Annotated in this window: 59 protein-coding genes (1 of these 59 running past the window's edge); 27 read left to right on the top strand and 32 right to left on the bottom strand. The window is 66.9% G+C overall.

Annotated elements, in window-relative coordinates; genetic code table 11:
* Positions 1–256, bottom strand: the 5' end (the start) of a protein-coding gene (locus PVW49_RS13625; protein ID WP_048532821.1) for a CDP-alcohol phosphatidyltransferase family protein. It extends 437 nt beyond the left edge of the window; 256 of the gene's 693 nt are visible here — the first part of the coding sequence; it begins with the start codon at positions 254–256; the stop codon falls past the left edge of the window.
* Positions 257–514: 258 nt separating this feature from the next.
* On the opposite strand from PVW49_RS13625, the gene PVW49_RS13620 reads away from it, so the two are divergent.
* The 3 genes from PVW49_RS13620 (at position 515) to PVW49_RS13610 (ending at position 3,688) form a co-directional block, all read left to right on the top strand.
* Complete coding sequence (locus PVW49_RS13620; protein ID WP_274590786.1) at positions 515–1,555, top strand: TRAP transporter substrate-binding protein; 1,041 nt, start codon at positions 515–517, stop codon at positions 1,553–1,555.
* 64 nt (positions 1,556–1,619) lie between these two features.
* Positions 1,620–2,195, top strand: coding sequence for a TRAP transporter small permease (locus tag PVW49_RS13615; protein WP_274590785.1), 576 nt, complete (start codon positions 1,620–1,622; stop codon positions 2,193–2,195).
* Positions 2,192–3,688, top strand: a complete 1,497-nt coding sequence (locus PVW49_RS13610; protein WP_274590784.1) for a TRAP transporter large permease — start codon at positions 2,192–2,194, stop codon at positions 3,686–3,688. Before PVW49_RS13615 ends, PVW49_RS13610 begins: the two co-directional genes overlap by 4 nt.
* Before the next feature lie 78 nt (positions 3,689–3,766).
* Here PVW49_RS13610 and PVW49_RS13605 read toward each other — a convergent pair whose 3' ends face one another.
* Together PVW49_RS13605 and PVW49_RS13600 are read right to left on the bottom strand one after the other, a co-directional pair.
* Positions 3,767–4,702: a tyrosine recombinase XerC gene (locus tag PVW49_RS13605; RefSeq protein WP_371398802.1), complete on the bottom strand. Its 936-nt coding sequence runs from the start codon at positions 4,700–4,702 to the stop codon at positions 3,767–3,769.
* Complete coding sequence (locus PVW49_RS13600) at positions 4,699–5,409, bottom strand: DUF484 family protein (RefSeq protein ID WP_274590783.1); 711 nt, start codon at positions 5,407–5,409, stop codon at positions 4,699–4,701. Before PVW49_RS13600 ends, PVW49_RS13605 begins: the two co-directional genes overlap by 4 nt.
* Before the next feature lie 288 nt (positions 5,410–5,697).
* Between PVW49_RS13600 and PVW49_RS13595 the strand changes: the two genes are divergently transcribed.
* The gene (locus PVW49_RS13595) at positions 5,698–7,896 is read left to right on the top strand and encodes a primosomal protein N' (RefSeq protein WP_274590782.1); all 2,199 of its coding nucleotides are present in this window, start codon (positions 5,698–5,700) and stop codon (positions 7,894–7,896) included.
* On the opposite strand, the gene PVW49_RS13590 is transcribed toward PVW49_RS13595, so the two are convergent.
* From PVW49_RS13590 to ruvC, 4 genes are all read right to left on the bottom strand, one after another.
* Positions 7,893–9,230, bottom strand: coding sequence for a GH1 family beta-glucosidase (locus tag PVW49_RS13590; protein ID WP_274590781.1), 1,338 nt, complete (start codon positions 9,228–9,230; stop codon positions 7,893–7,895). The two genes, PVW49_RS13595 and PVW49_RS13590, sit on opposite strands and share 4 nt — an antisense overlap.
* 89 nt (positions 9,231–9,319) lie before the next feature.
* Entirely contained in the window at positions 9,320–10,345 is a 1,026-nt protein-coding gene (gene ruvB, locus PVW49_RS13585; protein WP_274566022.1) for a Holliday junction branch migration DNA helicase RuvB, read from the bottom strand.
* Positions 10,346–10,370: 25 nt separating this feature from the next.
* Positions 10,371–11,036 (bottom strand): Holliday junction branch migration protein RuvA, encoded by a 666-nt coding sequence (gene ruvA, locus PVW49_RS13580; RefSeq protein ID WP_048532812.1) that lies wholly within the window; start codon positions 11,034–11,036, stop codon positions 10,371–10,373.
* A complete protein-coding gene (ruvC, locus tag PVW49_RS13575) occupies positions 11,033–11,527 on the bottom strand; it encodes a crossover junction endodeoxyribonuclease RuvC (RefSeq protein ID WP_074836216.1) in 495 nt (164 codons plus the stop codon). Before ruvC ends, ruvA begins: the two co-directional genes overlap by 4 nt.
* A 321-nt stretch (positions 11,528–11,848) precedes the next feature.
* On the opposite strand from ruvC, the gene PVW49_RS13570 reads away from it, so the two are divergent.
* Positions 11,849–12,064, top strand: coding sequence for a DUF1127 domain-containing protein (locus tag PVW49_RS13570; protein WP_048532810.1), 216 nt, complete (start codon positions 11,849–11,851; stop codon positions 12,062–12,064).
* Between the two features lie 225 nt (positions 12,065–12,289).
* Here PVW49_RS13570 and PVW49_RS13565 read toward each other — a convergent pair whose 3' ends face one another.
* The 3 genes from PVW49_RS13565 to PVW49_RS13555 all read right to left on the bottom strand — a co-directional run bounded on the left by PVW49_RS13565 (position 12,290) and on the right by PVW49_RS13555 (position 15,001).
* Positions 12,290–12,634, bottom strand: coding sequence for a hypothetical protein (locus PVW49_RS13565; RefSeq protein ID WP_048532809.1), 345 nt, complete (start codon positions 12,632–12,634; stop codon positions 12,290–12,292).
* Positions 12,635–12,741: 107 nt separating this feature from the next.
* Positions 12,742–13,614 carry a 50S ribosomal protein L11 methyltransferase gene (locus PVW49_RS13560; RefSeq protein WP_274590780.1) on the bottom strand — a complete coding sequence of 291 codons (873 nt, stop codon included), beginning with the start codon at positions 13,612–13,614 and terminating at the stop codon, positions 12,742–12,744.
* Between the two features lie 151 nt (positions 13,615–13,765).
* Positions 13,766–15,001, bottom strand: a complete 1,236-nt coding sequence (locus tag PVW49_RS13555) for an MFS transporter (RefSeq protein ID WP_274590779.1) — start codon at positions 14,999–15,001, stop codon at positions 13,766–13,768.
* A gap of 118 nt (positions 15,002–15,119) precedes the next feature.
* Here PVW49_RS13555 and PVW49_RS13550 point away from each other — a divergent pair, with 118 nt between their 5' ends.
* Positions 15,120–15,746 carry a hypothetical protein gene (locus PVW49_RS13550; protein WP_371398800.1) on the top strand — a complete coding sequence of 209 codons (627 nt, stop codon included), beginning with the start codon at positions 15,120–15,122 and terminating at the stop codon, positions 15,744–15,746.
* Between the two features lie 69 nt (positions 15,747–15,815).
* Here PVW49_RS13550 and PVW49_RS13545 read toward each other — a convergent pair whose 3' ends face one another.
* Entirely contained in the window at positions 15,816–16,067 is a 252-nt protein-coding gene (locus PVW49_RS13545; RefSeq protein WP_048532805.1) for a hypothetical protein, read from the bottom strand.
* 113 nt (positions 16,068–16,180) lie between these two features.
* Positions 16,181–17,002: a glycosyltransferase gene (locus tag PVW49_RS13540; RefSeq protein ID WP_074836224.1), complete on the bottom strand. Its 822-nt coding sequence runs from the start codon at positions 17,000–17,002 to the stop codon at positions 16,181–16,183.
* 163 nt (positions 17,003–17,165) lie between these two features.
* Here PVW49_RS13540 and PVW49_RS13535 point away from each other — a divergent pair, with 163 nt between their 5' ends.
* Positions 17,166–17,555, top strand: a complete 390-nt coding sequence (locus PVW49_RS13535; protein ID WP_074836225.1) for a YbgC/FadM family acyl-CoA thioesterase — start codon at positions 17,166–17,168, stop codon at positions 17,553–17,555.
* On the opposite strand, the gene PVW49_RS13530 is transcribed toward PVW49_RS13535, so the two are convergent.
* Positions 17,552–18,349, bottom strand: coding sequence for a protein-disulfide reductase DsbD domain-containing protein (locus PVW49_RS13530; protein ID WP_048533939.1), 798 nt, complete (start codon positions 18,347–18,349; stop codon positions 17,552–17,554). The genes PVW49_RS13535 and PVW49_RS13530 overlap by 4 nt on opposite strands.
* Positions 18,350–18,467: 118 nt before the next feature.
* Between PVW49_RS13530 and PVW49_RS13525 the strand changes: the two genes are divergently transcribed.
* Positions 18,468–19,052 (top strand): YqgE/AlgH family protein, encoded by a 585-nt coding sequence (locus tag PVW49_RS13525; RefSeq protein WP_244526469.1) that lies wholly within the window; start codon positions 18,468–18,470, stop codon positions 19,050–19,052.
* A 201-nt stretch (positions 19,053–19,253) separates the two neighbouring features.
* Here PVW49_RS13525 and PVW49_RS13520 read toward each other — a convergent pair whose 3' ends face one another.
* Both PVW49_RS13520 and PVW49_RS13515 read right to left on the bottom strand, forming a co-directional pair.
* Positions 19,254–20,306 carry an MBL fold metallo-hydrolase gene (locus PVW49_RS13520; protein WP_274590778.1) on the bottom strand — a complete coding sequence of 351 codons (1,053 nt, stop codon included), beginning with the start codon at positions 20,304–20,306 and terminating at the stop codon, positions 19,254–19,256.
* The gene (locus PVW49_RS13515) at positions 20,306–22,015 is read right to left on the bottom strand and encodes an acyl-CoA dehydrogenase (protein WP_274590777.1); all 1,710 of its coding nucleotides are present in this window, start codon (positions 22,013–22,015) and stop codon (positions 20,306–20,308) included. The genes PVW49_RS13520 and PVW49_RS13515 overlap by 1 nt, the downstream gene beginning before the upstream one ends.
* Positions 22,016–22,107: 92 nt before the next feature.
* Here PVW49_RS13515 and PVW49_RS13510 point away from each other — a divergent pair, with 92 nt between their 5' ends.
* A complete protein-coding gene (locus PVW49_RS13510) occupies positions 22,108–23,052 on the top strand; it encodes an L-threonylcarbamoyladenylate synthase (RefSeq protein ID WP_074836232.1) in 945 nt (314 codons plus the stop codon).
* Between the two features lie 34 nt (positions 23,053–23,086).
* Here PVW49_RS13510 and PVW49_RS13505 read toward each other — a convergent pair whose 3' ends face one another.
* Positions 23,087–24,736: an electron transfer flavoprotein-ubiquinone oxidoreductase gene (locus PVW49_RS13505; RefSeq protein WP_048532792.1), complete on the bottom strand. Its 1,650-nt coding sequence runs from the start codon at positions 24,734–24,736 to the stop codon at positions 23,087–23,089.
* Between the two features lie 296 nt (positions 24,737–25,032).
* Between PVW49_RS13505 and greA the strand changes: the two genes are divergently transcribed.
* From greA to PVW49_RS13490, 3 genes are all read left to right on the top strand, one after another.
* A complete protein-coding gene (greA, locus tag PVW49_RS13500) occupies positions 25,033–25,503 on the top strand; it encodes a transcription elongation factor GreA (RefSeq protein ID WP_048532790.1) in 471 nt (156 codons plus the stop codon).
* 47 nt (positions 25,504–25,550) lie between these two features.
* The gene (locus tag PVW49_RS13495) at positions 25,551–26,609 is read left to right on the top strand and encodes a hypothetical protein (protein ID WP_274590776.1); all 1,059 of its coding nucleotides are present in this window, start codon (positions 25,551–25,553) and stop codon (positions 26,607–26,609) included.
* A gap of 133 nt (positions 26,610–26,742) precedes the next feature.
* Positions 26,743–26,922, top strand: a complete 180-nt coding sequence (locus tag PVW49_RS13490; RefSeq protein WP_074836237.1) for a hypothetical protein — start codon at positions 26,743–26,745, stop codon at positions 26,920–26,922.
* 126 nt (positions 26,923–27,048) lie between these two features.
* On the opposite strand, the gene PVW49_RS13485 is transcribed toward PVW49_RS13490, so the two are convergent.
* From PVW49_RS13485 to PVW49_RS13475, 3 genes are read right to left on the bottom strand one after another with little or no spacing between them, the layout of a single operon-like run.
* On the bottom strand, positions 27,049–28,824 hold the full coding sequence (locus PVW49_RS13485) for a bifunctional molybdopterin-guanine dinucleotide biosynthesis adaptor protein MobB/molybdopterin molybdotransferase MoeA (RefSeq protein ID WP_274590775.1): 1,776 nt from the start codon (positions 28,822–28,824) through the stop codon (positions 27,049–27,051).
* On the bottom strand, positions 28,821–29,450 hold the full coding sequence (gene mobA, locus PVW49_RS13480; RefSeq protein ID WP_274590774.1) for a molybdenum cofactor guanylyltransferase MobA: 630 nt from the start codon (positions 29,448–29,450) through the stop codon (positions 28,821–28,823). Before mobA ends, PVW49_RS13485 begins: the two co-directional genes overlap by 4 nt.
* A gap of 43 nt (positions 29,451–29,493) precedes the next feature.
* Complete coding sequence (locus PVW49_RS13475; protein WP_274590773.1) at positions 29,494–30,378, bottom strand: formate dehydrogenase accessory sulfurtransferase FdhD; 885 nt, start codon at positions 30,376–30,378, stop codon at positions 29,494–29,496.
* Between the two features lie 52 nt (positions 30,379–30,430).
* Between PVW49_RS13475 and PVW49_RS13470 the strand changes: the two genes are divergently transcribed.
* Entirely contained in the window at positions 30,431–31,144 is a 714-nt protein-coding gene (locus PVW49_RS13470; protein WP_274590772.1) for an AzlC family ABC transporter permease, read from the top strand.
* Entirely contained in the window at positions 31,141–31,467 is a 327-nt protein-coding gene (locus PVW49_RS13465; RefSeq protein WP_274590771.1) for an AzlD domain-containing protein, read from the top strand. The genes PVW49_RS13470 and PVW49_RS13465 overlap by 4 nt, the downstream gene beginning before the upstream one ends.
* A 49-nt stretch (positions 31,468–31,516) precedes the next feature.
* Here PVW49_RS13465 and PVW49_RS13460 read toward each other — a convergent pair whose 3' ends face one another.
* From PVW49_RS13460 to PVW49_RS13445, 4 genes are all read right to left on the bottom strand, one after another.
* Positions 31,517–32,146 carry a hypothetical protein gene (locus PVW49_RS13460; RefSeq protein WP_170850529.1) on the bottom strand — a complete coding sequence of 210 codons (630 nt, stop codon included), beginning with the start codon at positions 32,144–32,146 and terminating at the stop codon, positions 31,517–31,519.
* A gap of 22 nt (positions 32,147–32,168) precedes the next feature.
* Entirely contained in the window at positions 32,169–32,303 is a 135-nt protein-coding gene (locus tag PVW49_RS13455) for an aa3-type cytochrome c oxidase subunit IV (protein WP_074836245.1), read from the bottom strand.
* Between the two features lie 79 nt (positions 32,304–32,382).
* Positions 32,383–32,865, bottom strand: coding sequence for a DUF6173 family protein (locus tag PVW49_RS13450; RefSeq protein WP_074836246.1), 483 nt, complete (start codon positions 32,863–32,865; stop codon positions 32,383–32,385).
* A gap of 13 nt (positions 32,866–32,878) precedes the next feature.
* On the bottom strand, positions 32,879–33,337 hold the full coding sequence (locus tag PVW49_RS13445) for an Lrp/AsnC family transcriptional regulator (protein WP_074836248.1): 459 nt from the start codon (positions 33,335–33,337) through the stop codon (positions 32,879–32,881).
* A 105-nt stretch (positions 33,338–33,442) separates the two neighbouring features.
* Here PVW49_RS13445 and PVW49_RS13440 point away from each other — a divergent pair, with 105 nt between their 5' ends.
* The 3 genes from PVW49_RS13440 to PVW49_RS13430 all read left to right on the top strand — a co-directional run bounded on the left by PVW49_RS13440 (position 33,443) and on the right by PVW49_RS13430 (position 36,320).
* On the top strand, positions 33,443–33,661 hold the full coding sequence (locus PVW49_RS13440; protein WP_244526470.1) for a DUF6356 family protein: 219 nt from the start codon (positions 33,443–33,445) through the stop codon (positions 33,659–33,661).
* A 138-nt stretch (positions 33,662–33,799) separates the two neighbouring features.
* A complete protein-coding gene (locus PVW49_RS13435) occupies positions 33,800–35,518 on the top strand; it encodes a tetratricopeptide repeat protein (protein ID WP_274590770.1) in 1,719 nt (572 codons plus the stop codon).
* Positions 35,505–36,320, top strand: a complete 816-nt coding sequence (locus PVW49_RS13430) for a 4-(cytidine 5'-diphospho)-2-C-methyl-D-erythritol kinase (protein WP_274590769.1) — start codon at positions 35,505–35,507, stop codon at positions 36,318–36,320. The genes PVW49_RS13435 and PVW49_RS13430 overlap by 14 nt, the downstream gene beginning before the upstream one ends.
* Positions 36,321–36,412: 92 nt before the next feature.
* Here the strand turns inward: PVW49_RS13430 and PVW49_RS13425 are convergent, their stop codons facing one another.
* Entirely contained in the window at positions 36,413–37,411 is a 999-nt protein-coding gene (locus tag PVW49_RS13425) for a polyprenyl synthetase family protein (protein ID WP_074836251.1), read from the bottom strand.
* A 55-nt stretch (positions 37,412–37,466) separates the two neighbouring features.
* Here PVW49_RS13425 and PVW49_RS13420 point away from each other — a divergent pair, with 55 nt between their 5' ends.
* The 3 genes from PVW49_RS13420 to PVW49_RS13410 all read left to right on the top strand — a co-directional run bounded on the left by PVW49_RS13420 (position 37,467) and on the right by PVW49_RS13410 (position 38,704).
* Complete coding sequence (locus PVW49_RS13420; RefSeq protein WP_048532770.1) at positions 37,467–37,679, top strand: putative signal transducing protein; 213 nt, start codon at positions 37,467–37,469, stop codon at positions 37,677–37,679.
* Entirely contained in the window at positions 37,654–38,439 is a 786-nt protein-coding gene (locus PVW49_RS13415) for a tRNA1(Val) (adenine(37)-N6)-methyltransferase (RefSeq protein WP_244526471.1), read from the top strand. Before PVW49_RS13420 ends, PVW49_RS13415 begins: the two co-directional genes overlap by 26 nt.
* 91 nt (positions 38,440–38,530) lie before the next feature.
* Positions 38,531–38,704, top strand: a complete 174-nt coding sequence (locus tag PVW49_RS13410; RefSeq protein ID WP_074836254.1) for a YdcH family protein — start codon at positions 38,531–38,533, stop codon at positions 38,702–38,704.
* A gap of 201 nt (positions 38,705–38,905) precedes the next feature.
* Here PVW49_RS13410 and phbB read toward each other — a convergent pair whose 3' ends face one another.
* The 3 genes from phbB to PVW49_RS13395 form a co-directional block, all read right to left on the bottom strand.
* Complete coding sequence (gene phbB / locus PVW49_RS13405) at positions 38,906–39,628, bottom strand: acetoacetyl-CoA reductase (protein WP_048532766.1); 723 nt, start codon at positions 39,626–39,628, stop codon at positions 38,906–38,908.
* A gap of 144 nt (positions 39,629–39,772) precedes the next feature.
* Positions 39,773–40,948: an acetyl-CoA C-acetyltransferase gene (locus PVW49_RS13400; RefSeq protein ID WP_048532764.1), complete on the bottom strand. Its 1,176-nt coding sequence runs from the start codon at positions 40,946–40,948 to the stop codon at positions 39,773–39,775.
* A gap of 191 nt (positions 40,949–41,139) precedes the next feature.
* On the bottom strand, positions 41,140–41,955 hold the full coding sequence (locus tag PVW49_RS13395) for an EAL domain-containing protein (protein WP_371398939.1): 816 nt from the start codon (positions 41,953–41,955) through the stop codon (positions 41,140–41,142).
* A 106-nt stretch (positions 41,956–42,061) separates the two neighbouring features.
* Here PVW49_RS13395 and PVW49_RS13390 point away from each other — a divergent pair, with 106 nt between their 5' ends.
* The 6 genes from PVW49_RS13390 to PVW49_RS13365 all read left to right on the top strand — a co-directional run bounded on the left by PVW49_RS13390 (position 42,062) and on the right by PVW49_RS13365 (position 48,094).
* The gene (locus PVW49_RS13390; RefSeq protein WP_274566009.1) at positions 42,062–42,676 is read left to right on the top strand and encodes a DNA-3-methyladenine glycosylase I; all 615 of its coding nucleotides are present in this window, start codon (positions 42,062–42,064) and stop codon (positions 42,674–42,676) included.
* 191 nt (positions 42,677–42,867) lie between these two features.
* On the top strand, positions 42,868–43,488 hold the full coding sequence (gene rpsD / locus PVW49_RS13385; protein ID WP_048532758.1) for a 30S ribosomal protein S4: 621 nt from the start codon (positions 42,868–42,870) through the stop codon (positions 43,486–43,488).
* A gap of 77 nt (positions 43,489–43,565) precedes the next feature.
* Positions 43,566–44,987: a homospermidine synthase gene (locus PVW49_RS13380; RefSeq protein ID WP_074836258.1), complete on the top strand. Its 1,422-nt coding sequence runs from the start codon at positions 43,566–43,568 to the stop codon at positions 44,985–44,987.
* A gap of 294 nt (positions 44,988–45,281) precedes the next feature.
* Positions 45,282–46,364 carry a histidinol-phosphate transaminase gene (gene hisC, locus PVW49_RS13375; protein WP_274566008.1) on the top strand — a complete coding sequence of 361 codons (1,083 nt, stop codon included), beginning with the start codon at positions 45,282–45,284 and terminating at the stop codon, positions 46,362–46,364.
* Positions 46,364–47,287: a prephenate/arogenate dehydrogenase family protein gene (locus PVW49_RS13370; protein ID WP_048532752.1), complete on the top strand. Its 924-nt coding sequence runs from the start codon at positions 46,364–46,366 to the stop codon at positions 47,285–47,287. The genes hisC and PVW49_RS13370 overlap by 1 nt, the downstream gene beginning before the upstream one ends.
* 42 nt (positions 47,288–47,329) lie before the next feature.
* Positions 47,330–48,094 (top strand): extensin-like domain-containing protein, encoded by a 765-nt coding sequence (locus PVW49_RS13365; protein ID WP_274590767.1) that lies wholly within the window; start codon positions 47,330–47,332, stop codon positions 48,092–48,094.
* Here the strand turns inward: PVW49_RS13365 and PVW49_RS13360 are convergent.
* The 4 genes from PVW49_RS13360 to PVW49_RS13345 all read right to left on the bottom strand — a co-directional run bounded on the left by PVW49_RS13360 (position 48,082) and on the right by PVW49_RS13345 (position 51,496).
* On the bottom strand, positions 48,082–48,954 hold the full coding sequence (locus PVW49_RS13360) for a hypothetical protein (RefSeq protein WP_274566006.1): 873 nt from the start codon (positions 48,952–48,954) through the stop codon (positions 48,082–48,084). The genes PVW49_RS13365 and PVW49_RS13360 overlap by 13 nt on opposite strands.
* Positions 48,955–48,959: 5 nt before the next feature.
* The gene (locus PVW49_RS13355; RefSeq protein WP_274590766.1) at positions 48,960–49,880 is read right to left on the bottom strand and encodes a manganese-dependent inorganic pyrophosphatase; all 921 of its coding nucleotides are present in this window, start codon (positions 49,878–49,880) and stop codon (positions 48,960–48,962) included.
* Positions 49,881–49,995: 115 nt separating this feature from the next.
* The gene (locus PVW49_RS13350) at positions 49,996–50,781 is read right to left on the bottom strand and encodes an SseB family protein (RefSeq protein WP_074836266.1); all 786 of its coding nucleotides are present in this window, start codon (positions 50,779–50,781) and stop codon (positions 49,996–49,998) included.
* Between the two features lie 127 nt (positions 50,782–50,908).
* Complete coding sequence (locus tag PVW49_RS13345; RefSeq protein WP_074836268.1) at positions 50,909–51,496, bottom strand: uracil-DNA glycosylase family protein; 588 nt, start codon at positions 51,494–51,496, stop codon at positions 50,909–50,911.
* Between the two features lie 214 nt (positions 51,497–51,710).
* Between PVW49_RS13345 and nrtS the strand changes: the two genes are divergently transcribed.
* Complete coding sequence (nrtS, locus tag PVW49_RS13340) at positions 51,711–51,965, top strand: nitrate/nitrite transporter NrtS (protein WP_274566005.1); 255 nt, start codon at positions 51,711–51,713, stop codon at positions 51,963–51,965.
* 591 nt (positions 51,966–52,556) lie between these two features.
* On the opposite strand, the gene PVW49_RS13335 is transcribed toward nrtS, so the two are convergent.
* Positions 52,557–53,801: a hypothetical protein gene (locus tag PVW49_RS13335; RefSeq protein WP_274590765.1), complete on the bottom strand. Its 1,245-nt coding sequence runs from the start codon at positions 53,799–53,801 to the stop codon at positions 52,557–52,559.
* Positions 53,802–54,020 lie beyond the last annotated feature (219 nt).

The following is a 54,020-nucleotide window of genomic DNA, read 5'->3' as shown; positions in this document are numbered from 1 at the left end:
CAAAGGCCGGAATGAAGACATAGGTCAGGTAGTCGATGATCAGATCGAGCAGCACGCCGTCAAACCGCGGCGCATTGTGCTTGACGTCGTATTTCCGCGCCAGCGGCCCGTCGACGCCATCGACCGCAAAGGCCACCACCAGCCAGACGAACATCATCGGCCAGTCCGCGCGCGCCGCCTCGAGAAGCGCCAGCATGGCAAAGACGGCGCCGGTGGCGGTCAGCCAGTGGATCGAGAGAGCGCGGAGATTTGTCATCGGTCAGTCATCCCCGATATGGCGGTTGGATTCAATGGGGGCCGCTGGCACAGTGTTGAAAATCCGCGTGAACCCCACGGCAGGCCAACGCCCGGACCTGCGGCCGCCGGTACGAAAATGATGCGCGTTGCAACGGATGGGTATAGTCTGAGCTTATCTCGCCGGCGGCAATTTTATTTGCCTGAGGCAGAGCGGAAGCTACAGGGTCGGCAAGGCCCGAAAAGAAATGTCCAATGGGAGCCTATGGGAGGAATGATGATGACCGATACGCGTAACCTGGTGAAGCTGGCAATGGGCACGGCGCTGGCCGCCGCCTTCGGGGGCGGGGCGGCCTTCGCGCAGGAGGTGACGCTGCGGCTGCATTCCTTCCTGCCGGAGCAGGCCAATGTGCCGCAGAACATCCTCATCCCCTGGGCCGAGAAGGTCGAGGCCGAGAGCGATGGCCGGATCGACATTCAGCTGTTTCACGCCATGGCTCTGGGCGGCACCCCGCCGGAGCTGATGGACCAGCTTGTCGATGGCGTGGCCGATATCGTCTGGACCCTGCCGGGGTATACGCCGGGCCGGTTCCCGCGGGCCGAAGTATTTGAACTGCCCTTCACCATGACCACCGCCGAGGCCGCCAGCCGGGCCTATTGGTCGCTGGCCGAAGAGACGATGATGGAGGACGATTTCAAGGACATCAAACCGATCGCCCTGCATGTGCACGGGCCGGGGATCATCCATACCTCGGATCCGGTGGTAGAGGTTTCCGACCTCAACGGCGTCAAGCTGCGGGCGCCGACCCGGGTGACCAACCAGATGTTCGCCGCGCTGGGCGCGACGCCGGTTGGCATGCCGGTGCCGGCGGTGCCGGAGGCGCTGTCGAAAGGCGTGATCGACGGCACGGTAATCCCCTGGGAGGTGACCGGCGCGCTCAAGGTGCCGGAACTGGTGCAGAACCATACCGAGATGGGCGGCGACAAGGCGCTCTATACCGCGGCTTTCGTCTTTGCCATGAACAAGGACAAGTACGAGTCGCTGCCCGACGATCTCAAGGCGGTGATCGATGCCAATTCCGGGCTCGAGACCTCGGCGCAATTCGGCCGGCAGATGCAGGAGGACGACGCGCCCGAACGCGAGACCGCGCTCGACCTGGGCAACAATATCATCACCCTGAGCGACGCGCAGACCGCGGAATGGCAGGCCGCGGCCGCGGGCACGATCGATGCCTGGATCGCCGAGATGGAGGGCAAGGGCATTGACGGCGCGGCGCTGCGCGCCCGTGCGCTCGAGCTGATCGAAGACGCCTCGATGTGAGGCCCACGGCCCCCGGCGCAACGCCGCCGGGGGCCGTACCAAGACGCCGGGAGGGCCGGGCAAGATGCTGATATTCATGGACCGGCTGGCCCGGCTGATGGCGATCACCGGCGGGCTGGTGCTGACTGTCCTGGTCGGGTTGACCTGTGTCAGCGTGCTGGGCCGCGGGCTCAATACCCTGGGCCATTCCGGCGTTCTGGGCGAGGCCCTGGGCGCGGCGCTGATCAATAGCGGGGTCGGCCCGGTGGCCGGCGATTTCGAACTGGTCGAAGCCGGGGTGGCCTTTGCCATCTTTGCCTTCCTGCCGATCTGCCAGCTGCACGGCGGCCATGCGACGGTGGACATCTTTACCCAGGCCCTGCCGCTGCGCGCCAACCGCTGGCTGATCGCCTTCTGGGAGGTTGTGCTGAGCCTGACGATCTGGCTGATCACCCTGCGTCTGGCGGCCGGCATGATCGGCAAATACGGCAATGGCGAGACCACTTTTCTGCTGCAATTCCCGGTCTGGTGGGCCTATGCGGCCAGCCTCGTGGCGGCCGGCGTGGCCGCGGTGGTGGCAGGCTATTGCGCCTATGCGCGGCTGGCCTTTGCCCTGACCGGGCGGGCGCGGCTGCCGCAGGCCGAAGGAGCGGTGCATTGAGCTTGCTGACGCTGGGTTTCCTGTCTTTTCCCGTACTGCTGGTGATGATCTTTCTGCGCGCGCCGATCGGGCTGGCCATGCTGCTCTGTGGCATCGGCGGGCTCTGGCTCGCCACCGATGGCACCACGGTCTTCATGGCGCGGCTCAAGAGCGAGACCTACACCACCTTTTCCTCATATTCGCTGTCGATCATCCCGCTGTTCCTGCTGATGGGCCAGTTCGCCACGCTGTCGGGCATGTCGGCGGCGCTGTTTCGCGCCGCCGAGAGCTTTCTCGGCCATCGCAAGGGCGGGGTGGCGATGGCCGCCGTCGGCGCCTGCGCCGGATTTGGCGCGATCTGCGGTTCGTCGCTGGCCACGGCCGCCACCATGAGCCGCGTCGCTCTGCCGGAGCTCAAGCGTTACGGCTATTCCGGCGGCTTCTCGACCGCGACGCTGGCGGCGGGCGGCACCCTGGGCATCCTGATCCCGCCCTCGGTGATCCTGGTGATTTATGCCATCCTGACCGAGCAGAACATCGCCAAGCTGTTTCTTGCGGCCTTCGTGCCGGGGCTCTTGGCGGCGCTGGGTTATATCCTGACGATCTCGATCTTTGTCCGCGTGAACCCCGAGGCGGCGGGCGTGCGGGCGCCGGTGCCCTGGGCCACGCGGCTGCGGAATTTCCTCGACGTCTGGCCGGTGGTGCTGGTCTTTGGCCTGGTGGTGGGCGGCATCTATGTCGGCTGGTTCACCCCGACCGAGGGCGCCGCGGTCGGCGCCGCCGGCACCGGCATCATTGCGCTGATCGGCGGCAACATGTCCTGGACAGTGTTCAAGGAGGCGATCCTGGTCACCGCCTCGTCGACCGCGATGATCTTTTTCATCGTTCTGGGGGCGGGGATCTACAATGGTTTCCTGGCGCTGACCCAGGTGCCGCAGGAGCTGGCCGACTGGGTAGTGGGGCAGGGCTTCAGCCCCTGGACGGTGCTGGCGCTGGTGCTGGTCTTTTATCTGGTGTTCGGCTGCCTGATGGACAGCCTGTCGATGATCCTGCTGACCATCCCGATCTTTTTCCCGGTGATCTCGCTGATGGATTTCGGTTTTGTCGATCTCGCCGCGATGCAGGCCGAGGCGGCGCGCGAGGTGCTGGCGGCGGGGGTGCCCGAGGGGATGGCGGCCGAGATGCTGGCCGCGATCCGCGAGGCCTTGGCGACGGGCGCCGAGCTGAGCCGCGAGCAGATGCAGGCGCTGGGCATCCGGGTGACCGAAGGCATCGCCAACCGGATCGAGGCGGAACAGGTGGCGATCTGGTTCGGCATCCTGGTGCTGATCGTCGTCGAGGTCGGGCTGATCACGCCACCGGTGGGGATGAACCTCTTTATCATCAACACCATGGACCGGACGACACCGATGGCCGACACCTACCGCGCGGTGATCTGGTTCGTCACCTCCGACATCCTGCGGGTGATCCTTCTGGTGCTGTTTCCCGGGATCACATTGTTCCTGCTGGCGTGAGGCGGCGGGGCGCGGCTGTTGCCCGGGGATGGCGACGCGAACCGGCGATCATCTCCCGGTCTACCCGAATGTCCCGGCCTACCCGGCCTTGGGATGCGCTTTCTCGTAGACCTCGAGCAGCCGGGCGCTGTCGATGCCGGTGTACCCTTGAGTGGTGCTCAGCGAGGCATGGCCGAGGAGTTCCTGGATCGCCCGCAGGTCGCCGCCGGCGTTGAGCAGATGGGTGGCGAAGCTGTGGCGCATGGCATGCGGCGTGGCACTGGCGGGCAGGCCGAGCTGCATGCGCGCCTGCTGCATCGCCTTTTGCACCAGCCGCGGGTTGAGCCGCCCGCCGCGGGCGCCGAGAAACAGCGGCGCCTCCGGTTCGGGATCAAAGGGGCAGAGGGCGAGATAGGCGTCGACGGCGCGGGCGGCGGCGGGGATCACCGGCACGATCCGCTCTTTTTGACCCTTGCCCAGAACGCGCAGGCTGTCGCCCAGCGGCGCGGCGCCGCGGTTCAGCCCTAGCGCCTCGGAAATCCGCAACCCGCCGCCGTAAAGCAGGGTCACCACCGCCATGTCGCGGGCGGCGATCCAGCCGGTCTGGCTCTGCATCTCGATGGTGTCGATCATCGCGCGGGCGGCCTCTTCGGCCAGCGGGCGGGGCAGCTTGCGGGTATATTTCGGCGCCCGGGTGGAGAGCACGGCGGTGGGCTCGAAGCCCTCGCGTTCGGCCAGCCAGCGGTAGAAGCTCTTGACCGCCGAGAGCTTGCGCGCCAGCGTGCGCGGCCCCACCTCCGGTCCGCGAGTATGGGCCATCCAGGCGCGCATGTCGCGCAGGGTGATGCGCGAGAGCGGGCCCAGACCCTGGGTGCCACCGTGATATTCGGTCATGAAGGCCAGGAAGCCCAGCACATCGGCGCGATAGGCCCCGGTGGTGTTCTCGGCCCGGCCTTGCAGCGCGCGGGCCTGGGTCAGCCAGTCCTCCAGCGCGTCGCGCGCCGCAGGCGAGATGAAGGTCGCGGGCGTGCTCACGCCAGCCAGCGGCGCATCGAGCGCTCGAAGACACCGGCGAAGAAGGCCAGCAGATCGGTGCCCTGCTGCGGCGTGAAGAGATGTGGATCCTCGGCGCCGAAGGCCAACATGCCGGGCAGCCGGCCGGGGCCGAGATCGAGCACCAGACATGCCTCGGAGCGGATGTCGCCGGCCTTGCCGCCGTAGAGCGCCGGATCGCCGGCGGCGCGCTGGCGCAGGGTGACCGGGCGCAGCCCGCCCATGCGGCCCTCGGTCACATATTGCGAGACATAGCCGGGTTCGGCCACCCGCAGCACATCTCCGAGTTTCGAGATCGCCGGATCGTCCTCGGCCCGCTCGGCGCTTTCCAGCACCAGCCGCACCGCATCGACGCGCAGGATATCGGCCACTTCGCCGCCCAGGCCGCGCAGGAAGGCTTCGAAATCCACCGGGTCGAGCATGCGCAGGATGGCGCGGTGCACCTGGTTGGTGCCGGCGAGATTCTCATAGGCCGCGGCAATGACGCTGCGGTGAGTGTCCTCGAGCCGGTCGAGGCGACGTTCCAGCCGCTCCATGGCAATGCCGCGCAGATCGACGATATTGCTGCCCATGGCCTTTTCATTGGCAGCGATCAGCGCATGCATCACGTCCTTGTCGTCGAGGATCACGGTGGGGCGCGCAATGATGGTGGCGCGGAGGTCGTCGTCGATCTTGAGGCTGGAGGTCATGCGTGTCCCTTAAGCGAATCCCGTGGTCCTTGCCGGAGGCTAGCAGGGCCTGTCCGGGCTTTCCGCAGGTTTTTGAGGGGCTTTGCGCCTTTTCTTCAGGTTGTGCCTTTCTGCCAACGCCGGATTGCGGGGCCGGGGCGGGAGCGAGGGGCCAGCCCCTCGCGCTCCCCGCGGTATTTGCGGCAAGAGGAAAGGGGCGGCCGGGGCCGTCCGCTGCCGGTGTCTTGGCAAACCGGCAGCGGTGGCATACCTCTCGGCAGAGTTTCGAGCCGCGAGGGACAGGGCCGCATGTGCCGCAGCTATTTCGACGAAGGCGACCGGATCGGTGTGCTTCTGACCCAGGCGATGGGCGATCTGGCCGGGGTGCTGGATTACCTGGCGCCGGCGGGCGGCTGCCATCTCGGGGCCTTTGTCGAGGTGCCGCTGGGCCCGCGCAGGATGCTGGGCGTGGTCTGGGGCGCCGGGGCGGGGGATTTCGACCGCGCCAAGCTGCGGGCGGTGATCCGGGTGCTCGACGCGGCGCCGATGCGCGAGGGGATGCGTGCCTTTCTGACCCGCGCCGGCGCCTATACGCTGACGCCCCTGCCGGCGATGCTGCGGCTGGCCACCCGGGCGCCGGGGCTGGGCGCGCCACCGGGGGCGCGCAAGATCTATCGCCGGGGCGTGGGGCTGCCGGATCGCGACACCAAGGCGCGCCGCGCTGTGCTCGGGGTGCTGGAGGACTATGGCGGGTTGGCCTTTACCCTCAAGGAGCTGGCCGAGATGGCCGGGGTTTCGCCTTCGGTGGTCAAGGGGCTGGCCGCCCAGGGCGTGGTGCGTGAGGAGGAGGCGCCGCGCGACACGCCCTATCTACCGCTCGATCCCGCGCGTCCCGGCAAGACGCTGACCACCGACCAGATGACGGCGGTGGCACATCTGCACACCGCCGCCGGCCAGGGTTATTCCACGACGCTGCTGCGCGGGGTCACCGGATCGGGCAAGACCGAAGTCTACCTCGAGGCGGTGGCCGATTGCCTGCGCCGCGGACGGCAGGCGCTGGTGCTGCTGCCCGAGATCGCGCTGACCCAGGAATTCCTGACCCGGGTGGAGGCGCGGTTCGGCGCGAAACCGGCGGAATGGCATTCGGGCATTACCCAGACCGAGCGGCGGCGCTGCTGGAAGATGGTCGGCGAGGGCGGGGCGCAGATGGTCGTGGGCGCGCGGTCGGCGCTGTTCCTGCCGTTTCGCGACCTCGGGCTGATCGTCGTCGACGAGGAACATGACACCTCCTACAAGCAGGGCGACGGGGTGCTCTATAATGCGCGTGACATGGCGGTGCTGCGCGCTTCGCTGGAAGACGCGCAGGTGGTGCTGGCCTCGGCGACGCCGTCGCTGGAGAGCTGGGCCAATGCGCAGGCCGGCAAGTACACGCGGATCGAGCTGACGTCGCGTTTTGGCGCGGCGGTGCTGCCGGAGATGCGGGCGATCGACATGCGGGCCGAAAGCCTGCCATCGGATCGCTGGGTCTCGCCGACGCTCCAGGCGGCGGTGAATGCCCGGCTGGAACGCGGCGAGCAGTCGCTGCTGTTCATCAACCGGCGGGGCTATGCGCCGATCACGCTGTGCCGCGCCTGCGGCCATCAGATCGAATGCCCGCAGTGCGATGCGCGGATGGTCGAACACCGGTTTCTCAAGCGGTTGGTCTGCCATCAATGCGGCGAGAGCCGGCCGATGCCCGAAATCTGCCCCTCCTGCGAGGCGGAAGGCCGGCTGGCGGCGGTGGGGCCGGGGGTGGAGCGGCTGACCGAGGAGGCGGTGGCGCTGTTTCCGCAGGCCCGCGTGGCGACATTGTCGTCGGACATGTACGGCTCGGCCCGGGCGCTGAAGACGCAGATCGAGGAGATCGCCGGCGGCGGTGCCGATATCGTCATCGGCACCCAGCTGGTGGCCAAGGGGCACAATTTTCCGCTGCTGACGCTGGTCGGGGTGATCGACGCCGATCTTGGCCTGCATGGCTCCGACCTGCGGGCTGCCGAGCGTACCTTTCAACTGGTGCGCCAGGTCGCAGGCCGCGCCGGGCGGGCCGAGAAGCCCGGACTTGCGCTGATCCAGACCCACCAGCCCGAACATCCGGTGATCCGGGCGATCATTGCCGGCGACGAGGAGCGCTTCTGGCAGGCCGAGGCCGAGGAACGCCGCGCCGCCGGGGTGCCGCCTTATGGCCGGCTGGCGGGGATCATCATTTCAGCCGAAGAGGCGCAGCCGGCCTTCGACCTGGGCGCGGCGCTGGCGCGCAATGACGCGGCGCTGCGGCGGGTGGGGGCGCAGGTCTTTGGCCCGGCGCCGGCGCCGATCGCCCGGGTTCGCGGGCGGCACCGGGTGCGGCTTCTGGTCAAGGCCGACAAGGGCGTGGCCTTGCAGGGGGCGCTGGCCGAATGGATCGGCCAGTTCCCGGTGCGTGGCGGGCTGCGGCTGGCGGTGGATATCGACCCGCAAAGTTTCTTCTAGCGGCTCAGCGCGCGCGCCAGGGCGTGGTACGAGGCTTTGGGCGTGCGCGTCTGGGTGGCGTAATCGACGTGCACGAGGCCGAAGCGCTTGTCATAGCCGAAGGCCCATTCGTAATTGTCCAGCAGCGACCAGTAGAAGAAGCCGCGCAGATCGACACCCTCGGCAATGGCGGCGCGCGCGGCATCGAGATGGGAGTCGATGAAGCCTTGGCGTAGCGGGTCGTGTACCGCACCGTCCTGCACCGCATCATCGCCCGCCATGCCGTTCTCGGTGACATAGATCGGCAGCCCCCGGGCCGGTCCCTGTGCCAGCCGCAGCAGGAATTCGCGCAGGCCCTCGGGGCGGATTTCCCAGCCCATTGCCGTCTTGGGCAGCGGGCCATCGACCGTGCGGTATCGTGGCCAGGGCCGGGTGGGGTCTGCGGCATAAAGCGCGCGGGTGTAATAATTCACTCCCAGCCAGTCGAGCGGGGTGGCGATGGTGTCCATATCCGCCTGCCAGCCCGCCGGCATATGCGGGCCGAGGCCTTCGAGCGCCTCGGCCGGATAGCCCTGGCCGGCGATGGCCTCGATGAACCAGCGGTTGTAGACCGCATCGGCCCGGGCGGCGGCGGCCCGGTCTTCGGAGCTGTCGCTGGCGGGGCTGGCGGTTTCGAAGTTCAACACGATGCCGAGGTCTTTCGCTCCGCTGGCGCGCAGCGCCTGCATCGCGGTGCCATGGGCCAGCAATACATGGTGCATGGCATGGGCGGCGGCGCGGATGTCGCGCAGGCCGGGCGCATGGGCGCCGATGAAATGCGACAGCCAGGCGACGCACCAAGGCTCGTTGATGGTGGCGGTGGCGGCGACACGATCGCCGATGCGGTCGAAGACCACCGCGCAATAGTCGGCGAACCAGCCGGCAATGTCGCGATTGGTCCAGCCGCCGTTCATCGCCAGCGCCGACGGCAGATCCCAGTGATACAGCGTCAGGAACGGCGTCATCCCGCGCGCGAGCACGCCGTCGACCAGCCGGTCGTAGAAGTCGAGGCCCTCGGCGTTGGGGCGGCCGGTGCCCTCGGGCATGACCCGTGACCAGGAGGTCGAGAAGCGGTAGGCGTCGAAGCCGGCCGCCTGCATCAGATCGAGATCCTCCTGCCAGCGGTTGTAATGGTCGCAGGCCACCGCGCCGTCGTCGGCGCCGACCACATTGCCGGGGGTGGCGGCGAAGGTGTCCCAGTGGCTGGCACCGGCGCCGCCGAAGCCGGAGCCCTCGATCTGATAGGCGGCGGTGGCGGCGCCAAACAGGAAGTCGGTCGGGAAATCGCTGCGGGCGTTGCGAAGCGCGTCTGTCACGGGTCGGTCTCCTGTCAAAATAGGGTGGTGCCGGCGCAGAATGACAGCGCTAACGGCGCTGTCAACTTGGCGATCCGCCGGAGCGGGGTTTATCCGAACAGGTCGCTCTGTCCCGGCGCGCGGGGGGCGGGCAGGCCAAGGTGGGTCCAGGCCTTCTGGGCCAGCATCCTGCCGCGCGGGGTGCGCTGGATCAGGCCCTGTTGCAGCAGGTAGGGCTCGATCACCTCTTCCAGCGCATCGCGGCTTTCGCTGAGCGCGGCGGAAATCGTCTCGATCCCCACCGGGCCGCCGGAGTAGTTTTCGGCGATCAGCTTGAGATAGCGCCGGTCGGCGCCGTCGAGGCCGAGGTTGTCGACGCCCAGCCGGGTCAGCGCGCCATCCGCCAGCTCGCGGGTGATATGACCGTCGCCATCGACCACGGCGAAATCCACCACCCGCCGCAGTAGCCGCCCGGCGATGCGCGGCGTGCCACGGGCGCGGCGGGCGATCTCTCTGGCGCCTGCGTCGTCGGCGGGCACCCCGAGCTTGACGGCATTGCGGCTGACAATCTCGTGCAGCTCGTCGATGGTGTAGAAATTGAGCCGCGTCGGAATGCCGAAGCGGTCGCGCAGCGGCGTCGTCAGCAGGCCAAGGCGGGTGGTCGCGCCGACCAGGGTGAAAGGTTGCAGCTCGATCCGCACGGTGCGCGCGGCCGGGCCTTCGCCGATCACCAGGTCCAGTTCGAAATCCTCCAGCGCCGGATAAAGCACTTCTTCCACCACCGGGTTGAGCCGGTGGATCTCGTCGATGAACAGGACGTCGCGGGCCTCGAGGTTGGTCAGGATGGCCGCCAGATCGCCGGCCTTGGCCAGCACCGGTCCCGAGGTCATGCGGAAGTTGACGCCCAGCTCGCGCGCCATGATCTGCGCCAGCGTCGTCTTGCCCAGGCCCGGCGGGCCGTGAAACAGCGTGTGGTCCATCGCCTCGCCGCGTTGCCGGGCGGACTGAATGAAGACGCGCAGGTTGGCGCGGGCCTCGGCCTGACCGATGAAATCGCCGAGCTGCTGCGGGCGCAGCGCGCGGTCGACATCCTCGGGCCGCGCTTCGGGGCGCAGGGTGGGGTCCGGTTCGCTCATCTCTGCCGCTCCTCGCGCCTTTGCCTCATCCTTTCGGCGCCAAGAGCTTGAGCGCGGCGCGGATCAGGGCCGGGGTTTCGGCCGCGGGGTCGTCGCCGGCGGCCTGGGCCACCGCGCCCGCCGCCTCGCCGGGACCGTAGCCCAGGTTGCTCAATGCCGACAGCGCCTCGGCCTGGGCGTTGCTTGTCTTGGGTGCGGGTTTGGCTGCGGGCCGGGCCGGGGCCGGCTCGATCACCGCGTCTTCGACATCGCCCAGTTCGGCCGTCCGGGCGCCGCCCATGGCCATCACCGCCGGCGCCTTGTCCTTCAGCTCATGCACCACCCGCTGCGCGGTTTTGGGGCCGATCCCCTTGGCCGCCTTGATCGCCGTGACATCGCCAAGCGCGATCGCCCGGCCCACGCCCTCGGGGCCCAGTGCGCCCTGGATCGCCAGCGCCGCCTTGGCGCCGACGCCCTGCACCGTCAGCAGCAGCCGGTGCCATTCCTTCTCGACCAGCGACGGAAAGCCGTAGAGCTGCAACAGATCCTCGCGCACCACCAGATCGGTATAAAGCGCCACCGCTTCGCCGGGGCCGGGCAGGGTGGCCAGGGTGCGCTCGGAACAGAACACCACATAGCCCACGCCGCGCACGTCGAGCAGCACGTGATCCTCGCCGCGATAGTCGATCCGCCCCGAGAGCTTGCCGATCATGACGCCCGCGCCTCGCGCAGGCTGGGAGAACGGTAATAGAGCGCATGGGTGATGGCGATGGCCAGCGCGTCGGCCGCATCGGCCCCGGCCAGCACCACACCGGGCAATTGCATTTTGACCATATGGGCCACCTGTTTCTTGTCCGCATGGCCGACACCGACCACGCATTTCTTGACCGCGTTGGGGGCATATTCGCCCACCGCGAGCCCGGCCTGCGCCGGCACCAAAAGCGCGATGCCCCGAGCCTGGCCCAGCTTCAGCGTCGCCACCGCATCCTTGTTGACGAAGGTCTGTTCCACCGCCGCCGTGGTGGGGGCGAACCGCGCCAGCACCGCCGAGAGCTGTTCATGCAACGACACCAGCCGCAGTGCAAGATCCGTGCCCGAGGAATGGCAGATGCCGTTTGCCACATGCGTCAGCTTGTTGCCCGAGACGTCGATCACGCCCCAGCCCAGGTTGCGCAAACCCGGATCGATGCCCAGAACCCGCATGACTGCCCCGTTTGTTGCCTTTTTGTTTCGCTAGCACGAACCGGGAACAAACGCCAAGCGAAACCTGTCAAGCCGATTGCCCGGTCAGGACCGGGCCGGCGGCGATCCAGGGCCGTCGCAAAACGCGTCCCGCGAAGGTCTGAAAACGACATGAAAGCCCTTAGTTTATTGATTTATTTCAGACTCTTGGGGGCCAAAAGAGCCATGCAGAAAACGCATATGGGGAATGCGCCGGTGGCGCTTGCTCGGGGCGTGTTTGCACATTAATTGCGCGAAATGAAAACACGCGCCGCCATGGCGCTTTAGCCTAGGAGCAAAACAATGGCAGTTTCTGAACAGAGCCACGCCCATATCGCCATTGCCGGCGTTGCCGAACGGATCGGTCGCGTCATTATCGCCATGATCTCGGCCGTGCAAGAGTGGAACGACGCCCGCCAGACCCGCAAGATGCTGTCGCAGCTGAGCGAGAGCGAGCTGGACGACATCGGTCTGACCCGCGCTGACATCGACCGCGTCGCACGCGGCGATTATCACTGAAAGCGCGCAGATGAGTACGCCCCCGGGCCGCGACTTCGATGGAAGCCGCGGCCTTACTCGTTAATGGGGGGCGGGTAAGTCTGATGATGCGGCCCGCAGAAGTCTAGGCGTGGGTGCGGGCCGCGGGAATCCGGTCCGGGCCGCGGGGGGCGGCTGGACCGGAGCACTGGTTAACAAACAATCGGATGCGCGGGGCGCGGCACGCCAGGGCCGGCGCCCCTGCGATCACATAAGCAGCGGTGCAATGAAGCGGGCGACGGCCTGCGATACGGGCTCGATCTGCATCGCCCAGGCGGCGCCCTGCTCGAAAATCGTGCCCTCGGCCAGCAGCGCCAGCTTGTCTTCGTATTGAACCGGGCCCTGATGGGCGATCAGCAGGCCCTTGAAGCCGACAAAGCCCAGGCCGATGGTCAGCAGGCCGCGCAGCGGCACGCCGGTGAGCCCGCGGCGCGGACGTTGACGGATGACCCCTGTACGGTCAATGAAATTGACGTGACCGCGCGCCAGCTTGCGGTTCTTTCTGGCAATGCGATTCACACGTTTGTCGAAATGGAAAAGCGTTTCCGACATGGCAGCCTCTAACTATCTGGCCCCCACCAGACACGGGAACCTTAATGGGCTGCAAATGTGGCGGCACTGCGGCAACTGCCTCGAATTGACCGAAAAACCCCGCAAAATCAGCTAGATTTGCGGAGGGTCAGGGTCGTCCATTCAACAATATCTTCGCGTTGCACCAGATTGATACCATTCCGGGAATAAACCGCAATGACCTCATCCGCCTGTTCGGTGAGGATTCCGGATAGAATCGCATATCCCCCGGTATCGAGCGCCCTGGCCATATCGGGAGCCAGGGCGATCAGCGGCCCCATCAGGATATTGGCAAAGACCAGATCAAAGGGCGCGCGCGCGGCGATGTCGGGATGATCGAAGCCGGTGGCCTCGACACAGGCCACTCGTCCCTCGAGCCCGTTGGCGCGGACATTGGCCTCGGCCACGTCGACGGCCACCCGGTCGATATCCGAAGCCAGCACTTCTTGCGGCCAAATCCGCGCCGCCGCCATCGCCAGAACGGCGGTGCCACAGCCGATGTCGGCCACGCTCTGGCCTTCGAAGCCGTCATTGGCCAGCCGGTCGAGCGCCCGCAGACAGCCCAGCGTGGTGCCATGGTGGCCGGTGCCAAAGGCCATGGCGGCCTCGATCAGCAGCGGCTCGGCGTTTTCGGGCACCTTGTCGGCGTCATGGCTGCCATAGACAAAGAACCGACCGGCCTCGACCGGAGCAAGCTCGCGCCGGACCTTGGCCACCCAGTCGGTCTCGGGCAGTTCAGAGATGACGAAGTCCTTGGCCGCGAAGGCGGCCGAGAGCAGCGCAAGCGCTGCCGCATCGGGGGATTCGGTGAAATAGCCGCCGATTTCCCAGAGGCCCGAGCCATCCTCCATCTCGAAGACGCCGACGCCGGTGGGCTCCGGCTCCAGCCGTTCCATCGCCAGACCGAGCGCATGGGCCTGATCTTTTCCGGTCAGGGTGGTGAAGGCGGTGAATGTGGGCATGAGGAGCCTCCTGGCAAGCGTTTCCGGTCTCTAGCCCGAAGTCGCGGCCATGGCCAGTCACTCTCTGCCTGGCCCGGATGGCCCGCCGCGCCCCGGACGTGATCCGGGGCCTCTTGGCCCGGCTGGCGAAGCGCTCCCGGCCGGGCGGGGATCACTCGGCGGGGGCGGCGGCGATATAGCCGGAAAACACCGTCTCGTTGCCGGGCGCCGGGTGGCGCGGGATCAGCAGCGCCAACAAGAAGGAGGCCGTGGCGATCCCCGCCGCCCCGACAAAGACCGCGCCGGGCGAGATCAGCCAGAGATACCCCAGCCCTGCCGGCAGGAACACCGCCGCGATATGGTTGATGGTAAAGGCCACCGCCGCCGTGGGGGCGATGTCGCGCGGATCGGCGATCTTCTGGAAATAGGTCTTGAGCGCCAGCGCCAGGGCAAAGAACATGTGATCGATCACGTAAAGCGAGGCGGCCAGCAGCACGCCCCAGCCGAAATAGTAGATGCCGCCATAAGCCAGAAACACCGCGATCAGCCCGGCGTATTCAAAGAGCAGCGTCGCGCGTTCGCCGAACCGGCCGACGGCGCGGCCCATCACGGGAGCAAAGACCATGTTGGCCACGAGGTTGATCAGGAACAGCGCCGTGACTTCATGCACCTGAAAGCCGAAGCGTTCGACCATCATGAAACCGGCAAAGACCACGAAGATCTGCCGCCGCGCACCGGACAGGAATTGCAGCACGTAATAAAGCCAGTAGCGCCGCCGCAGGATCAGCTTCTTGATCTGCGGATCGGGGGCTTCGAACCGCGGATAGGCCAGCATCGCCAGCACGGCCAGCGCCGCGGTGATGCCGCCGGCGATCAGGTAGACATGTGGATAGGACAGTCCCAGCGCCTCCCAGGTCAGCACGATGGCGCCATAGGCCAGCAGGGTCGCCGCCGAGCCCGCCGCCAGCAGCAGGCCGAGAATGCGCGGCGCCTGATCTTTGGGCAGCCATTGCAACTGTAACGACTGGTTGACCGTTTCGTAGTAGTGAAAGCCGATCGATGACAGCATGGTCACTGTCAGGATACCCGCCATCGAGGGGAAATATGCGGTCACCGCCGTCGCCACCCCCAACAGCAGCAGCGCGACAAGCCCCAGCACCTGCTCATGCATCAGCATGATCAGCGCGATGACGCCCACCGCCAGAAAGCCGGGGATTTCGCGTACCGTGTGCAGCCAGCCGATGTCCGATCCGTCAAACCCGGCCACTTCGATGACGAAGTTGTTGAGCAGCGCCGACCAGGTGGCAAAGGCCACCGGCATCGCCGCCGCCATGAGAAACAGCAACGTCACCGGCCGCTGCCAGAGCGGCAGCTCGCGGGAGGTGGAAAGGGGCACACAACGGATCATGAGCCTTGCCATACGCCCGCCCGCGCGCGAAGGCGAGCGAAACCGGCGCGTAGGCGCCTCTGCATGGCCGCACAGAGCGCGGTTTATCCCGCCGTCGCAGGGTGCTAAGGACGGCGCCATGCTGACGTCCGACGATATCGCCCCGCTTTTCACCCGCGCCGACGGGAGCTATCTCTTTGCCCGCTGGGGCCGACCGATCGCGCCGATCGTCTTTGGCGTGACCGAGGCCACCCTGCCGGTGATCAAGGGCGCGATGGAGGCGGTGGTTGCCATGGCCGGCCACCAGATGGCCGAGACCGACCCGGAGCTGGGCAGCAACTGCATGTTTTTCTTCTTCCGTGACTGGGACGAGCTGACCGAGGTGCCCGACCTCGACAAGCTGGTGCCGGATCTGGCGCCGCTTGTGGCGCGGCTCAAAGCCGCCGGCGCCAACCAATACCGAGCCTTCCGTTTTGACGATCAGGGCGCGATCAAGGCGGCTTTTGTCTTTCTGCGGATGGACAAGGGGCTGGGCGCCCAGCCGGCCGAGGATCTGGCGCTGGGGCAGGTGGTGCAGGTGATGCTGCTCTGGTCGGAACAGGCCTTTGCCGAGGTCTCGCCCTTGGCCATTGCCGGGGGCAGGACCGTCTTGCGCCCCGAGATCGGCGCCGTGATCCGCGCAGGCTATGATCCCGTGATGCCGGCGGTGGCGCAGGATCCGAGCCATGCGCTCCGGCTGGCGGCGCGGGTGAGCATGGCGCAATAGCTTTGTGGGGGCAGGGCCGCGGCGCCCTCCCGAACGCCGCGACCCCGGATCATCTGTCGGGGGCAGGTCTCACTTCTTGTCGTGCCGACCCGGGGCGTAATCCTTGCCGTTGGTCCGGCCATCGCCATTGCGATCCTCGCCGACGCTGGCCGAATAGCCGGGCGAATAATCGCCGCCATTGGCCTTGCCGTTGCCATTGCGGTCGCTGATGTCGTCAGGGTTGTCCTTGGCCACCTGTCCCGGCGGGTTGCCGCCTTCGTGCAGGGCGGCCACGGGGCCAGCGGCAATAACCGCGCTCAGTGCAATCAGAAAAAGTCTCATGCTGTAATCTCCCATGTCAGACCGAAATCCTCGGTCGGCGGAAGCTACGTAAGGTCAACCTCAAAAGTTTCGCGCGTGACGGATTTTTCGCGGATCAGGGGGCGGCCGCGCCATCAGGCGGCTTGTTCCACCCGCGTCTCTGCATCGGCAATCGGCCAGTCGGCGATCAGCTCTCGCAGCAGGGGAAAGGCGCGGTGCATCTTCTCCATCTCATCGGCCTGTACGATGTTGTCGGAATACTGCGCCCGGCTGTCGTTGCTGTCGTGCACCGCCCGGATATAGCTCGGGCTGCGCGAATAGATCACCCGGACCGGGCGACGCTCGAGGATCTTCTTGTGGGCGATGCCAAAGGGCTGACGGCGCGATCCGGTGGGGGCGGTGACCGCCAGCCCGAGATTGGTGGCCGCATTGAGCCGGTGGCGCAGCGATATCTGGCCGTCCCGGAACACTGCCGAAATGCCGCGCGCATGCGAGAGAAAACAATATTCCTCGCCCGGCGCGCGCAGTTTCTTGGCGGCCATCGCCTCGGCGCGCAGCTTTTCGGTGAAATCGGCGCTGACCGCGTCATCGTCATCGAGCACGATCTGCGTGCTCCAGGGATCGCGGTTGAAGGTTGCCTTGCGGTAGCGGGTGAAACAGGTGCCGGCGCTGTCGGGGCCGCGAAAGATCACATGCGCACGGTCGCCCAGCATGTCGCCGCAGACCTGTTGCAGCCGGGATTTGTGCCGCTCTGGCAGCGCCTCGGCCGAAAGCACGATCAGGCCGAAATCGCCATCGCTCTGATCGGCCAGCGAGCGCAGAGCGATCTTTTCGAGGAAATAATGCCGCCCGTCGAGCCTCGCGTCATCGAACAGCTTGGCGGCGTCGTTCGACGCCTCGGATTGCCAGCCGGAGCGTCCGAAATAGGAATAGCGCATTTCGTAGATCATGTGCATCGGCGGCCTCGCGGATCATTCGAGACAAAGTCTAGCGAGAGGTGGGCGGCCAACCAAGCGGCTTCGGGGCACTTGCGCCGGGGCTGTTGCCAAATTGAATCCGCCCGGCTTGCACCGCGCGCGGCGGAATGGTTTGACGGGGGCGGGCAACAGGGGATTTACGATGCGCCACCGTTTCGACTGCCGGGTCTATTACGAAGACACCGATATGGCGGGGATCGTCTACCACGCCAATTTCCTCAAGTTCATCGAACGCGGGCGCAGCGAATGGGTGGCCTCGCTGGGAATCGACCAGCGGCAGATGAAGACGCGTGACGGGCAGGTCTTTGTCGTCAGGCGGATCGAAGGCGACTATCTGAGCCCGGCATATTATGGTGATGACCTGACGGTCCTGACCACGGCGGACAAGATCGGCGGCGCCCGCATGGTGCTGCGCCAGCAAGTCTGCCGGGATGAGACGCCGCTGTTCGAGGCGCTGGTGACCGTGGTGGTTCTGGGGCCGGGTGGGCAGGTGCTGCGGCTGCCGCCGGAGCTGCGGCGCGCGCTGTCCTAGCCGCTGGCGCAGCCGCGAATGTCGACGGCGTGACGTTTGCCCAGAACGGTAAAGCGCAGGCCGGAGCGGTCGAGCGCAAAGGGCGCGCCCTCGACATGCTGCATTTCGGTCGATGCGGTCAGGATGTTGCCGGCGCGGCGGGTCTCGGCCTCGGCGACCCAGATCGACGGGTTGGCGGTCTCGACCACCACGAACTCCTGGCCGCCGGCGCTGGGCATGGCGATGCGCGCGGTCAGGGCGACGCCGCCCTCGACCGGCGAGATGCGGCAGGAGACCTGGCCGACCTGCGCCTCGCGCGCCGTCAGCGGCCGGTCGACCAGCGCCGCGACAAGCCGCGGATCGCGCCTGTCGCCGGGGGTCAGCGTGGCGGAGAACCGCAATTCCGCAGGCACGCAGACATCCTTGCAGACGCCAAGCTCCATCCGGCCGGTCAGGCGCATTTCGCCGCCGGCGCTCTCCGGGCGGATCATCAGCGGGATCACCACGTCGCCGGGATAGCCGATCGATGTCATGCCGTTCTGGTCCATCGCCTCGGGCGTCGGCCAGAGCGTGCGCAGGCTGGCGATATTGCGGCTGCCGGCCCAGTCGAAACGCGGCGGGATGCCGGCGTCGCCGGGGCTGCGCCAATAGGTCTTCCACCCCGGCGCGAGATCGAGCAGCAGCCCGACCACATGGCTGCCGTCGGCCTGTTGCCAGCCGGGGATCAGCGCGGCGCGCGCCACCTCTGTCGTCTGGGCAGCGGCGGGCCCGGCAAGTCCGAACGCAAGCGCAAGTGAAGTCAGCAGGTGTCGCATCATAGGTTATGAGATGCGGGAAAGCCGGCTGAAATCCAACTCACTTTGTGGCGAGCCTTGCGTCATCTGGCGCCACGGCCCATCTTGACTGCAAGGCAGCAAGGGGAGCGCAGAGGCGATGAACGAGCCGATGACCAACGACGGCGATACCGGCCTGACAGGACAAGTGCTGATCGCGATGCCGGGGATGCTTGACCCGCGCTTCGCCCATTCCGTCGTCTATCTCTGTGCCCATTCGCCGGAAGGCGCGATGGGGCTGATCTTCAACAAGCCGGTGGCCGATCTCGGGCTGGGCGAGTTGCTGGAACAGCTCGAGGTGCCGGTGACCGACGACTTCCGCCAGAGCCGGCTGCATTTCGGCGGACCGGTGGAGCAGGGCCGGGGCTTCGTGCTGCACACGCCGGATTACGAATCGCCGGTGGCAACCCTGCATGTGGACGAGATGGTCTCGATGACCGCGACGATGGACATCCTCGAAGAGATCGGCGCCGGCCGCGGCCCGAGGCGGCGTCTGGTGGCGCTGGGGTATGCCGGATGGGGGCCGGGGCAGCTCGAGATGGAGCTCGGACAAAACGGCTGGCTGACCTGCGAACCCGATCCGGCGCTGCTTTTTGACCGGCCGGACCCGGAAAAATGGGAGGCCGCGCTGGGCGTGCTGGGGATCGATGCCCTGGCGCTGTCCGCGACTGCCGGGCACGCCTGAACGGCGCGCGCGTCGCGAGGGCAGGCCGCTTTGTCGCGTCCCGGGTTTGCTTCGGGATCGCGCCCGGCGTTGCGGCCCCGGACTTGGCCCGGAGGCCCCGGATCGGGTCCGGGGCGGTGGTGGGAGCAGGGATGGCCTTGAAAGGCACGCGTCCCGGGCTCGCCCCGGGACCTCGCGGCTGAAGGCCCCCCGGGCTGAAAATCAGCCGGCAGCCACCCGTTGCCAGACCCAGGCGCCGTCGTCGCGGATCTCGCGCGTGGCCTGACCGGTGTGCCAGAGGTGCAGGCAATGCGCCATCGCCTCGACCATCGCCAAGCCGTATTCGCCGGCGCCGATCCGGCGCTTGAACAGCGGCGCGAAGCAGTCGGTGGCGGTGCGCGGCGTTGCGAGATGGGCGGCAAGCCGCCTGAGCGCGCCATGATGGTTGTCGATCAACTGGTGCAGGCGCAGCGGCAGCCCGGTGAAGGGCAGCTTGTGCCCGCCAAGCACCAGGTGCTCCTCGCGCGCGAGCGGCAGGAAGCGTTCGCAGCTCTCCAGCCAGTCGGCCACCGGATCGGCCTCGGGCTCGGTGGCATAGACGCCGATGTTCGACGAGATCGACGGCAGGATCTGATCGCCGGCGATCACCAGGTTGTCGTCGCGACTCCAGAAGGTGGCATGCGCCGGGGCATGGCCATTGCCGAAATGCACGGCCCAGCGGCGGCCGCCCATGGTGACCTCGTCACCCTGGGCGATCCGATGAAACCCCAGCGGCAGCGGCGCCACCACATCGGCGAAATTGAACGGCCGCTCGGCGCTGCGTTTCGCCAGGATCTCGGGGTCCATGCCGCAGGCGCGCCAGAAGGCCAGGGTTTCCTCGGTGGGCCCGTGCTGTTCGTCCAGCGTCAGCATCCGCGTCATCAGCCAGGCGGTGCGGGTGGCCCAGACCTCGGCGCCATGGGTGGATTTGAGCCAGCCCACCATGCCGGTGTGATCGGGGTGGTGGTGGGTCATCACCACGCGGCGCACGGGCTTGCCGGCGAGCGGCCCGGCAAGCAGCCGGTCCCAGAGCGCGCGGCTGCGTTTCGACGAAACGCCGCTGTCGATCACCGTCCAGCCGTCGCCATCATCGAGCGCATAGACGTTGACATGGTCCAGCGCCATGGGCAGCGGCAGGCGCATCCAGAGCACACCCGGCGCCACCTCCGTCGCCGCGCCCTCGGCGGGTGGCTCGGGCCAGGGATAGCGGATGCCGGAGGTGTCGCCGTCCCGCATCAGGAGGCCAGGTCTTCGGGGCTCAGCGCATAGAGGGCCGCCGCGCCGGCGCGCGATTGTTCGAGCAGGCTGGCGTGTTCCGGCAGCAGCCGTTCGATGTAGAACCGCGCCAGCCGGCCGCGGGCGCTGTCGGCCTCGGCGGCCTTGAGGTGGAAATGTCCGCCCAGCACCCGGGCAAAGCCCATCAGGAAAGGCACCGCGCCGGCGAAGCGTTCGTTCAGGTCACTTGTACCGATCAGAGCCTCGACGGTTTCGCGCAGCGTTTCCGAGGCCTGCCAGACCGGCTCGGCCAGATCGGGCAGGGTGGCGCGCAGCCCCTCGGCATGGGCCTCGACCTCATCCAGCAGCGCATTCATCGCCTCGCCGCCGTCCATCATCTTGCGGCCCACCAGATCCATCGCCTGAATGCCGTTGGTGCCCTCGTAGATCGCGGTGACGCGGACATCGCGATAGAATTGCGCCGCGCCGGTCTCTTCGATGAAGCCCATGCCGCCGTGCACCTGCACCCCGGTTTCGGCGACGCGCATGCCGGTCTGGGTGCCAAAGGCCTTGGCGATCGGGGTCAGCAGCGCGGCCCGCGCCGTCCAGGCCGGATCGCCGGTGGCCTGGCCCATGTCGATCGCCTGGGCGCATGCCACGGCAATGGCACGGGCGACAAAGGTGTCGGCGCGCATTTCGGCCAGCATCCGGCGCACGTCGGCGTGATCGACGATGGTGCCGGTGCCGCCCGCGACCGGGGTGCGGCCCTGCTTGCGGTCGAGCGCATAGGCCAGCGCGGTCTGGGTCGCCGCCTCGGCCTGGCCCAGCCCCTGCACACCGACGCCGAGGCGGGCGTTGTTCATCATGGTGAACATGGCGCGCATGCCGTCATGCGCCTCGCCCACCAGCCAGCCGGTGGCGCCGTCGTACTCCATCACCGCCGTGGGCGAGCCATGCAGGCCCATCTTGTGCTCGAGCGAGACCACCCGCAGGCTGTTGGGTTTGCCGGGAGCGCCGTTGTCATCGGGGATGAACTTGGGCACCAGGAAAAGCGAGATGCCCTTGGTGCCCGGCTTGCCATCGGGCAGGCGAGCGAGGACCAGGTGACAGACGTTCTCGGCAAAGTCATTGTCGCCCCAGGAGATGAAGATCTTCTGGCCGGAGACCGCATAGGTGCCGTCGCCGTTGGGCTCGGCCTTCGACCGCAGCGCGCCCACGTCCGACCCGGCCTGCGGCTCGGTCAGGTTCATCGTGCCGGTCCATTCGCCCGAGATCAGCTTGGGGATATAGAGGTCTTTCAGCGCGTCCGAGGCGTGGTTTTCCAGCGCCTCGATCTGGCCCTGGCTCATCAACGGCGCCAGTTGCAGCGACAGGCAGGCGCCCGACATCATGTCGTTGACCGCCGTGGTCAGCATCATCGGCAGGCCCATGCCGCCATGTTCGGGGCTGGCCGACATGCCGATCCAGCCACCTTCGCCGATCGCCTTGTGCCCCTCGGCAAAGCCGGGCGAGGTGCGCACCACGCCGTTTTCAAGCACCGCCGGGTGCAGATCGCCGTTGCGCTGGTACTGCGAAAGCTTGTCCTCGCAAAGCCGGGCGGCCTCGGCCAATACGGCCTGGGCCATGTCTTCGGAGGCTTCGGCGAAGGTTTCGGTTGCGGCAACCGGGGCCAGTGGCACGACATGGCGGAAAATGACGTCGTAATCACTGAGCGGGGCGGAATAGGCCATGGGAATACTCCCTTGCAAAGGCTTTGCTTTCTGTTGCGCTACAGCTATACGGCTGCGCAGCTTTGCGGCAACTGAAACGCGGCGTCACGGACATGACCCAGATTGAGACAGACCGGCTCGATCCCGCCTCTGGCGGAGTGGCGCGCGCCGTGGCGGTGCTGCGCGCCGGCGGCCGCGTGGCGTTCCCGACCGAGACGGTCTACGGCCTCGGTGCCGATGCCCGCGACGGTGCGGCGGTGGCGGGGATCTATGCCGCCAAGGGCCGGCCCAGCTTCAACCCGCTGATTGCCCATGTGGCGGATATCGCCACCGCGCGGCGGTACGTGCATTGGAGCGACCTGGCCGACCGGGTGGCGCAGGCCTTCTGGCCGGGGCCGCTGACGCTTGTTCTGCCGCTGCGCGAGGATGCCGGAATATCGCCGCTGGTGACGGCGGGGCTGTCGACTCTGGCGGTGCGGGTGCCGGCGCATCCGCTGGCACAAGAGCTGTTGCGGGCCTTTGACGGGCCGCTGGCGGCGCCCTCGGCCAACCCCTCGGGCCGGATCAGCCCGACCTTGCCGGACCATGTGCTGGCGGGGCTCGATGGCGAGATCGAGGCGGTGCTGATGGGCGGCGCCAGCGAGGTCGGTGTGGAATCGACGATCCTCTGGCTGGCGCCGGCGCCGGTGCTGCTGCGCCCCGGCGGGCTGCCGGCCGAGGCGCTCGAGGCGATGCTGGGCGCGCCGCTCGAGACCGGCGGCTCGGCCGAGGCGCCTTCTGCGCCCGGTCAGCTGCTGTCGCATTACGCGCCCGAGGCGGGCCTGCGGATGGATGCCACCGAGGCGCGCGCGGGCGAGGTGCTGCTGGGCTTCGGGCCGGTGTCGGGCGCGATGTCCCTGTCCGAGAGTGGCGATCTGCACGAGGCGGCGGCGCGGCTCTTCGGGGCGCTGCATGCGCTGGACGGTCAGGCGTCGGTGATCGCGGTGGCGCCGATCCCGGAGGTGGGGTTGGGCCGGGCGATCAACGACCGGCTGCGGCGGGCGGCGGCGCCGCGCTGAGCCGCCGTATGGGCGTTCCGGCGCGGCGCTCACCTCACATATTCGGATAATTCGGCCCGTCGCCGCCCTGCGGTGTCACCCATTTGATGTTCTGCGACGGGTCCTTGATGTCGCAAGTCTTGCAATGCACGCAGTTCTGGAAGTTGATCACGAACTCCGACCGCCCATCCTTTTCCACCACTTCATAGACCCCGGCCGGGCAATAGCGCTGCGCCGGTTCGGCGTATTTCGGCAGGTTCTCGTCGATCGGCACCGAGGGGTCGAGCAGCCGCAGGTGACAGGGCTGGCTCTCTTCGTGGTTGGTGAAGGAGAAGGCGACATTGGTGAGCCGGTCAAAGCTCAGCTTGCCGTCGGGCTTGGGATAGTCGATCGGCTTGTGGTGATAGACCGTCTGGGTGGCCTCGGCATCCGATTTCCCATGCTTCAACGTGCCGAAGAGCGAGCCGCCAAACAGCGAATTGGTCCACATGTCGAGCCCGCCAAGCGCCAGTGAAGCAGTGAGGCCCCATTTCGACCACATCGGCTTGACGTTGCGCACTTTCTTCAGGTCCTTGCCGATTGCGCCTTCGCGCACTTCGGTCTCATAGGCGCTCAGCTCGTCGCCGGCGCGCTCGGCCTTGATCGCATCATAAGCCGCCTCGGCCGCCGCCTTGCCCGACAGCATGGCATTGTGGTTGCCCTTGATGCGGGGCACGTTGACCATGCCCACCGAACAGCCCAGCAGCGCCACGCCCGGCGCCACCATCTTGGGCATCGACTGATAGCCGCCCTCGGTGATCGCCCGCGCACCATAGGCGACGCGCTTGCCGCCTTTCAGCAGCTCGGCCACCATCGGGTGATGCTTGAACCGCTGGAATTCCATATAGGGGAAGAGATGCGGGTTCTTGTAGTTCAGGTGAACCACGAAACCCACGTAAACCTGATTGTTGTCAAGGTGATAGATGAAGGATCCGCCACCGGCATTGCCGCCCAGCGGCCAGCCCATCGTGTGGGTGACCGAGCCTTCGCGGTGTTTGGCGGGATCGATCTCCCAGATCTCCTTCATGCCGAGGCCGAATTTCTGCGGCTCTTTCCCGGCCGAGAGGTCGTATTTCGCGATCACTTCCTTCGACAGATGCCCGCGCACGCCTTCGCCGAGGAAGACGTATTTGCCGTGCAGCTCCATGCCCGGCTCGTAGCCCGGACCCTCGCTGCCATCGGGGTTGCGGCCGAACTCGCCGGCGATCACGCCCTTCACTTCGCCGTTCTCGCCGTAGACCAGTTCGGAACAGGCCATGCCGGGGAAGATCTCGACGCCCAGGGCTTCGGCCTGTTCCGCCATCCAGCGACAGACATTGCCCATGCTGACGATGTAGTTGCCATGGTTGTTCATCAGCTTCGGCATCGGCCAGTTGGGGATGCGGACCTTGCCCGCTTCGCCCAGCATGTAGAAATTGTCATCCCGGACCGGCACATTGATCGGCGCGCCCTTGTCCTTCCAGTCGGGGATTAGCGCGTCGAGGCCGCAAGGATCGAGCACCGCGCCCGACAGGATATGCGCCCCCACCTCGGAGCCCTTTTCCAGCACCACCACCTCGAGATCGGCATCGAGCTGCTTGAGCCGGATCGCCGCGGACAGGCCGGCCGGCCCGGCGCCCACGATCACCACATCATATTCCATCGCTTCGCGCGCCACGTCGCTCATCTCCGTCCCCTTGGCTTGTGCTGCACCTGCATCATAATCCGCAGAGTCCTGCCCGGAAAATACCCCTTGGTCAACGTCCGGCGCTGCGTCAAAACCGGTCATTTGCCGGACAATTCGGAAAATTCCGGGATGTTAGCGCTCAAGCTGTGCGGCGCTGCCGAATCGCGCGGCGCTTTGCCCATGCAGGGAAATCCCCCTTGCATCCGGTCCGATGCTCGGGGCAATGTCGCTGAAACGAGCTGAGATGAATTCGCCGCCGCCTCGACAGGGGCAGGCGGCCCTTTCTGGTAAGGCCTATGGAAAAGATACCTATGACGCGCGCCGGCCACGCCGCGCTCGAATCCGAATTGAAAACGCTCAAATCCGTCGAGCGTCCCGCCGTCATCCAGGCGATTGCCGAGGCGCGCGAGCTGGGCGACCTCAAGGAGAACGCCGAGTATCATTCGGCGCGGGAAAAACAGGGGTTCATCGAAGGCCGGATCAAGGAGCTCGAGGGTGTGCTCAGCCTGACCGAGGTGATCGATCCGACCAAGCTGTCGGGGCCGGTCAAATTCGGCGCCACCGTCACCGTCGTCGACGAGGACACCGACGAGGAAAAGACCTGGCAGATCGTCGGCGAACATGAAGCCAATGTCGAAAAGGGCCTGCTGAACATGAAATCGCCGATCGCCCGTGCCCTGATCGGCAAGGAAGAGGGTGACAGCGTCGAAGTCCGCACGCCGGGCGGGACGAAGGATTACGAAATCCTGAAAGTCGCCTATATCTGACGGCGCGCTCCCTGCGCGCTGAGCGCCCCCTCATGAAGAGCCCGGCCATGCCCGACGCGACATCCGACACCCCTCCGCCCGACACGGGCGCCCGGCTTGCGCCGGCGGCGCCGACGCCACTGGGCATCTACGACCGCAGCCGCGGCCCGCAGGTCACCGGCATCGAGGTGACCGCCGTGGCGCTGTCGCTGGTCTGGCTGCTGGGGGCGGCGATCTTCTTTGTCGTGCTGGAGCCGTCGAACGGCACCGATGACAGTCTGTGGTTCCTGATGACCATGCTGGCGGTGTTCATGCCGGTGGGGATGATCTGGGTCGCCGCCACCGCTGCGCGCGCCTCGCGGGTGATGCGCGACGAGGCGACGCGGCTTCAGACCGCCATCGACGCGTTGCGCCATGCCTATGTCAGCCAGAGCCAGGGCGGCGCCTCGGCGACCTCGGTGGGCCGCAAGCTCGACGAGATCGCGGCGGCGCAGCGCAAGGCCGAGGCGACGCTGGCGATGTTCTCGTCGACCCGCGAGATCGGCAGCCACCGCCCGGCCCAGCCCGCCGCCCGCGCAGCCGCTGCACGTCCGCAGGGCCAGGCCGACGATCAGCCGGCGCTGGCACTGGGCACCCCGGCCGAGGCGCTGACGCCCGAGCTGTCGAATGACGATTTCATCCGCGCGCTGAACTTCCCGGAAACGGCCGAGGACCGCGACGGTTTCTCCGCCCTGCGCCGGGCGCTGAAGCATCGGCCCACCGCGCAGCTGGTGCAGGCGGCGCAGGATGTCCTGACCCTGTTGAGCCAGGACGGCATCTACATGGACGACCTGCGCCCCGACATGGCCAAGCCCGACGTCTGGCGCCGTTTTGCCGAGGGCGCCCGCGGCCGCGCCATCGCCGGGCTGGGCGGCGTGCGCGACCGGTCGTCGCTGGCACTGTCAGCGGGGCGGATGAAGCAGGATCCGATCTTCCGCGACGCGGCGCATCATTTCCTGCGGGTCTATGACCGGGCGTTCCAGAGCTTTTCCGAACGCGCCTCGGATGCCGAGGTGGCGGCGTTTTCCAACACCCGGACCTCGCGCGCCTTCATGTTGCTGGGCCGGGTCGCGGGGACGTTCGACTGACGGCTGATCCGGCTTGGGGCTGGTTGATGCGGAGGCCCCGGATCGGGGTCCGGGGCGGGGGTCCTGAAATCCTCGCGTCCCGGGCCTGACCCGGGACCTCCTGGCCCCGCCACCGAGCGCGCCGGATCACATCTTGAAATTTCCGAATGGCAGAAGCTTCCCCGACGCGGCGCATCATTTCCTGCGGGTCTATGACCGGGCGTTCCAGAGCTTTTCCGAACGCGCCTCGGATGCCGAGGTGGCGGCGTTTTCCAACACCCGCACCTCGCGCGCCTTCATGTTGCTGGGCCGGGTCGCGGGGACGTTCGACTGACGGCTGATCCGGCTTGGGGCTGGTTGACGCGGAGGCCCCGGATCGGGGTCCGGGGCGGGGGTACTGAAATCCTCGCGTCCCGGGCCTGACCCGGGAGCTCCTGGCCCCGCCACCGAGCGCGCCAGATCACATCCCGAAACTTCCGAATGGCAGGAACCGCACCGGATCGCCGACGGCGATCTCGGCCGCGCCATCGGGCAGTTCCACCAGCCCTTCGGCCCAACTCAGCCCGCTGATCCGGCCCGAGCCTTCGGAGGTAAAGACCTCCGCTCGCCCCTCCCGCATCCGGGCGCGCAGGTATTCCCGCCGCCCCGGTTTCTTGCGCTTGGCGAACCCCGCCGGCACCTCGAAGCCCTGCGGCGCCTGCCAGTCGCCGCCGGCCAGCAGCGCGACCGCCGGGCGGGCAAAGATCAGCGCGCAGACCAGCGCCGCCACCGGGTTGCCCGGCAGGCCGAAGACCGGCACGCCGTGCCAGGTGCCAAGCGCCAGCGGCCGGCCAGGCTTGACCGCGATCCGCCAGAGCTGCATCGCCCCCGCTTCGCGCAGCAGCGCCGACATGTGGTCTTCGTCCCCCGCCGAGGCGCCGCCAGAGGTCAGCAGCACATCTGCCCGCCCGGCCGCGTCGTCGAGCCGGGCGCGCAGCGCGGCGCGGTCATCGGGGGCAATCCCCAGGTCGACCGCCTCGACGCCCCAGCGCCGCGCCAGCGCCAGAAGCATCGGGCGGTTGGCGTCAAAAATCTGCCCGCCGCCCGCGGCGGCGCCGGGCGGCCGGATCTCGTCGCCGGTGGACAGCACGCCCAGCCGCAGCCGCCGCCGAAGCGGCAATGTCCCGTGGCCGACGGCCGCCAGCAGCGCCAGGTCGGCCGGGGTCAGCGGGCGCCCGGCACGCAACACGGTCGCGCCTTCGGCCACATCCTCGCCGGCGCGGCGGGCATTGGCGCCGCGTTTGAGCGGCCCGTTGAGGGCAATCTGCCGGCCGTCGGTCGTCACATCCTCTTGCAGCGCCACGCTGTCCACGCCCTCGGGAAGCGCCGCGCCGGTCAGGATGCGAAGGGCATGGCCCGGCGGCACGGCGCCGGCAAAGGGCACCCCCGCCGCCGCCCGGCCTTCGACCAGCGGCAGCCGGGCCACGCCCGCGGGCAGCGGGCCGGCAAAGCCATAGCCGTCGACCGCCGAATTGGCCTGCGGCGGGTTTGCGCGGCGAGCGGTGAGATCTTGTGCGAGGATGCGGCCCTCGGCCGCCTCCAGCGGCTGCTGTTCGATGCCCACCACCGGGCGCAGGTTGGCACGCAGATGCGCCAGGGCGTCCTCCACCGGCACCCAGTCGACCCCGGCCGGCAGGGCAAAGCAATCGTTGCTGAGCGGCGGCGGGGCGAGGGGCGCTGCGTCCGCCGCAGGCGCCTCCTGCGCCACCAGCCCCACCTCGCGCAAGATGAAATCGGCAATGGCGGCGGTGTCGTCGAGGTGAAACACCGGCCGGTCGAGCGCTGGGGCGGCATCCGAGGCGACGGCGCGGATCGTCGGGTCGCCGGGCGCGATCAGCGGCTGGCCGGTGGCGGCGCGCTGGGCTTCGATCTTGGGGTGACGGTCGCGCTTGTAGCCCTCGACCAGCACCAGATCGCAGGGCGCGAGCTGCGTCAGCAGCGCCTCGAGCGGCGGCTCGCCGGCGCCGCGCAGCTCGGTCATCAGCGCCACGCGGTTGCGCGAGGCCAGCAGAACCTGCGCCGCGCCGGCCTCGCGGTGACGGTGCGAATCCTTGCCCCGCTGATCGACGTCAAAGCTGTGATGGGCATGTTTCACCGTCGATACGGTAAAGCCGCGCCCGGTGATCTCGGACACCAGCCGCTCCATCAGCCCGGTCTTGCCCGAGTTTTTCCAGCCGGTCACGCCATAGAGTCTCATGACAGCAGTGCCTCCGCGTGCGCCAGATCCTCGGGCGTGTTGACGTTGAAAAAGGCCTGGCTGTCGGGGAAAAGCGCCTCTCGGCCACCGTGTCGGTCGGTCCAGAGCACAACCTTTTTCAGCCCCTCGTGCAATGCCGCGCGCAGGTCGTCGCGCAGGGCGACCGGCCAGAGGCCGAAGGTCGGGTGACGGATCAGGCCGGATTTCGACATGGATTTGGTCTCTTCCGCGTCGCGCGGAGTGGCGGCGAGCACCAGCGGGTGGGCCTGGCCCCGGGCCTGCGCGCCGAGCCGCGCCACCAGGTCGGCGGGCAGAAAGGGCGTGTCGGCGGCGGCGGTGACGATCTGGTCGAAACCGCGCGTCGCCGCGTGGTCCAACCCGGCCAGAACCCCGGCCAGCGGGCCGGCAAAGCCCGGGATCGTGTCGGCAACCACGGGCAGGCCAAGGCCCGCGAAGCGCGCCGGGTCGCCATTGGCGTTGAGCACGATCTCGCTCACCTGCGGCTGCAACCGGGCGATCACATGGGCGAGTATCGTGGTGCCGCCAAGCGGCAACAGCCCCTTGTCGCCGCCGCCCATGCGCCTGGCCTGGCCGCCGGCAAGGATCACGCCCAGCGGCGCGCTCATCGGTGCGCCCCTCCGCTTTGCAGGTCTCGAAGAGCTTCGGCCGTCATTGCCCGGCCCCCTTGCGCCGGTGCTTGCCGGGTTCCTCCGGCACGCTGTCGGGGTCGACGTCCCAGGTGATGCGTTCTTCGCCCGACAGGCAGACAAAGCGCTTGCCGCGCATCCGCCCGATCAGCGTCAGGCCCACCTGCCGGGCAATTTCGACCCCCCAGGCGGTAAAGCCGGAGCGCGAGGCCAGCACCGGGATGCCCATATGCGCCGTCTTGATCACCATTTCCGAGGTCAGCCGGCCGGTCGTATAGAGGATCTTGTCGCTGCCGGTGACGCGCTCCTGCATCATCCATCCGGCGATCTTGTCGACCGCGTTGTGCCGTCCGACGTCCTCCATGTAGACCAGCGGGCGGTCCCGGTGACAGAGCACCGTGCCATGGATCGCCCCGGCCTCGAGATAGAGCGACGGCGTGCGGTTGATCCGCGCCGACAGCGCATAGAGCCAGCTCGCGCGCAGCTCGGCCTCGGGCAGGGTAAGGTCTTCGAGCCCCTCCATCATGTCGCCAAAGACCGTGCCGACGGCACAGCCGCTGGTGCGGGTCTTCTTCTTGAGCTTGTCCTCGTGGCTGGTCTGGCGCGCGGTGCGCACCACCACCACCTCGAGATCGGCGTCATAATCGACCCCGGTCACCACGTCTTCGGGGCCGAGCATCGCCTGATTGCGCAGAAAGCCCAGCGCCAGATATTCGGGATAATCGCCGATCGTCATCGCGGTGACGATTTCCTGCGAATTGAGATAGATCGTCAGCGGCCGCTCCTCGACCACCGAGATTTCCTGCGCCTGACCGGCATGATCGACACCGCGCACCACCCGCGTCAGACGCGGGGCCGAGGGATCGGGGGCGATCAGAAAGGGGGCGGCATCTGGTGCGGTCGGCAATTGCGTCTCCCGGCGTCTCTTAGTAGGGCTTGCGCGAACCTAGGATGAAGCCATGCAACCCTCCACCCCCAAACGCGATTTCTGGCGCGGGATGCGCGACGGCGCGCCCTTTATTCTCGTCATCATCCCCTTTGGCGGGCTGTTCGGCGTGGTCGCCACCGAGGCCGGGCTCAACGTCTTCGAGGCGCTGACCTTTTCCATTGTGGTGATCGCCGGCGCGGCGCAGTTCACCGCGCTGCAACTGATGGTCGAGGATGTGCCGCTGTTGATCGTGCTGATCTCGGCCCTGGCGGTCAACCTGCGGATGGCGATGTATTCTGCCGCGCTGACGCCGCACCTGGGCGCGGCGCCGGTCTGGCAGCGCGCGCTCTGCGCCTATTTCACCATCGATCAGAGCTTTGCCACCAGCCAACTCACCTTCGAACGCGAGCCGGACCTGCCGGTCGCCAGCAAGGTGGCCTATTTCCTCGGCACCGCCTTGGCGGTGTCGCCGCTGTGGTGGGTAGCCACGGTTGTGGGGGCGTTGCTGGGCAAGAGCGTGCCCGAATGGATGGCGCTCGACTTCGCCATTCCGATCACCTTCCTGGCGCTGCTTACGCCGATGCTGCGCACCTTGCCGCATGTGATCGCGGCGCTGGTGTCGATCGTGGTGGCGCTGGTCTTTGCCTTCCTGCCTTACAACCTTGGCCTTCTGGTCGCGGGTGTCGCCGCGATGATGGCCGGGGCCGAGGCCGAGCGACGGCTGACCCGGAGAGCGGCGGCATGATCACCGCGGTCGAGATCTGGGTGGCGATCATCGTCATCGGGCTGGGCAGCTTCCTGCTGCGGTTCAGCTTTACCGGCCTTGTCGGCGGGCGCAATCTGCCGACCTGGGTGCTGCGGCACCTGCGATATACGGCGGTGGCGCTTCTGCCGGGGCTGGTGGCACCGCTTGTTGTCTGGCCGGCGGCCACGGGTGGCACCCCGGATGCCCCGCGTATGGTCGCCGCCGCGGCCACGATCCTCGTCGGGCTGGCCACACGCAACGTGCTGGCGGCGATCGGGGCCGGGGCGGCCGGGCTCTATCTCACGCCCTATCTGGTGGGGTAGGGCGCGGGCCGGGCCCGCGCGGCGCGCTAGTCAATCTTAACGCGTGGCGTCATTGGCTCCGCCGGGCGCGCTGTTCGGCGTCGAATTCCGCAATCGCCTCGGATTTGTCATCCGAATCGTTTTCCCTCAGGGTGCGCGTCGTCACGCCGGGCAGCTTGGCGAACTGATCGCTGAGACTGTTGGGAAAGAATGTCGGCCGGATGCTTTCGAACCCCGGCAGTTGCCGCAGCAGCCGGCTGGTGGCCTGGCTGCAAAAGGCCTGTGACACCGCGCCATTGTCGAGCGCCAGTTGCAGCGCCTTTTCGGCGGTGGCGGCATCGACCTCGATCCGCTGGATCACCACGTGAAAGGTTTCACGAGCATGAGCGCGAGCATAGAAATCGGCGATTCGCGGGGTGACGCCGAACAGCACGTCGCCCCGTTCGGCAATATCCGGATGCTGGACTGATCCGGCGGGATCAAAAATCACCCGCTGCGACCCGTTGATCATCAGGCTGGTGTGCGCGCCGGCCCCGGTCTTGTTGCTGACCATCGTATAGAGCGTCAGCGCCGGCGGCCCGTCATGACGATAGGCGGCGCGTTGCACCACCTCGAGATCATCGTACCGGGTGCGATCCGGCGCGGCGCCGCAGCCGCCCAGAACGGCGAGACCCAGACAGGCCGCAATCAGCGTTTTCATAAGTCAGGCCTCGGCCGCAGCGTCAGGTGTTGAAGATCGCGAGGAACAGCAGGATCAGGATCGTGGCCACCACCACCCGGATCGTGGCCGTGACGAACCCGTTGAAGGTTTCTTCCTGAACGGTGATGTCCATCTCGCCGTGCTTGTGATCAGCCATCTGTCGTAGTCCTCTGAACTGGTTTGCCCGAGGATGTAGCGGATTCCCGCAGGGGTGTCACGCCTCCATCGGCGCGCGATTATGTCGCTTCCGGCGACTCTTCGCGGGTGGCATCCTCGAGCCTCTGCGCCAGCCGGAAACCGATCCGCCGGGGCTTCTCGGCCTCGACCAGCTTGGGCAGGGCCCGCAGCAAGACATTGAGTTGGCTGATATGCTGGACAAGCTGGGTGCGGATGCCCTGCGGGTCGGTGCCGTAGAATGTGATGATGTCAGGATCGAAGAATCCCATGCCCTCAATCCGCAATACACCGGCCTGCGACCCGGTGAACCCCATCGCCACCTCATGCGCATTGTCGAGATCGGCCTCGAAGTCGCGGATATAGAGAACCAGCCGCTCATAGGCCCATTCCGCCGGGCTTTTCCGGGCCACCGGCTTGTCGGTGACACAGCCGTCCGGCGTGGCCCCGCCCTTGCGGCTGTCATCGGCATAAACCTCGATGCGACGGGGCAGGGCGGCGGCCTCATAGGCCTCGGCGGTGGTGGAAATTTCGGTCTCGTCCATGGGGCCTCTGGCGTTAAAGCGGGAGTTCGGTGGTGTCCTTGATGTCTTCCATAACAAAGCTGGCAGAGATATCCGAGACCGGCACCATCGCGATCAACTTCTTGTAAAACGCGTCATAGGCCGGCACGTCGGCGACCCGCACCCGCAGCACGTAATCGAGTTCGCCGGTCATCCGGTGAGCGCCGGTTATTTCCGGCAGCAGCCGGACGGCGCGGCCGAATTTCTCCATCCAGTCGGCGTCATGAGCATTGGTGCGCACCATGACAAAGGCCTGAAGCGGACAGCCGGCGCGCGCCGGATCCAGCAGCGCCACCCGCTTGCGGATCACGCCGCGCGCTTCGAGATTGCGCATCCGCCGCCAGCAGGCATTGCGCGACAGCCCGGCGGCGGCAGCCAGATCATCCATGCTCTGGGTGGCGTCGCGCTGCAATGCGGTGAGGATTTTGAGATCGAATGGGTCAAGGTCGGCCATGGCTGGGATCATGTCCCAATGCCGGGCCGATGTGCAATGAATTTCGGGATCTCCTCTCACGCCCGCAGGGCTAGCCTTGGGCAAACGCACCTTACGGAGAGACCCATGTCTGCACAGAACGGCCCGATGGCCTTTTTCACCGCCCATCCCGCCTCGGTCAACGAGAGCTATTTCCAGCACATGCGCTTTGCCCTGGGCTTTGCCGGGCTGCTGGTGCTGGCGGCGGGGGCCGCGCTGGTGCATGCGGTGTTTCCGGCGCTGTGCGAGACAACGGCCAGCCGGCTGGTGCGCCGGATGCATGACCGGCTGACACGCCGGCACTGAGCCGATTTTCCCGGCGACGGCCCCGATTTTCGTCTCACGATGACGTGAAATCGCCGATAAGGGGATATCTAGAACCGCTGCATTGCCTGTTTACTGCCTGCAAACTAGGGTGTCTGACAAGCCAATGAGGAGCAGCGGGTGACAGCGAACAGATTTGGATGGATCGTGGCATGGGGCCTGGCGCTTGCCACTGCGGCGCCGGTTTCGGCGGCAACCCTGTCGGGGGCCTATCTGGCCGCGCGTCAGGCCGGGTATCAGACGGATTTCCGGGCGGCGGCCGATTATTACGAAAAGGCCCTGTTCCTCGACCGCGAAAATCCCAGCCTGATCGAGGCGGCCGGCGCCGCCCGCCTGTCGCTGGGCGAGGTCGATCGTGCGATTGATCACGCGCGCAAGCTCGAAGAGATGGGCATTCGCTCGCAACTGGCGCAGATGGCGCTGACGGCGGGCCATGCCCGCGACGGCCGCTACGGCGATATCCTCGGCATGATCGACGACAGCCGCGGCATCGGCCCGCTGGTCGACGGGCTGCTGGTGGCCTGGGCCAAGCTGGGGCAGGGCGACATGAGCGCCGCCCTGGTGGCCTTTGACGAGGTTGCCAACGAAAAGGGGCTGGGCAGCTTTGCCGCCTATCACAAGGCGCTGGCGCTGGCCTCGGTCGGCGATTTCGAGCGCGCCGAGGAAATCATGTCGGACGAGACCAGCGGCGGCGCCCTGCTGACCCGTCGCGGCATCGTTGCGCGGGCCCAGGTGCTGAGCCAGCTCGGCCGCAACGCCGAGGCCGCCGAGCTGATGGACGCAAGCTTCAACGCGCGCCTCGACCCGGGGCTGAGCGCGCTGCGCGAATCGCTCGAAGGCTCCGCGCCGGTGGGCTTTGATATTGTCAGCTCGCCGCGCGAAGGCATGGCCGAGGTCTTTTACACCATTGCCGGCGCGCTCGAGGGCGAAGCGGGCGACGATTACACCCTGCTTTATACCCAGATCGCCGAATATCTGCGCCCCGATCACATCGACGCCATCCTGCTGACCGCGCAGCTGATGGAGGATCTGGGCCGCTACGAGCTGGCCGTCGCCACCTATGAACGGGTGCCCGAGGACGATCCGGCCTATCACGCCGCGGTTCTGGGCAAATGCGATGCGCTGCGCGCCTCGGGCAAGGTCAAGGACGCGATCACCGAACTCGAGGCCCTGGCGGTAACCCATGGCGACCTGCCGGTGGTGCATGTCTCGCTTGGCGATCTCTATCGCGGCGAGGCCGATTACGACGCCGCCACCTCGGCCTATGACAAGGCGGTGGCGCTCTATGGCGAGCCGACCAAGGCGCAATGGTTCGTGTTTTTCGCCCGCGGCATCGCACAGGAGCGGCGCGGCGAATGGGCCAGCGCAGAGGCCGATTTCCGCCGCGCGCTCGATCTCAGCCCGGATCAGCCGCAGGTGCTGAACTATCTTGGCTATTCGCTGGTGGAAAAGCGCCAGAAGCTCGATGAGGCGCTGGCGATGATCGAACGCGCCGTCGACATGCGGCCGAACTCCGGGCATATCGTCGACAGTCTCGGCTGGGTGCTCTATCGCCTGGGCCGCTATGACGAGGCGGTGGGCCACATGGAACGTGCCGCCGAGCTGATGCCGGTGGATCCGGTGGTCAACGATCACCTGGGCGACGTCTATTGGGCGGTGGACCGCAAGCTCGAGGCGCGGTTCCAGTGGCACCGGGCGCTGAGCTTTGTCGATCCCGATGACCCCGATGCCGAGGCCGATCCCGAGCGCATCCGCCGCAAGCTGGAGCTTGGCCTCGACGCCGTGCTGGCCGAGGAAGGCGCGCCGCCGCTCGAGGTGGTGGAGAATGGCGCCAACTGAGGCCTTCGCCCCGGCGAAGATCAACCTGACGCTGCATGTCACCGGCCAGCGTGCCGACGGCTATCACCTGCTTGATTCGCTGGTGGTCTTTGCCGGGGTCGGCGACGTCCTGCGCGTGGCGCCGGCCGACGAGATGTCCTTGCGCGTCACCGGGCCGATGGCGGCGGGCGTGCCCGAGGACGCGCGCAACCTTTGCTGGAAGGCGGCCGAGGCCTTTGGCGCGCCGGTCCACATCGAGCTGGAAAAGCATCTTCCGGCGGCGGCGGGCATTGGCGGCGGCTCTTCCGACGCGGCGGCGGTGTTGCGGGCGATGGAGACGATTTACGGCCGGCCCTTCAGTGGCGATGCCCTGCGCCTCGGAGCCGATGTTCCGGTCTGTCTGCTGGCCCATGCGGCGCGGATGTCGGGGATTGGCGAACAGGTGCTGCCGCTGTCGCAGCCGCCGATGGATGCGGTGCTGGTCAATCCGGGCGTCGCGGTTTCGACGCCGGCGGTCTTCAGGGCGCTGAGATCACGGGACAATCCGCCGATGACGGATTGGCCGCTGGATGGCCGGAGCGACAGCACATTGGCTTGGCTGCGCACCATGCGCAACGATCTCGAGCCGCCGGCGATCGGGGTGCAGCCGGTGATCGGCCGCGTCCTGACGGCGCTGGACGAGGAAGGCGCCGACCTGGCGCGGATGTCGGGGTCTGGCGCGACCTGTTTCGGGCTTTTCCCCGACGGCGGCGCGGCCGCCGCCGCGGCGCGCCTGCGCGCGGCGCATCCCGGCTGGTGGGTGGCCGCCACGACCCTGACCTGAGCGCCCGCGCCCCGGACCCGATCCGGGGCCTCCCGGTGGGCCAGGGGGTCCCGGATCAGGTCCGGGACGGGGTGGGGCAGGTTCGGGACCGGTCAGTTCACCCGCGCGACAACATAGGTGGCGAGATCGTCAAGCATGGCGCGGATCGGGTGGTCGGGCAGGCGGGTAAGGGCGTCACGCGCCCTGTCGGCCCAGTCCAGCGCGTCCTGCCGCGCGGCCTCGAGGCTGCCGTGCCGCTCCAGCAGCGCCAGCGCCTGCGCGAGATCGCCGTCTTCCTGCCGCCCTTTTTCGATGGTGCGTTTCCAGAAGGCGCGTTCCTCGGCATCGGCCTGGGCCACCGCCTTGATCACCGGCAGGGTGAGCTTGCGTTCGCGGAAATCGTCGCCGACGTTCTTGCCGGTCGCCTCCGAGCCCCAGTAATCCAGCAGGTCGTCGACCATCTGAAAGGCGACCCCCAGCGCATCGCCAAAATCGAACAGCGCCTTGATCTCTTCTTCCGGGCGGCCGGCGATGACCCCGCCCACTTCGGTCGCGGCCGAGAACAGCGCGGCGGTCTTGCCACGGATCACTTGCAGATAGACCGCTTCGTCGGTGGCCAGGTTCTGTGCGGCCGAGAGCTGCAAGACCTCGCCTTCGGCAATCGTCGCGGCGGCGTTCGACAGGATGTCGAGCACCCGGAGATCGCCCGGTTCCACCATCAGTTGAAACGCGCGGGCAAAGAGGTAGTCGCCCACCAGAACGCTCGACTTGTTGTCCCACAGCAGGTTGGCGGTGGGCCGGCCCCGGCGTTGGGCGCTTTCGTCGACCACGTCGTCATGCAGCAGCGTCGCGGTGTGGATGAATTCGACCGTCGCCGCCAGCTTGACGTGATCGGCGCCCTCATAGCCGCACATCCGCGCACAGGCCAGCGTCAGCATCGGCCGCAGCCGCTTGCCGCCGGCATCGACCAGATGCGCCGTCACCTCGGGAATGCGCGGCGCATGTTTCGACGCCATGCGGCCCCGGATCACCTCGCCCACGGCCTCGAGATCCGCGGCGAGGAGCTCGGCCAGCCGTTCGTGAGGTTTTGCCACCGCGTTGTCCAAGCTCATCACACTCCCGTCACAAGGCTCGACATGTCTGCCACCTTGCCCTTACATCGCCAACATGGAAGAGCTGTTGCGCACCAACGACATCACCGTCATCGCCTATGCCACTGCCCTGTTGCAGGACGAGGGTATAGAATGGTTTGAATTGGACGTAAATATGAGCGTGCTCGAAGGATCGATCGGCATTTTGCCGCGCCGGCTGATGGTGCGCCGGGACGAGCTGGCGCGGGCGCGGGTGCTGATGCATGACCATGACATCCGTCTCGACTGAGACAACCGACAATGCCTTTCTCGGTGGTCGAGTGCAGCTGTTGCAGCCGCGCCGCGGCTATCGCGCCGGCGTGGACCCGGTGCTGCTGGCGGCGGCCGTCGCGGCGCGGCCGGGTGAGGCGGTGCTCGAACTGGGCTGCGGCGTCGGAACGGCGCTTCTCTGCCTTGGGGCGCGGGTGCCGGGACTGACGCTCTGCGGGGTGGAAGTGCAGCCCGACTATGCCGAACTGGCGCGGCGCAACGCCGCCCGCAACCGGCTGTCCGCCGAGGTGGTCTGCGCCGATCTGGCCGATCTGCCGCCCGGGGTAAAGGCCCGCACCTTCGATCAAGTCCTTGCCAACCCGCCATATTTCCAGCGTACCACCAGCCACGCCAGCCCCGATGCCGGGCGTGAGACGGGCCGTGGCGAGGGGCTGGCGCTGGGGCACTGGATTGCCGTCGCGGCCCGGCGGCTCAGGACCGGCGGCTTTGCCACTTTCATCCAGCGCGCCGAGCGGCTGCCCGAGATGCTGGCAGGCTGCGAGGGGCGGCTCGGCGGGCTCGAGGTGCTGCCCCTGATCCCGCGTGCCGGCCGGGCCGCGCGGCTGGTTCTGCTGCGGGGCCGAAAGGGCGGCGGCGCGGCCTTTCGACTGCACGCTCCGGTTGTGCTGCACCATGGCGAAGCGCATCTGGCCGATGGCGACGATTACGCGCCTCGGATCGCGGATGTGCTGCGAAACGGGGCGGCCTTGCCTTTTGCAGCGGCAGGAAAACAAGGGTGAGCGGGGCTCCGCGGTCTTTTGCAGTCGCAGCGTGACAGAACTGTAAAAGTGTGCTGCACTGGGGATCCACACGAACCTTAGGAGGATCCTCATGAGCTTGAGTTCGCACCTGCACGAATTGAAGAAGAAGCATCAGGTACTGTCGGACAGGGTGGAGGAAGCCCAGCGGGCCCCAGGCACCGACGACCTGACAATCGCGAACCTCAAAAAGCAGAAATTGCGGCTGAAGGAAGAAATCTCCCGGATTTCGGAGGAAGTGGCCTAACGCGTCACCGTCGGCACCATGTGCGCTGCCGGTGCAAGAAATTCTGGCCGTGGCAAAGGGATGTAGCCCGGCCGGCTGGCCATCAGATGGGGGCGGGTGTCCGCCCCTTTTTGGTGCCGGGCCGCCGTGCGGCGGTGGCAGAACAGAAAATGGCCGGTCGCTGGGACCGGCCATTTCGCGTATCAGAAGCAAGTGCCCGGATCAGACGAAGAACTGGCCGCCGTTGGCCGAGATCGTCGAACCGTTGATGAAACCGGCGTCGTCGGAGGCCAGGAAGGCCACGCAGCGGGCGATTTCCTCGGGTTCGCCGAGGCGGCCGGCGGGGATCTGGCCGATGATCGATTCGCGGACCTTTTCCGGCACCGCCATGACCATTTCGGTGGCGATGTAGCCGGGACAGATGGCATTGGCGGTGATGCCGGCGCGCGCACCTTCCTGCGCCAGCGACTTGACGATGCCGAGATCGCCGGCCTTGGTGGCGGCATAGTTGACCTGGGCGAACTGACCTTTCTGACCGTTGATCGAAGAGATCACGATGACGCGGCCGAACTTGCGCTCGCGCATGCCGGGCCAGATCGGGTGAACGGTGTTGAACACGCCGGTCAGATTGGTGTCGATCACCTCGTTCCATTGTTGCGGCGTCATCTTGTGGAACGGCGCGTCGCGGGTGATGCCGGCGTTTGCGACCACGATGTCGATCGGGCCGACCTCGGATTCGACCTTTTCGATCCCGGCCTTGGATTCGTCGTAGTCGCCGACGTTCCACTTGTAGGTCTTGATGCCAGTTTCCTCGGTGAACTTGGCCGCGGCCTCGTCGTTACCGGCATAGGTGGCGACCACCGTGCAACCCTGCGCCTTGAGCGCCTTGGAAATCGCCGCGCCGATACCGCGCGAACCGCCGGTGACGAGTGCAATTCTTGCCATGATCTTCCTCCAATTCAATCTGCGTTTGTAATGGTGTTACCGCGCCACCGTTCATCGCGCAACAATATTGCGCAACTTTCGTCTGTTGCGGTTTTTCCTGAGGGGTGGGAGAGGCCGGGGCGCCCCTGCGCCCCGGCCGAAGGGTTACGGGCGTTCGACGCAGAGCGCCACGCCCATGCCGCCGCCGATGCAGAGCGTGGCGAGGCCTTTCTTGGCACCGCGACGCTGCATTTCGAACAGCAGGGTGTTGAGCACGCGGGCGCCCGAAGCGCCGATCGGGTGGCCTATGGCGATGGCGCCGCCGTTGACGTTCACGATGGAGGGATCCCAGCCCATGTCCTTGTTCACGGCGCAGGCCTGGGCGGCAAAGGCTTCGTTGGCTTCGACCAGGTCGAGATCATCGACCGACCAGCCGGCCTTTTCCAGCGCCTTGCGCGAGGCATAGATCGGGCCGACGCCCATGATCGACGGGTCGAGCCCGGCGGTGGCATAAGAGGCGATGCGCGCCAGCGGCTCGATGCCGCGCTTTTCGGCTTCGTCGGCCGACATCAGCAGGGCGCCGGCGGCACCGTCGTTGAGACCCGAGGCATTGGCCGCGGTGACCGAGCCGTCCTTGGTGAAGGCGGGGCGCAGCTTCTGCATCGCGTCGATGGTCGCGCCGTGGCGGATGTATTCGTCATCCTTCACCTCGATGTCACCCTTGCGGGTCTTGACGGTGAAGGGCACGATCTCGTCGGCGAATTTGCCGGCCTTCTGCGCGGCTTCGGCCTTGTTTTGCGAACTGACGGCGAATTCATCCTGCTGGTCGCGGCTGATCTGCCATTTCTCGGCCACGTTCTCGGCGGTCTGGCCCATGTGATAGCCGTTGAAGGCATCCCAGAGACCGTCGCGGATCATGGTGTCGATGTACTTCATGTCGCCCATTTTCTGGCCATTGCGCAGGTTGGCGCAATGCGGCGACATCGACATGTTTTCCTGGCCACCGGCGGCGACGATCGAGGCATCGCCAAGCTGGATGTGCTGGGCGGCAAGTGCCACGGCGCGCAGGCCCGAGCCACAGACCTGGTTGATGCCCCAGGCGGCGGATTCCTGCGGGAAGCCGGCGTTGATATGCGCCTGACGCGCCGGGTTCTGGCCCTGGCCCGCGGTCAGAACCTGGCCGAGGATGGTCTCGCTCACGTCGGAGCCTTCAATGCCCGCACGTTCGACAAGCGCCCGGAGCACGGAGGCGCCGAGATCATGGGCGGGGGTGTTGGCAAACGAGCCCAGGAAAGACCCGACAGGGGTCCGGGCGGCCGAGGCGATAACGACATTGGTCATGGTTTCTTCCTTCACCGTTTGTGGCGCAGGGAGGATAGCAGGACCTCATCGTGCGGCCCGTATCCTCCCGCCGCTCGAGACGATGCCATAACGTAAGCCCGACCATGCCACAACAGTTCCCGTACCGCTTGACGTGCATGTCGCAGCCGCGATTTACAACTGCCGGAATGGTCGGCAAGGGTGCTGAAATCTCAGGCGCTGGCCCGGGCCTTGCGGCCGTCAAGCCAGCCCGGAGACACCGTGGGCGCGCCGAAGAAATAGCCTTGCAGACAGTCGACGCCCATCGCCGTAAGTGCCGACACATCTTCGGCATTTTCCACATTCTCGGCCACGGTGAACATGTCGAACTGTTGTGCGATCGCCAGTATCGCCTGGGTCAGAACCTGGTTGTCGGGATCGGCATGGATGTTGCGGATGAACTGGCCGTCGATCTTGAGGATATCGAACTGGAACTGCTTAAAATGTCGCAGGGCGGTAAAGCCGGCGCCAAAATCGTCGAGCGCAAAGGCGATCCCGCGTTTTTGCAGGTCAGACATGAAGCCGATGACGATTTCGGGCACCAGCATGGCCGAATTTTCGGTGATCTCGAGAATCAGCCGTTCGCCCACCGTCGGATCGGCCTTGAGCCCGCGGTCCAGCGTGCTCATCCAGGGCCGATAGCCGATCGAGCGCGCCGACATGTTGATCGCAAGCCGCAGGGACGGCGTGCGCGCCAGCGTCAGCAGGCCCTTTTCCAGCGCCAGGCAGTCGATCCGCCGGCCTGTTTCGCTCTCTTCTATCGGCTGGATGAAATCGACGGCGGGAATCACCCGGCCGGTTTCGTCGAGCACCCGGATCAGCCCCTCGTAAAACGCCATGCGGTCGGGGCGGCGCGCCTGCACCACGGGCTGAAAGGCCAGCATCACCTGCTTGTGCCTGACCGCCTCATCGACCATGCGCAGGGTGTCACGGTCGCGCAGCATCAGCGCCTCGGCCAGCGCGTTGCCGTTTTGGCGGCGCCCGCGCATGTCAGTCCGTCGCTTGTTCATCCAAGACCCTCCGTTGCGGTCCCGGCCAATCTGCGTCACAAGGTTTAATCTGGGGTTTACAGGGTCGAAATAGCGAGGAGGGCAGATGGCGGATGCAGGTGGCAGGCGCTGTGGCTGGGCCGGGCCGGAGCCGATCTACCTTGCCTATCATGACACCGAATGGGGCGTGCCGGAATACGATGCCCGCGCGCTCTGGGAAAAGCTGATCCTCGACGGTTTTCAGGCCGGGCTGAGCTGGATCACGATTCTCAAGAAGCGCGCGGCCTTTCGCGCGGCCTTTGCCGGGTTCGACCCGCAGGTGATCGCCGGCTGGGGCGAGGCCGAGGTGGCGCGGTTGCTGGCCGATCCCGGCATCGTGCGTCATCGCGGTAAGATCGAGGCCACAATCTCCAATGCCCGGGCCTATTGCGAGCTGGGGCAGGGGTTCGACGATTTCCTCTGGCGGTACGTCGATGGCGTGCCGCTACAGAACCGCTGGGCCAGCGATGCCGAGGTGCCGGGCTTCACACCGCTGTCCGAGCGGGTGTCGAAGGACTTGAAGAAGGCCGGCTTTCGGTTTTGCGGCCCGACGATCACCTATGCCTTCATGCAGGCCTGCGGCCTGGTCAACGACCATCTGGTCTGCTGTCCGCGGCATGCCGCCTGCGCGGCGCTGGCCGAAGGCGCCGATCCGTCAGGCGAGAGGCGCGCGCCCTGTTGACTCTGCCGCGCGCTGCTGTATACGCGCGGCTTCATTGGTGTTGGTGGCCCCCGCAAGGGGATGCCTGTCGAAGCCCCGGCAACGGGGTCTTAGAGGACAACGCCCTTTATATCGCCGCAGCAGGGCCGGGGCGGGACCGATTTGGAACGGTTTCGGATCAGGTTGCGGAGCCAAGGTAAAGGAGATCAGCCGTGACCAAACGCACGTCTGCCAAGTACAAGATCGACCGCCGCATGGGCGAAAACATCTGGGGCCGTCCGAAGTCCCCGGTCAACCGCCGCGAATACGGCCCCGGCCAGCACGGTCAGCGCCGCAAGGGCAAACTGTCCGACTTCGGCCTCCAGCTGCGCGCCAAGCAGAAGCTGAAAGGCTACTACGGCGACCTGACCGAAAAGCAATTCCGCCGGATCTTCCGCGAAGCCGAGCGCCTGAAAGGCGACACCGGTGAGCACCTGATCGGCCTGCTCGAGCGCCGTCTCGACGCCGTGGTCTACCGCGCCAAATTCGTGCCGACCATGTTCGCCGCCCGTCAGTTCGTGAACCACGGCCACGTCACCGTGAACGGCCGCCGCGTCAACATCCCCTCCTACCGCGTGAAAGAGGGTGACGTGATCGAAGTCCGCGAGAAATCCAAGCAGATGGCCGCGATTCTCGAAGCCACCCAGCTGGCCGAGCGTGACGTGCCCGATTACATCGACACCGATCACTCCAAGCTGACCGCCACCTTCGTGCGCGCGCCCGGTCTTTCCGACGTGCCGTACCCGGTTGTGATGGAACCGAATCTCGTCATCGAATATTACGCACAGAACTAAATCGTTCTGGCACTGATGTTCCGAAAGGCCGCGCTGCTTGCGCGGCCTTTTTTTGTTCCGGCCCCGAGGAGACAGGCATGACTCAGGACTATCCCATCTATGGCCGCATCGACGGCCCGATCGTGATGATCGGTTTCGGCTCGATCGGCAAAGGCACCTGGCCGCTGATCGAACGGCATTTCGAATATGATGCGGATCGCTTTGTGGTGGTGGAGCCCGACAAGAGCCACCACAACTTCCTGCGCCAGCACAAGCTGAACTTCATCGACGTGGCGCTCACCGCCGAGAATTATCGCGAGGTGCTGGGCGGGTTGTTCCCCGACGGCAAGGGGTTCTGCGTCAACCTCAGCGTCGATACCTCCTCGCTCGATATCATGAAATTCTGCCGCGAGCTGGGGGTGCTCTACATCGACACCGTGGTCGAACCCTGGGCCGGCTACTACTTCGACACCGAGGACAATGCCGCGCGCACCAACTATGCCCTGCGGCAGAAGGTGCGCGACGAGAAGGCAGCCAATCCCGGCGGCACCACCGCCGTCTCCTGCTGCGGCGCCAACCCGGGCATGGTGAGCTGGTTCGTCAAGGAGGCGCTGCTGACGCTGGCCCGCGACACCGGCCGCGAGGCCGAGGCGCCCGCCGACCGCGAAGGCTGGGCGAAGCTGATGCAATCTCTGGGCGTCAAGGGCGTGCATATCGCCGAGCGCGACACCCAGGCGCGGCGCACGCCGCGGCCGCGGGGCGTTTTCGTCAACACCTGGTCGGTCGAGGGGTTCATCGCCGAAGGGTTCCAGCCGGCGGAGCTCGGCTGGGGCACGCATGAGACCTGGTTCCCCGAAAATGCCCATCGCCAGGAAACCGGCTGCAAATCCGCGATCTGGCTGGAGCGTCCGGGCGCCATCACCCGCGTTCATACCTGGTGTCCCACGCCCGGCCCGCAGTTCGGCTTTCTGGTGACCCACAACGAGGCCGTTTCGATCAGCGATTACTACACCGTGGGCGCGGGGCATGATCCCGAGTTCCGCCCGACCTGTCATTACGCCTATCACCCCGCCGATGACGCCGTGCTGTCGCTGCATGAGATGTTCGGTTCGGGCCAACAGCAGCAGAAACACCACATCCTCACCGAGGACGAGATCGTCGAGGGCATCGACGAGCTGGGCGTGCTGCTCTTCGGGCACGAGAAAAACGCGCTGTGGTATGGCTCGCGCCTGTCGAACGAAGAGACCCGCGACCTGGCGCCCTATCAGAACGCCACCGGCTTGCAGGTGACCTCTGCGGTGCTCGCCGGCATGGTCTGGGCGCTGGAGAACCCGCAGGCCGGCATCGTCGAGACCGACGAGATGGACCATGCGCGCTGTCTCGAGGTGCAACGGCCCTACCTCGGACCGGTCGAGGCGCATTATACCGACTGGACCCCGCTCAAAGACCGCTGGGAGCACTTCCCCGAGGACATCGACGAAAGCGATCCCTGGCTGTTCCGCAACGTGCTGGCGAGCTGAGGCGGGGGGAGCGTTCCGTGCCGCCCGCCGGCCGAGCGGCCCCGGCGCGGGGGCCGGGGCGGGTTGCCTCCGATGGCCGGCGACTGTTGAGCGCAACCGCCCCCAAAGGCGATCTCCCGCGGCCGGGCCGCATGCCCCCGTCCCGGCCGCCGCGCCGGGACCTCGTGGCCGGCTCCCCCGCGCATCGCGCCCGGAGAGCCGCCGGTGGTGCCGTGCCGTCGCCGCTCCGCGGCACTGCGCACCTTCCCTTGTCTGCCCGGGCGCTCTAAGAGGTTGCCCTGAAAGGAGCCCCTCATGACGCTGATCACCCCGCAACCCGGGATCATGGAGATTGCCCTCTACCAGGGCGGCAAGTCGAAGATTGCCGGGCGTGACGACGTGCTCAAACTGTCGTCGAACGAAAACCCGCTGGGCGTGCCGCCCGGCGCGCAGGCGGCCATCGTGGCAGCGGCGGGGCAGGTGCATCTCTATCCCTCGACCGATCACGCCGCCCTGCGCGGCGCCATTGGCGCGGTGCACGGGCTCGACCCCGAGCGGATCATCTGTGGCGTCGGCTCGGACGAGGTGCTGCAATTCGTCACCCAGGCCTATGCCGGACCGGGTGACGAGATCATCCACACCGAACATGGCTTCTCAATGTATCCGGTTCTCACCCATATGACCGGCGCGACGCCAGTGCGTGTGCCCGAGGCCGGGCGGCGGGTGGATGTCGATGCCATTCTTGACGCGGTGACCGTGCGCACCCGGGTGGTGCTTCTCACCAATCCCGGCAACCCCACCGGGACGCTGCTCGCCGACGAAGAGCTGTTGCGGCTGGCCGATGGTCTGCCGGAGCGCGTCATCCTGGTGATCGACGCGGCTTATGCCGAATACGCCGAGAGTTACGACGGCGGCGCGGCGCTGGCGACCGAACGGCCCAACGTTCTGATGACGCGGACCTTTTCCAAGATTTACGGCCTTGGCGGCCTGCGTGTCGGCTGGGGCTATGGCCCGCAGGAGATGATCGACGTTCTGCGCCGGCTGCGCCAGCCGTTCAACCTGTCGGAATTGCAGATGGCGGCGGCCGAGGCGGCGGTGCGCGATGCGGACTGGCTGCACGACTGTGTGGCGCTCAACCGCGATCAGCGGGCGCGGCTGACCGGCGCGCTGCGGCAGTTGGGCCTGGCCTGCGACGACAGCGAGACCAATTTCGTGCTGGCGCGTTTTGCCGACGCGGCCGAGGCGGAGACGGCCGATCGGGCCTTGCAGGCCGCCGGCATCCTGGTGCGCGCGGTGGGCGGCTACGGCTTCCCCGAGGGTCTGCGCATCACCGTCGGCGACGCCGATCAGACCGGCCGGGTGATCGCCGCGCTCTCGCGCTGGCGGGAGGGCGGCTGATGGCGCAGATCTACGGCAAGGTTGCCCTGATCGGGCTCGGGCTGATCGCCTCGTCGATGGCTCATGCCATGCGGCGCGGCGGTGTCGCCGCGGAAATCAGCGGCTACGCCCGCTCGCAGGCGACGCGCGACACGGCACGCCGCATCCAGCTTTGCGATACGGTCTGCGACAGCGCCGAGGCGGCTGTCGAGGGCGCCGATCTGATCGTGCTCGCGGTGCCGGTGGGCGCGATGGGTGTGGTGGCCGAGGCCATCGCCCCGCATCTGAAACCCGGCGCCACGGTGATCGACGTCGGTTCGGTCAAGGCCGCCGTGGTCGAGGCGGTCGGTCCGCATGTGCCCGACGGCGTGCATTTCGTGCCGACCCACCCGATGGCCGGCACCGAGCATTCCGGGCCGGAGGCGGGCTTTGCCTCGCTGTTCGACAACCGCTGGACGCTGATCGTGCCGCCCGACGGCGCCGACAGGGCTGCGGTAGAGCGGGTCGAGGCCTATTGGCAGGCACTGGGCGCCAATTGCGAGCGGATGGAAGTGACGCATCACGATCTGGTCTGCGCCGTGGTCAGCCATATTCCGCACCTGATCGCCTATACGATGGTGGGCGTGGCCGATGATCTCTCCCGCGTGTCCGACCAGGAGGTGATCAAGTTCTCGGCCGCCGGGTTTCGTGATTTCACCCGCATCGCCGCCTCCGATCCGACGATGTGGCGCGATGTCTTCCTCACCAACAAGGAGGCGACGCTGGAAATGCTCGGTCGCTTCACCGAAGAGCTGTTTGCCCTGCAACGGGCGATCCGCACCGGGGACGGCGAGGAATTGTTCGATTATTTCACCCGGACGCGGGCGATCAGGCGTGGTATCATCGAGGCCGGGCAGGACACCGATGCCCCGGATTTCGGACGGGCGAAGAAACACGACAGGTAGGGTAACGAGGGGCGGTTGATGCGGGGGCAGGCGACGCGGGTTGTGACAAGGCGGGTACTGCCCGCGCTGCTGACCGGCCTTCTGGCCACCTCTGTCTCCGCCAGTTCCATGGCGCCCGAGACCAGCCTGCGGCCGATGGCGCGGTCGGTCGGGGTCTTTCTCGCGTCCATGTCCCGGGCGCAATTGCTGCCACCGCTGCCATTGCGCCCGCTGCGTTCGCCCCGGCCCACGGTGCGCCCCGAGGGGTTCGTGACCAAGATCATGGCACAGCGCGAAAAGCCGCGCGGCCAACTCTGCGGGCTGGTGGGGGTCGAAGGCGAAGAGATCGGCCCCGTGGCCGGCCGGATCGCCGGCTGCGGCACCGACCGGGCGGTCCGGGTCTCGGCGGTCTCGGGCGTGCAGCTCAGCCAGCGCGCGGTGCTGACCTGCGGCACCGCGCGGGCCTTGCAGTCCTGGGTCGACACCGGGCTGCGGCCGGCGGTGGGCAAGATGGGCGGCGGCATCGCCGGTCTGCGCGTTGCGGCGCATTATTCCTGCCGCACCCGCAACAACCGGCCCGGCGCCAAGATCAGCGAACACGGCAAGGGCAAGGCGATCGACATTTCCGAGATTGTCCTGGTCAACGGTGACACGCTCAACGTGCTGCGCGACTGGCGGCGGGGCCGCAAGGGGCGCGCGTTGCAGCGGGCGCATGGCGCGGCCTGCGGCATTTTCGGCACCACCCTGGGGCCGGGGTCAGACGGCTATCACGAGGATCATCTGCACTACGACACCGCGCGCCATCGCGGCGGCGCCTACTGTCGCTGAGCCTGCCAGGCGGCCCGCAGCCTGTCGCGCTGGTCCGGGGTGCGCTGGGCCACGGCGAGGTCGCCGATCATGTCGGACAGGGCCCGGCGCTCGGCGTCCCGGCTCCGCGCCCATTGGCTCAGAAGTTGCGCCAGCGCCGCGGTGCGCATGAACTCCGCGTCCGGCATCGGGATGCCCGAGCTGACCTTGCGGGATTTTTCGCGCCGCCCCGGGGGCGGGCGCAGGTCGAGCGCCCGAGAAAAGACGACCTGGGCGAGATCGGCGATTTCCTCCGCCTGTGCCGGCTCTGCCGCCTGGCGGTCCGAGACGAGGGCGAAGGCGAGACAGCGCATGACATTGGCCGAGCTGCGGTAGAACCCGGCGGGCAGGGGCCGGGCAAGCTGGCTGCGGCAGAGCGCCACCGCCTCGGTGGCGAGATCGGCCAGCAGCGCGGCATCGCCCAACATCAGCGCCGCGTTCAGCGCCACATAGGCCCGGGAAAAGCCGACGTGGCAGCGATCCTGCCGGATGTCCTCGCTGGTGGAAAACGCCGCGATCTCGTCACCGAGCGCCAGCAGCGGCGCCAGCCCTTCCGAAAGACGTGTGTCGTCGCCCAGCTCCAGCGCCTTGTGGGTCCGGGCAATGCGGGCATTGGCGCGGTGATGCGGCGCGAGGTCGGGCAGCGCGGCAATCGCGTCGAAAAGCGTGATCTGGTCGTCGAGTGCCGAAGGCCGGGCCCGGGCGGAGTAGAGCACCGAGGCCGCGGCCCTGTTCTTGCGCGCTGCCGGCAGCGCCGCGAGCGAAGCGATGGCCTGTTCGACCGGGAGCGCGGCGAAATCCGGCAGCGCGCCCGAGGTTTTCGAGAGACCGAACAGGCCCACCGCAATCAGACCTTGAGGTTCGGAATGATCTGCTTCTTGCGGCTGACCACGCCGGGCAGGACCAGCGTGTCGCCGGCGGCGTCGGCGTCAAAGCTCTTGGCGGCGACGTTTTTCACCAGCTCGTTGGGCACCAGCAGGGTCGATTCCTCGTTCAGGATGTCGACCACGAAGAGCAGCACCTGATCGACGCCATCCTCTTTCGCCACCTCCTGCATCGAGGTCATCAGGCTGTCCTTGCGGTCGAGGACAGTCCTGGGCGCGGTGGTTTCCAGCACCGAGACGCGGAATTTTGTGTCGCCGACGCCATATTCCTTGGAATCCATCCGCAGCAGCTCGGCGTCGGAAAACGCCGAGACGTCGGATTTCGCGGCGAACATCTTTTCCGCCAGATCGCAGATCTCGACACCCAGATCCTTGGCCAGCGCTTCGGCGATGGCGCGGTCTTCCTGGGTGGTGGTGGGCGAGCGGAATTCCAGCGTGTCGGAAATGATGCAGGACAGCATCGCGCCCTTGATCGCCTTCGGGGCCTGCGCCAGATCGTCGCCGATCATCTTGTACATGATCGTCGCGGTGCAGGCGAGCGGCTCGATGCGGATGTCGATCGGGCCCTTGGTTTCCAGCCCGCCGACCAGCTTGTGGTGGTCGATGATGGCCTGGATGTCGGCGTCGTTGATTCCCTCGGGCAGCTCGGCCGGGTTGTTGGTGTCGACGATTACGACCGGCGCATCGGCGGCGACGCCGGAAATGATCTCGGGCTTGTCGAGGCCCCAATGCGCGAGCACGAAGGCGGCTTCGGTATTGGGCTCGCCCAGCAGCTTGGGCGCGGCGGGGGTGCCCTTGATCTCGGAGAGATACCAGGCCCAGACGATGGGCGCGCCGGTGGAATCGGTGTCGGGGGATTTATGGCCGAAAACCTGGATGGTCATGAATGTCGTCCTCGGGGAGATGGGATGTTTCGCGCCTTATAGGCGGCAGGTTCCGCGATGTCACGGGGGCGGGTAAGGGTGCGACGATGGGTGGGGTTTCGCGCCCGGCTCCGCTTTAGCGCAGGATCGGCGGCTTGTCGGGGTCGCTGCCGGGGGCGGGGCGATCCTCCGGTGTCGGCGGCTGCGGCAGGTCGAAGCGCAGCCCGTGGCGCGCCAGCGTCGCCGCCATCGGATCGCTGGTGGCAAAGAAGGCCACGTCAAGCGCCGCCGCCTCCAGCCCGGAAAAGGTCAAGGCCTCGTTGATCGCCCGCGCCAGCGCCGGCTCGGCCCCCGGTGTCGCGCCGACAAAGCCCAGCAGGTGGCCGCGCGCGCCGCCGGTATAGGTAACGCCCGCCAGATAGGCAAAACGCGCCAGCCCGCCGGCGCTGGCCAGCTTGGCATCGAGCGCGGTCAGCAGCGCCTCAGGCAGGCCGCGCGGCGCGGTGATCTCTTCGGGCCGCGCCTCGGCCTCGGCGGGGCCGTCCGACAGGGTCTCGGCCAGCCAGTCGACCGCTTCGGGCGGGATCAGGATCTGCGACGGCGCCACCTCGGGGTTGACCGCCAGTCCGATGCCCTGACCGGCCAGCATGCCGGCAATCGCCCGTCCCGAGAGCGCGACATAAGGCGAGATCCGGCCGGTGAACCGCGCCAGCCGCTCTTCGCGGTCGAAGACCAGCACGAAGCGCGCATCGGCCACGTCAAACAGCTCGGGCTCGACGTTCTCGCCCTCGGGCGCGCCGGCGAGCAGCAGAAAGACCTCGCCATCGGCCAGCCGCTCGTAAAACCGCAGGCGCGCGGCGTCATCTTCGGGCGCCGCCTCCATCGCGGCATGGGCCAGGTCGAGCGGCGTGGGGTCTGTCATCTCGGCATCTCCTTGCCTCGTGTCCGGGGAAACGGCGGCAGATCGGCCGCGGGCCCCGGGGTTGCTTTCGCTCTCGGGTAGTTCGCCCGGGCCGACGAGGCAAGCGAAAGGCGTGGACAACATCGGCTCAGCCCGCCAGAACCTCGCGCACGCGGCGTTGCAGCTCCGGCACCAGATCGGCCTCGAACCAGGGGTTCCTCTTCAGCCAGCCGGTGTTGCGCCAGGAGGGATGGGGCAGGGGGATGACTCCCTCGGGCGCCGCGCGCCAGTCCTGCACCACCTCGGTGACCGGGCGGCGCGTGCCCAGATGCCATTTCTGGGCATGGCCGCCGATCACGAGCTTGAGCCGCAGGTTGGGCATCGATGCCATCGCCCGACTGTGCCAGGTTTCGGAACAGAGCCGTGGCGGCGGCAGATCGCTGCCGTTGGCGTCATAGCCGGGAAAGCAGAAGCTGTTGGGCAGGATGGCGATGCGGCTGCGGTCGTAGAAGGTGTCCTTGTCCACTCCCAGCCAGTGCCGCAGCCGGTCGCCCGACCGGTCCCAGAATGGCACCCCGGCCTCATGCACCCGCAGCCCCGGCGCCTGGCTCGCGATCAGCAGCCGTGCCGCCGGATCGAACCAGACCACCGGCCGCGGGGTATGCCGGGTGCGGGTCGCGGCAAATCGCGCGGCGCAGAGCCGGCAGGCAGAGATCGCGGTGTGCAGGTCGCTCATGCTGCTTAGATAGGCCCGGGCCAGTTGGACACAAGCCGGCACCGACAAAGCCGCGCCGGAGCAGGCCGTAGCGGCGCGGCGTGTCTCGCGCCGGCGCCCCGCAGGCTCGACTTTCGCCGGCAGACCTGCTTTCTGCGGGGACGTCTGCCGCCGCGCGTCGCGCAACAGCGTGCCTTGGGCCGGCGGCGCAGCGCAGAGCCGGGAGAAAGAGCCAATGACCAGCACCACGGGCGGCACGCCCCGCGAGGGATTTATCCGGATCGCGACCCGCAGATCGGTTGTCACCCGCGCGCTTCGCGTGGCGATTGTGGTCGGGATCGTTCTGGGGCTGCTCAACCACGGCGACGCGATCCTTGCGGGAACGGTGAACGCCGGGCAATTCGCCAAGATCTGCCTGACCTTCCTGGTGCCCTTTTCGGTCTCGACCTATTCCTCGGTACTGGCCATCCGCGAGCGCGATGCCGGCTGACCGGAATTCAAGGGGCGCCAAGGCTGACCGCGCGACGCTGCGGTTGGACGGAATTGGCCCTTAAGGCGCTGATCTTGAAGAGGTCTTGGGTCTAAATGGTGCCCGGGGGCGCAACCATACCCATTGAATCTAAAGGGATTTCGGACTTTCTACCGCCAAAGTCTACCGAACCGGCGGTATCTGTCGAAATGGGAATCCACCCACTTCAGGCGGGAACCGGCGCGAATCGAGGCACCGGAAAATGGGCCAGGATCAATCTCCGACGCTGCGACCGATCACGACAGCCGCGCGACATGTCGCAACTGTCGCCAAGGCCAGCCGGGGACGCCGCGACCGACGCGACAGCACCCTTTAGGGCTGTCGCCTGTCGCGCCCCGAAGCCCACACTGGAACAGGAAGATGGGTTCTGTTTGCAGATCGCTTCCCGGCCATCATCGTGTAGGTTCAATCTGCCCAACTTCGCTGTGTGAAATTTGAAATCGCTCACGTTTCGCGGGTCGGTGTCCCCGCCTAGCGCACCCCCACCCCCGGAAGGACCCAAAGCCAAGATAGGACTGGGGCGATGATCGGACAATGCGCAGTTCAATCAGATCACTGCACGCTGTCACCGCGATTGGGTGCGTGCGTTTCAAATGGCTCCATTGCCGCCTCGGATTCCGCCTCGACCTCTGCCTGATCAGAAAGCGTCTTGGCGATACCGCGCAGGATGCCCGCAATCTCTGCGTCTGCCGCATCTTGGCGTTCTGTTTCACTTTCCTGAGTTTCTTGCATGGCTTCTAGCTGCGTCGCCATCGCATCAAACGAATTTCGCATTTCAACCAAGGCTTCTGTGTTTGCCCGAACGGCGGCGTCCCCATCTGAAAGTCGCGCTTCAAGCTGCAACGCGATGGTCAGGAAGAACGTCAGGATGCTGATGATGACCTGAATCGTGGCGACCCTTCGATGAAAGGCAGCCTCTGCTTTGGCGTCAACCGCCGTGCTCTTGTGTTCTTCAAGCAGCGCCTCCTGTGCCGCAAGGCTGCGGGCGAGCATTGCTTCCAGGCTACCCGCAAGATCAAAGCTAAGAGCCGCAACAGAGGTGAGGTCACGCACCCGTGCAAACGCAGACGCTTGATCCGCAAGCGCCGCCGTTACCGACCTGAATTCGTCATGGAAGGTCGGGGTAAGTCCCAACATGTGCGCCGCGTCCGCCGCCTCAATCGCGGACCCCATACGACCGATGCCAAGTGCCTCAATCCCAGAGCCAAAGCGGGGGATGTTTACGGCCTTGGTGAGATCGAAAAGACTGGAAGCCTCTAGCGCCCGCCGCATATCCTCGAACATGTCCATGTGCTGATTGATCAAGCTGGACTGTTCGCGCATGTCCTGAAAAAGCTGAGATGCTGCACCAGCAGCGGGGCCAGTGGTTGCGTCCAGAAAGCCTCCGGGCAGGCCCCCAAGAGCAAGGTTCCGCGCCTGCGCGAATGCATCGTGTTCGATTTTGAGTTGGTCTGCGAGTGCAGTAATGCCCGAAAAAGCGGACACATCCGGCAACGCCAAAGCCCGCATCGCCTCCTGTTGGGCTTTCATCTGTTCAGTGAAAACACTCACACCGGTCAGGGCGTCTAGCTGATCCTTCAGCGTGGTCACTGCACTGGCAGCCCGCGCGGCCTCTGCAAGCGCGCTAACGCCACCGAGACCCCGCAAAGCCTCTTGCAAGGCGCGTCCACCCACGGGCAGTCGTGCTGTCCTGTCAACGATTCTGCGCGCAGGCTCGGACTTTTCATCGTCGCCAGTGTTCACTTTACCAAGCTGCGAAATGTCGACACCCTTGGGCTTTTCCTCATCGCCTGACACTACCTACACCTCGCTCGATCAGTAAGTTTTCCTACTTTATGTAGTATCAGGCATTGCATTTTCTAGATGCAGCGAGTGTCGCGCTTCAATCCGGCACTTTGTTGCAGCGTTCCAGCCTGCGCCACTCTCCGCAAGGGTTTATCCTAGTCGGTTTGGCGCGTTGGCCAGGTGCGGATTGACCTGCCACGGGATTTTTCCTCCACCGTTGATTAGAGTCCG

This window comes from Marinovum sp. PR37 (genome assembly GCF_028807375.1).
Taxonomy (GTDB): domain Bacteria; phylum Pseudomonadota; class Alphaproteobacteria; order Rhodobacterales; family Rhodobacteraceae; genus Marinovum; species Marinovum algicola.
This window is presented reverse-complemented; position numbering and strand designations above follow the sequence as displayed.

Bases quoted from the DNA above. Each gene is read 5' to 3' on its own strand.
- PVW49_RS13540 (WP_074836224.1), bottom strand. From the start codon at position 17,002: ATGCACATGATCTACGAAATGCGCTATTCCTATTTCGGACGCTCCGGC.
- PVW49_RS13395 (WP_371398939.1), bottom strand. From the start codon at position 41,955: ATGCGCGGGCGCCGCCAAAACGGCAACGCGCTGGCCGAGGCGCTGATG.
- ruvA (WP_048532812.1), bottom strand. From the start codon at position 11,036: ATGATCGGCAAGCTCTCGGGGCGGATCGACTATCGCGGCGAGGATCAC.
- PVW49_RS13570 (WP_048532810.1), top strand. From the start codon at position 11,849: ATGGCAGTTTCTGAACAGAGCCACGCCCATATCGCCATTGCCGGCGTT.
- PVW49_RS13560 (WP_274590780.1), bottom strand. From the start codon at position 13,614: ATGCCCACATTCACCGCCTTCACCACCCTGACCGGAAAAGATCAGGCC.
- PVW49_RS13550 (WP_371398800.1), top strand. From the start codon at position 15,120: ATGCTGACGTCCGACGATATCGCCCCGCTTTTCACCCGCGCCGACGGG.
- PVW49_RS13495 (WP_274590776.1), top strand. From the start codon at position 25,551: ATGCCCGACGCGACATCCGACACCCCTCCGCCCGACACGGGCGCCCGG.
- PVW49_RS13410 (WP_074836254.1), top strand. From the start codon at position 38,531: ATGAGCTTGAGTTCGCACCTGCACGAATTGAAGAAGAAGCATCAGGTA.
- PVW49_RS13595 (WP_274590782.1), top strand. From the start codon at position 5,698: ATGTGCCGCAGCTATTTCGACGAAGGCGACCGGATCGGTGTGCTTCTG.
- PVW49_RS13450 (WP_074836246.1), bottom strand. From the start codon at position 32,865: ATGGACGAGACCGAAATTTCCACCACCGCCGAGGCCTATGAGGCCGCC.
- PVW49_RS13545 (WP_048532805.1), bottom strand. From the start codon at position 16,067: ATGAGACTTTTTCTGATTGCACTGAGCGCGGTTATTGCCGCTGGCCCC.
- PVW49_RS13530 (WP_048533939.1), bottom strand. From the start codon at position 18,349: ATGCGACACCTGCTGACTTCACTTGCGCTTGCGTTCGGACTTGCCGGG.
- PVW49_RS13535 (WP_074836225.1), top strand. From the start codon at position 17,166: ATGCGCCACCGTTTCGACTGCCGGGTCTATTACGAAGACACCGATATG.
- PVW49_RS13420 (WP_048532770.1), top strand. From the start codon at position 37,467: ATGGAAGAGCTGTTGCGCACCAACGACATCACCGTCATCGCCTATGCC.
- PVW49_RS13355 (WP_274590766.1), bottom strand. From the start codon at position 49,880: ATGACCATCCAGGTTTTCGGCCATAAATCCCCCGACACCGATTCCACC.
- PVW49_RS13620 (WP_274590786.1), top strand. From the start codon at position 515: ATGACCGATACGCGTAACCTGGTGAAGCTGGCAATGGGCACGGCGCTG.
- PVW49_RS13505 (WP_048532792.1), bottom strand. From the start codon at position 24,736: ATGAGCGACGTGGCGCGCGAAGCGATGGAATATGATGTGGTGATCGTG.
- PVW49_RS13460 (WP_170850529.1), bottom strand. From the start codon at position 32,146: ATGAAAACGCTGATTGCGGCCTGTCTGGGTCTCGCCGTTCTGGGCGGC.
- PVW49_RS13600 (WP_274590783.1), bottom strand. From the start codon at position 5,409: ATGACCTCCAGCCTCAAGATCGACGACGACCTCCGCGCCACCATCATT.
- ruvB (WP_274566022.1), bottom strand. From the start codon at position 10,345: ATGAGCGAACCGGACCCCACCCTGCGCCCCGAAGCGCGGCCCGAGGAT.
- PVW49_RS13510 (WP_074836232.1), top strand. From the start codon at position 22,108: ATGACCCAGATTGAGACAGACCGGCTCGATCCCGCCTCTGGCGGAGTG.
- PVW49_RS13390 (WP_274566009.1), top strand. From the start codon at position 42,062: ATGGCGGATGCAGGTGGCAGGCGCTGTGGCTGGGCCGGGCCGGAGCCG.
- PVW49_RS13400 (WP_048532764.1), bottom strand. From the start codon at position 40,948: ATGACCAATGTCGTTATCGCCTCGGCCGCCCGGACCCCTGTCGGGTCT.
- phbB (WP_048532766.1), bottom strand. From the start codon at position 39,628: ATGGCAAGAATTGCACTCGTCACCGGCGGTTCGCGCGGTATCGGCGCG.
- PVW49_RS13470 (WP_274590772.1), top strand. From the start codon at position 30,431: ATGCAACCCTCCACCCCCAAACGCGATTTCTGGCGCGGGATGCGCGAC.
- mobA (WP_274590774.1), bottom strand. From the start codon at position 29,450: ATGAGCGCGCCGCTGGGCGTGATCCTTGCCGGCGGCCAGGCCAGGCGC.
- PVW49_RS13350 (WP_074836266.1), bottom strand. From the start codon at position 50,781: ATGACAGACCCCACGCCGCTCGACCTGGCCCATGCCGCGATGGAGGCG.
- PVW49_RS13380 (WP_074836258.1), top strand. From the start codon at position 43,566: ATGACTCAGGACTATCCCATCTATGGCCGCATCGACGGCCCGATCGTG.
- PVW49_RS13615 (WP_274590785.1), top strand. From the start codon at position 1,620: ATGCTGATATTCATGGACCGGCTGGCCCGGCTGATGGCGATCACCGGC.
- PVW49_RS13415 (WP_244526471.1), top strand. From the start codon at position 37,654: ATGACCATGACATCCGTCTCGACTGAGACAACCGACAATGCCTTTCTC.
- PVW49_RS13430 (WP_274590769.1), top strand. From the start codon at position 35,505: ATGGCGCCAACTGAGGCCTTCGCCCCGGCGAAGATCAACCTGACGCTG.
- PVW49_RS13525 (WP_244526469.1), top strand. From the start codon at position 18,468: ATGAACGAGCCGATGACCAACGACGGCGATACCGGCCTGACAGGACAA.
- PVW49_RS13345 (WP_074836268.1), bottom strand. From the start codon at position 51,496: ATGAGCGACCTGCACACCGCGATCTCTGCCTGCCGGCTCTGCGCCGCG.
- PVW49_RS13555 (WP_274590779.1), bottom strand. From the start codon at position 15,001: ATGATCCGTTGTGTGCCCCTTTCCACCTCCCGCGAGCTGCCGCTCTGG.
- greA (WP_048532790.1), top strand. From the start codon at position 25,033: ATGGAAAAGATACCTATGACGCGCGCCGGCCACGCCGCGCTCGAATCC.
- PVW49_RS13485 (WP_274590775.1), bottom strand. From the start codon at position 28,824: ATGAGACTCTATGGCGTGACCGGCTGGAAAAACTCGGGCAAGACCGGG.
- PVW49_RS13440 (WP_244526470.1), top strand. From the start codon at position 33,443: ATGTCTGCACAGAACGGCCCGATGGCCTTTTTCACCGCCCATCCCGCC.
- ruvC (WP_074836216.1), bottom strand. From the start codon at position 11,527: ATGCGGGTTCTGGGCATCGATCCGGGTTTGCGCAACCTGGGCTGGGGC.
- PVW49_RS13565 (WP_048532809.1), bottom strand. From the start codon at position 12,634: ATGTCGGAAACGCTTTTCCATTTCGACAAACGTGTGAATCGCATTGCC.
- nrtS (WP_274566005.1), top strand. From the start codon at position 51,711: ATGACCAGCACCACGGGCGGCACGCCCCGCGAGGGATTTATCCGGATC.
- PVW49_RS13515 (WP_274590777.1), bottom strand. From the start codon at position 22,015: ATGGCCTATTCCGCCCCGCTCAGTGATTACGACGTCATTTTCCGCCAT.
- PVW49_RS13465 (WP_274590771.1), top strand. From the start codon at position 31,141: ATGATCACCGCGGTCGAGATCTGGGTGGCGATCATCGTCATCGGGCTG.
- PVW49_RS13520 (WP_274590778.1), bottom strand. From the start codon at position 20,306: ATGCGGGACGGCGACACCTCCGGCATCCGCTATCCCTGGCCCGAGCCA.
- hisC (WP_274566008.1), top strand. From the start codon at position 45,282: ATGACGCTGATCACCCCGCAACCCGGGATCATGGAGATTGCCCTCTAC.
- PVW49_RS13370 (WP_048532752.1), top strand. From the start codon at position 46,364: ATGGCGCAGATCTACGGCAAGGTTGCCCTGATCGGGCTCGGGCTGATC.
- PVW49_RS13425 (WP_074836251.1), bottom strand. From the start codon at position 37,411: ATGAGCTTGGACAACGCGGTGGCAAAACCTCACGAACGGCTGGCCGAG.
- PVW49_RS13455 (WP_074836245.1), bottom strand. From the start codon at position 32,303: ATGGCTGATCACAAGCACGGCGAGATGGACATCACCGTTCAGGAAGAA.
- PVW49_RS13445 (WP_074836248.1), bottom strand. From the start codon at position 33,337: ATGGCCGACCTTGACCCATTCGATCTCAAAATCCTCACCGCATTGCAG.